Below are 57,671 nucleotides of genomic sequence, written 5' to 3' on the forward strand. Positions count from 1 at the left end.
TTTGTGGAATCTTCTTAATTAATTGGGCTATAAGAAAAAATAAAACAAATATCCTGCAAGACCCAAATAATCTACCAGAACAAGAGCTTCGTGGAATCATTGAAACGGAAGAGCTCCCTTCCGCTGGTAAAATGACAACGAAGCCTGAGTCTATTGAGCCACTTACTTTACATATAGCTATGCTAGGAATTGCAATTTTAATCGGGAAAGGGTTGTTAGAAGGTCTAATTTATCTGGAGAGTATGACATGGGGGGCATGGACCGATACGGAGATCATGACTTACGTTCCCTTGTTTCCACTAGCAATGGTTGGTGGTGTCATTTTACAATTGATTCTCCAAAAAACAAAGGCTGGTAAACTAGTCAATCGCCAATTGGTTGTCCGTGTTCAGGGATTCGCACTAGACTTCCTCATTGTAACAGGAATAGTTTGGAATATCATCGCCTTTATCTTCTTAGCACCACGAATGATTCCAGAAAATTGGTTCGAACGGGGTATTGGGGATTTCGGGCAATCAATGGGAATGACTGCAGCCGGACTAATGCTGATTAGAATTGCTGACTCGAAAGGAAAAACTAAAGCGCTTGAGGCATTTGGATATAAGCAGCTCATCTTTGAACCATTAGTAGGAGGAGGGCTTTTTACCGCAGCATCCGTACCACTTATCTATCAATTTGGGGCCATTCCGATTTTGATTTTTTGTTTACTTGTTATGCTGTTTTGGGTGGCCACTGGTTTATTCTATTTCGGAAAAAAATAAATTGGATTCGGTTCGTTACAACTAACTCTTTAAATAACTAAAATCATTTAAAAGGACAGTCATCATCAGCGACTGTCCTTTTTTCCTTATCTCGATCTACCCTTACAATAAACCTACCAACTTAAGACCATGAACAATCCCGTCATCTTCTACTGATGTTGTTACATGCCTTGCAACTTCCTTCACTTGTTCTTCCGCATTTCCCATTGCCACACTATTCTTCACTGTTGAGAGCATCTCGATATCATTCAGTCCGTCACCAAATGCATATTGATTTTCTTCAGAAATGCCTAGCTTTTGAACAATCTTTTCGATACCTTTAGCTTTTGACCCTCCCTTTGGAAGGATATCAACAGCAACAGGATGCCACCTTACAATATCAAAATCATCAAACTGTTGTTCATACTGATTCTCTTCTCCCTCTTGGCAAAACAGCAGTGATTGGTATAGATCACGCCCTTTGTAATAATGCGGATCATGTTCAGGAAAATGACTTATTTTTAATGATTCAATACTTTCTCTGATATAGGAATGTTCTGGAACATTGGCCTTCATATCCTCATGGTCCATAAACACAACAGGATGGTTGTTTTGTAGAGCGACTTCTGTAATCCTCTCAAGGGCAGAAATATTTAATGGATTCGTATATAATACTTCTCCATCTAACACTACATATTGCCCGTTATAGCTGATATATGTATGTATATCTAATTCTTCTCTTAAATCTTCAAACATAAAAGGAGCACGTCCTGTAGCAATTGCGACTATATGTCCATCTTCTTTCAGCTTAAAGATTGCTTCCTTCGTAGAATCTGGTAATTTTTTTTCATGATTCAGTAAGGTTCCGTCAATATCAAAAAAGATAATGCTTTTCTGTGTCATGGTAGTACCTTCTCTCTATGTATTTTTCGTTCTTATGAAAACCAATCCTCTTTACTAAAGAGGCATTCATTCATTATATCGTCTGTCTAGTGTGACCGTCTATGTTGTACATAAACCTTTACCTATAATTAAATTTACATTTACACGAAACATCTTTATAAAAGTAAGATCCTCTGCTTTAAAATCAACAATGTTCTTTATCCGAGTCCAATTAAAAGAAGAGCGAATTCGATATTCGCTCTTGATTCCTTCTTTATAAAGCTGGACCCGGTTCTTGCACAACTGCATTTTTCATCGCTAGCTCTGGATGTGCTTTTCTAACAACACTAGGTCTAGCAAGAGTTAATACGACTCCTATAAGGATAGCTGCTGAGGTGAGTAGGATGTATTGACCTGGAAGTACGTCGTACAAGAAACCAAATATGATCATACCGAGCGGCATCAAGGCCATCGCCATTGTCTCGATGATGGAGAAGACGCGCCCCTTGTAATCATCATCAATCATTTTTTGCATCATCACCTGGATTGGTGTATTGACCACAATAATCATGGAACCAAAACTAAACATAACGATTAAATAGTAGGCAAAAATGACCCAATATGACATTGAAACCATTAATGGGATTGAGATTGCCCCCATGATGATTCCCATTGCAAGAATACCTCGCTTTGAAACGAGAAGAGCATATTTTACTTCTTTTCTGATCGAAAAGTAGATGGAGAACACAAGCATTCCAATTGCAAAAGCCCCTTGGGTAAACCCAAAATGCTGTGACGTCATCTTAAATTTTTCAATCAGAATATATGAGTACCCCACTTCAAAAGCTCCAAAAAGGAAATTAATAATTAAGGAGATCCAAATTAGAATCATAATGACCTGTTTTGTTTTTAGATATGCCAAGCCCGCTTTCATGCTTTGCCACATTGATTCCTTTTTCGTCTCTTCGACCTGTTCTTTACGTCTCGAATATAGATTGAAGTTCATTGTTGATTCAAGGATCACGGCAATAATCGAAGCGGCAATAAATGTTCCTAAGAAAAGCTCCATCGAGACAGCCCCATATAATAATCCACCAACGGCTGGACTACCAATTGCAGCAAAAGACATCGACATCTGGTTTAATGACATGGCTCTTTGAATTCTGGCTTCATCCACTAACCCTGTAATTGATGAACTAAATGTCACGGTAGAAAATGAGGATGCGATCGCCAACACACATGTTGTTATATAAATGGCAATCAACGACAGTCCATAATTTAGGCTAACAAATAGCAGACCCGAGATTGCCGCAGTGGTAACAAGCTGTGCACATATGACAATCTTCTTCCTAGAGTATCTGTCCGCAACATAACCAGCAAATGGTGAAACCAGTGTCCGAGGTAAGATATTACATATTAAATTTGTCGCAAAGCTTGTTGCCGATCCTGTTTGTTGTAATATATAGAAGCTGATTGCAAATGCATATACTTGTGCACCGAACGATGAAATGAGCTTACTAATTGCGAACGTGTATAAATGATAGGTTGCTCTTCTAAGCTTTTGAATATCATCCACTTAAAACCCTCCACAAAAAAAGTTTAATTTAATTAAACAAATCATACCATGCATAACCCTTCCCATTCAAGGAAAAGTTTAATATAATTAAACAAAAATATAAAAATTAGGAGAGTGCCTTTCGTGCTAGGGGAACAAATACGTAAATTTCGAAAACTAAAGAAGCTAACCCTTGAAGAACTTGCAGGTACTGAGCTTACCAAAGGAATGCTCAGCCTAATTGAAAATAATAAAGCCAAGCCGTCTATGGATAGTTTGGTATATATCGCGGAACGTCTTGAAGTGGAAGTAACTGATCTACTTGATCAAGGAAATATCCATGAGCTAAGAGAAGTGTTAGATGAGGCCGAAAAGTTATTTAACAAGAGTATGGATGAGGTACCTGATAAATATAAAAAGCTCCTTACCTTAATAGAGCCATCTGTTTCAAAATTAAATTCAGGATATGAAGCAGCTAGACTGTTAGAGCTATATGGTCGAGCACTTTATTTAGAGAAGAAAAATCACTGGCAAGAGCCATTTAATCAAGCGGCTACTCTATATGACCAAATGAATCTGACTCACCAAAGAGGAAATCTTGGAGTATTCCGTGCCATCGTTAAATTTATTGAACATGATTATGAACAATCATTAGAGATTTTACTTAATGAAAGAAAAGAAATTGAAGACAACCATGTTATTATTGACGGTATGACTAAACTTGACCTTGATTACCATGAGGCCATGTTACACTTTGCAATTGGAGACACTGCTTCCGCTAAACTAGTGATGGAGAACGCAATTACGTTTTCAAAGTCTAATAAACTTTTCTATTTAATCGATGATTTATATCGTCTAGCTACTGCTTCTGCCATGATGGAAAATGATATTTCATCACATGAGTTCTATTTGGATAAGTTAAAACAATATGCAGAATTTACAGATGACAAGAAATCTTTCCTGCTTTATCAGCTCTTTAACATTGAATCATTAAATACTGTTAAATGTGATTTTCAACTAGCATTAGAACAAATAAACCAACTGTTAGTTGACGATCAAGATAATGATTTGAATGAATGGCTTTATCTTGAAAAAGGAAAGGCCCTATTGGGGCTCGGACAAGCTAAAGAAGCAATTTCATATTTCGATCGAATTGTCATACCTTCCTTCCATCACCATCCGTTTGATTTATCATTGTTTTATCTTAAAGATACTTTTAAAGCAAAATGTTATGTAGAAATCGGTGAGTTGGAAAAAGCTCTAGCAGCAGCTAAAGTCGCAAAAGAGAATTTTGAACCATTGCCACATTCTCCCTATAAGGAACAAAGTCAAAACGTTTATCAGGATCTGGTTAATATGATGAATAAATAGGCAAAAGGAATGATTTCTCCCATAGAAATCATTCCTTTCCTCATAACCATGTAGTGCTTTCATTAAGAATTGTGTAATTAGTTATGTTCACTTTCAATTGGCAAAAAATATCCCTCTCTTCCTTTATTCAATAATTAACTTCTCTTCTAATTCCTCAGCCTGTTGAATAAAAGAATCGAGACTTGCACTGATAGTTATATTTAAGCCTAACCCTACTTCACGAAGTATTTCTCTCAATTCTTCAAAATCCTTTTGTTCTTCTTCTGTTATTTCAGCAAATTGATATAAACTATCATTAGGATATTGATTTAACTTGTTATATAATTTGCCAAGAGTTTCCTGTTCACTCTTTGAAAGATTACCTAATTGTTCACCGGTATTTATTCCAAGATAAAGTCCATTCATCACATCTCCTAATTCAGTTGTTACTAAGTTAGGTTCAGACCATTGATCATTCATTTGATTAGCTATTAAGCCCTCTAATTCTACTAAATTTTGTTGAACCTCAGTAACAAGAACTTGCTCCTTAGCGAAGTTCATTTTTATATTCCCCCAGACAATGAGAGCCATAAAAATTATATTTAAGCCTATTGAAATCCTAAATAGTAACCTTTTCTTTTTACTCAATTTTAATCCCCCTGACACAAATAATTTTACCATAAGTAACCATTATTTTTATTATGTACTTTTATCTGATTAGGTCAGAATTTGTTATATCCGATCACTAAAAAACACACCAACGGTTATGTTAATTGGTGTGTTAAAGTATGATTTATTATTTTTATGGTTCATTGCTCGCTCTTTTCCGTTCCTTCCTTTCAAATTTTACGCACCTAGATTCGTAACTTTAGCTGATACTTTTCTTCTATTTAACACCTGGCGAATATTAGAGAATGTGAAGATCGCCAGTGCTGTCCAAATGCATGTAAATGTAACGATATGATCTTTTGTAAAGAGTTCTCCATACATCAGTACTCCAATTAGCAAGCTAATAGAGGGGGCAATATATTGTAAGAAGCCAATCATGTAAAGTGGAATCTTTTGAGCTCCTATCCCAAACCATAGAAGTGGCAAGGCTGTAGCAATACCAGAACCTAGTAATAGTAAATCCTGTTGGATGGTCCCAGCCGAGAAGCTATGTTGACCGTTCACACCTAAATAGGCTAAAAACAATAAAGCAAAAGGTAACACAAATAGGGTCTCTAGTAGCAAGCCTAGAATTGAATCCACCTTGATAAGCTTTTTAGACAATCCATAAAACCCGAATGAGAAGGCTAAGACAAGTGCAACCCATGGAAGCTTTCCAAGCGAGACTGTCATATAAATCACACCAATTGTGGCCAAAGCAAAAGAAACTACCTGCCATTTATTCATCTTTTCACGTAATACGAAAACCCCTAACAAAACAGCGACAAGCGGATTAATATAATAGCCCAAGCTCGCCTCGACAATATGGTTTGTATTCACAGCAAAGATATAGGTCAACCAGTTAATACTTATAAATACAGAAGCTAGTAAGAGCCCAAACCAAGTTTTCTTTTTACTCATTTGTACCTGAAAGAAGTTCTTTAAGAGCTTTCTTTTCATAAAGAAAACAATGATCAACACGAATATAAAGGACCAAATCACACGATGAGCTAAAATCTCAAGTGCTGGAACTTGATTTAAAAACTTCCAGTAGATCGGTAAAACACCCCATAGTACATAGGCCGCTGCCGTAAATGATATACCAATTGCATTTTCACGTTCCATCCTTTTAGCTCCAGTCCGTTTTAAAAGTTCTTTAACTTCAAATAAATATAAGTAATTATAACAGGTTTCGTTATTGGGTGGGATAACTTTAGATTAAGGAATCAAGATTGATTTATATACTGAATCATCCATATACATACATTTCTTGCTAGTTAATAGCTAACAATAGAAGTATATATTCTAATATGAGGTGAAACCCGTGAATCAGGTATTAAAAATCATTCTGATTTCATCCATTGCTATGGATTTAATAGCTGCTGTCTATTTCTTTACCATTATTGATGAAATTGGATTTGGAATTTATTTAACCATTGTTCTCATTCTAGCCAGCATGACAGGACTGATTGGGGTGTATTACCTTATCTATAAAAATAAAAATAGAAGAAAAGTGTAAAGCCTTATCAGTTTCAAAAATTCTTCCAATTAGATACAAAAGAGGTTGGGACATAACCTAATACCTCAGTCTCAAAGACGAATAATCTCAAAATTAGTCTACCTATCATAATACTGTTTTCGTTTTTTTATACTTATTAACTAGTTAAGCTGGAAAAACAGGGTTGTTCCATTGCGCTGCAGCCGCTCGCTTTCCGCGGGGAGGAATCTGAGCCTCCTCATAGAAAAGTGGAAGTGCCCGGTTAGCTCCGACAAGCAAATGTTCCTACATCAAGAAAAGGGTGCTCTTTCCCATTTCTTGATGTAGGGTTATTTGACCTCGAGGAGCTGGGCACTGCAACTAGACAAGCTACGCCTGCGGGGTCTCAGCATTTCCTCTATCTCCCGCAGGAGTCGAGCGTCTTCCGCTCCATTCCACAAGTTTTAAAAAATAGAATGCAATTATAAACAAATCAATAAAAGAAAAATAAAAATAAAAAGACCCGAATTAGCAGGTGAAAGATACATCAACATATCACCTAATTGTTCGGGTTTTTCACTAACTGAAATACTTATGTCCCAGCCTCTTCTCCGGTTATTTAAATCAAAAAGCCTTACTCAATATAGAAACCAATCTTCCCTAATTGAGCAGCAGTTTCCATAAGATTGAATCCTTGATTGAATTGACTCAAAGGGTACATCTGATCAACAACTGGCTTAATCTTATGTTCTGTTATAAATTGAAGCATCTCTTTGTATTCTTCTGCGCTTCCCATGGTCGAACCTAAAAGATTTAATTGTCCATAGAAAAAACTGCGGATATTAATTTGAACGTCATCTCCTGCAGAAGCACCGAACGTCACTAACGTACCTCCTGGACGAAGCTGGTCAAGAGATTTATTGAAGGTAGCTGCTCCCACCGATTCTATGACGAGATCCATTTTCTCTCCGTTAAGAGCTGTATTCCAATCATCATTACTATTAATTGCCTTGTCAGCACCCAGTTCAAGTGCCTTTTTACACTTTTCCTCTGAACGAGAAGTAACATATACGGTTGCTCCTACTGCTTTTGCATATTGTAATAGAAACGTAGCAACCCCACTGCCAATCCCTGGAATCAGAACCTTCATCCCCGATTTGATACGGCCTCTAGTAAACAATGCCCGATATGCTGTAAGTGCTGCAAGTGATAAAACACCCGCTTCTTCCCAAGTTAAATAGTCAGGCTTTAGCTCTATATTTTCGGCAGGAAGCACGACGTATTCACCAAACGTTCCATGAAAAGGAAGACCGACAATTTCAAATCCTGGAGGAGGTGCATCACTTTTGTCTTTCCATCCAAGACCTGGATTGATGACCACTTCAGCTCCGACCTTTACATTAGTTACACCATCTCCAATGGCATCCACGACTCCAGCTCCATCAGAACCAATAATAAGTGGTGGATCAGTCGGTTGATGGCGGTTTAGGACAAATAGATCGCGGTGATTAAGCCCTGCCGTTTTTACCTTTACCCGTACCTCTCCTGCTTTAGGTTGCACCTCTTGAAACTCACGATATGCTAGACCTTCAAATCCTGATTTTCCTTCATGAACGATTGCCTTCATATGTATCACTCCTTTTTAAAATTTATGGGACCAGTATCTCTAATCACGTGGCTTTAAAATCCTCTTAGTACTCTTACTATCTATACTATTAATTTTATCTGATTTTTCCCTCTAATTAAATTGATTTGTTTAATGATCCAGTTTTTTATCACAGGATAGAAAAGAGACCACACTAATAAAATGTGATCTTCCTATGTTAGTCTTATATATTTTCCTGCTTCAGAGCATCAATAATATTTTCTTTTTTAATTTTACTAATAGAATATAGCATGGCAGACCCGACGATGATAAATAATGAGATCACCACATACACGAAATCCATATACGGTAATTCGAATCCATATTCGAATGTTTGACGCATGGACCAGTAGATTAAATACATGATCCCTAAACTGATTGGTAATCCATAGAGCAAAGCTTTTAATCCATAAAAAACACTTTCATAATTTATCATTTTGTTAAATCCAGTAGGAGTCATCCCGACAGAACGTAGCATTGCAAATTCACGTTTTCGCAACGAGATGCTTGTTGAAATGGTGTTAAAGATATTGGCAACTGAAATTAATGAAATTAGCACAATAAACCCGTAGGTAAAAACAGACATAAACATAATTAACTGTTCATCTTCTTGTCTATTTTGTTGAACATTATAAACATGCACATTTCCGGATTTTATGTCTTCAATGGCCTCTTGAGTTCCGTTTGAATCTGAGCTATTTAAGAATAAATGGCTTTGTATTTCATTCTCCATACCCTGATCATTTATGAGGTGCATGAGCGTCTCCTCAGAAACTACGATATCTACTCCACCTATCGCAGCAGTGTTAATGCCCATAGGAGTTTTGTCTGTTAACGTGTCAATTTCAACAGTAGCAAAAATGGATTCCTTTTCTGTTTCATAATCAATTGACGTTAACTCAATCTGCTGCCCTGGTTCTGCCAGAATAGATTTAGATTCAATGATTTTACCCGTCTCACCATCTTGATAGGAGATATCCTCAATAATAATGCCTGCTTTATTAGTAGGGTCCAGTAACTTTTCCACATTAGCACCTACTTCCAAAGCATAATCCTTGAAGCTTTCTTCATCTAATCCATGTAATGTTACATAATAAGAATACTTTCCCTCTGTCAGCATACTAGGATCCTGATTCACTTGTTTCTGTAACCCTTGAGGAATCATGGTCTCATCAATCCAACTGTTTGTGTATACTTCTTGAACAAGGCTACTTTTTGTAACGTAGTTAACATCAATGAACTCTCTTAACTCTTCTGCCTTTCCACCCATAACATGAATATCATACTTAATATTGTCCTGTGATAAGATGAGCGATTTTTCTAGATTGGAAGTAAAGTAGGAAACTGAAAGAAATAAAATAATACTAATAACTAGTGAGAATACAGTGGCTTGATACCTACGTTTATTTCTCTTCAAGTTTTTCAAACCAATTTCTGCTTCCATTCCAAAAATTTTGCGAACCAGTTTTGATGTCTTTACAGTTTTACCTGAAAGCTTAACATCCTGTGTTTGACGAATCGCATCAATGGCCGACACCTTTGAAGCCCTTCTTGCCGGTAAATAAGTAGAGATGAAGATTGTCAAAATGGAAACCAAACAGGCAACCAATATTGAACCTGGGGTAACCACCACCTCCAGTTTTTCCGATACACCAAGAGCACCATGAATATAGGAATTAATAAACCAAAATGTAATCCCAATCCCTACTAAGCCGGAAGCAATACCAATTGGAATACTGATTCCACCAATAACTGCTCCTTCAAAGAAGACAGAGTTTCGTTTTTGTCTTTTCGTAGCTCCAACACTTGCTAGCATTCCTAAATGTCTAGATCGCTCTGAAACACTGATAGCAAATGCATTATAAATTAGTGAAACTGAACCGACAATGATCACAGTCATAATAATGCCTGCTAACGAATAAAGGGTTGTACTAAGTCCAGAATTATCCGTTACCCCATAAAAACGAAGCAGTTCATTATTAAAATTCGCCTTAGCAATATTTAATTCTGCAACTAATTCTTCTGCATTCTTAAAAAGAGACATATTTACTTTATCTAAAATTACAACAGCATCCACTTTGTCTTCTTTCGTTAGCAGTTGTTTATTAACATAACTGATGACCGTGTAACCAGGAGACCACCTTGGTTCCCAGTTAGGACGTTTCATAAACCCGACAACGGTATAAGTTTTCGTCTGATTTATTTGAAGAGTTTCATTGACTTGATCCTCTATTGTCTGAAGTGGATCCACCTGTGTTAAAGGTAAACTCTCTGACTTTAGTAAGCGGTCACCAATCTCTACTGTAAGTTGGTCACCAATCTCGAAGTCTACCTTAGCATTCTTTATGATTTCTTCCGAAAGGACTAGTTCATCACGAGACTGTGGTAAACGTCCTTCACTTATTTCTATTGGAAAGTTCTCTAAACCTTGTTCGTTATACTCCTTAATAAACAAATAGGGCTTACTATCATTTTCAGAGCCTTCTAGAGCTGCATAACCAACACTGTTTGATAGAAGTAAATGTTTAGTCGATTCATCCTCTTCAATGATTTCTAACTGATTAGGATTCACATTCTCATACTCGACATGCCACTCACCATTCATTGCAATATGCTGTCTCTTCATTAAGTCAAGGAAGGATACTCCTAGAGTAGCAACAGCTGTGATCATGGCAACTGAGATAATGACACCAATAATTGTAACTAACGTTCTACGCTTATTCTCTCGTAAATGCCTAATCGTGACCTTATTTACAATGTTCATGGACGTAACACCTCGTCCTTAGCAACCCTTCCGTCTTCTATGGCAATAATTCGATCGGCCTGTAGCGCTATTCGTTCATCATGAGTGATGACAATTAAGGTTTGGTTATACGTTTTATTAAATAGTTTTAGTAACTCCATAATTTCGCCACTATTCTTGCTATCTAGGTTACCAGTTGGTTCATCTGCAAGCATTAGTGCTGGATGACTGATTAGAGCACGCCCAATTGACACACGCTGCTGTTGACCACCGGAGAGCTGATTTGGCAAATGCTGAAGTCTATTCCCTAGACCTAGGATATCCACGACTTCTTTGAATTTCCTCTGATCCACCTTATGTTCATCCAAAAGCATCGGTAGCGTGATATTTTCTTCCACCGTTAAAATTGGAATCAGGTTATAAAACTGATAGATTAATCCAATTTGTCTTCTTCTAAAGATTGCTAACTGTGTTTCATTTAGCTTGTAGATATCTGTATCATCGACAAATACCTTTCCACTTGTGGGACGATCCACCCCACCTAATAAGTGAAGCAAGGTCGATTTTCCAGAACCAGATGGACCGATTATAGCGACAAACTCTCCTTTTTTTACAGAGAAGGATACATTATCTAGTGCCTTCACTGCTGTCTCACCTTTTCCATAGATCTTAGACAGATTTTCAATTCGTAAAATATTCAATTGAATGACCTCCGTATTTGTTACTTTAGTTCAGTATATCTGCCTAAAATGACTTTAAAGTGACTTCTAAGTGACAGTTTAGTCACTTAAAATTTTTATAAAGAGTCTATGAGTGATTGCTGCTTTTGTAAGACTGTTCTAGAATTTTATTCCTTTTAACAAGGGGATCGATTTCCACTCCAGGATACTTTGCTTTCCGCGGGGCGTGCGGTGAGCCTCCTCGGCTAGCCTGCGGGTCTCACCAAGGACAAAGCGGTTTCCTTTGTCCCTATGTCACGCTGCTCCCGTAGAAAAAGCTCTTTCCTTTTTCCTTGCAGGAGTCTCGTACCTTCCGTTCCAATCAATCGGTATAAAAACAATATTTATTTTAAACAAGGAAATCCTTCTTTATTAGAAAAAACCTTAGATCACTTGCTTATAAAACTTGATTTGAAATCTAGTTCCTTTTCCTATTTCACTTGTAACTTCAATATCGCCATTTTGTCCTTTTACGATGCTATATGCCATCGCAAGGCCGATGCCTACACTATCTTCTCCTGCATTTTCACCTTTATAAAATCGTTTGAATATGTAGGGTAGATCCTTCTTCGAAATCCCCTTTCCGTTATCAGCTATAATAATCTCTGTAAAAAGCGCATTCTCTGTATAGGAAATTGAAATTTCACCACGATCTGAAGTATGTTCCACACAATTCTTCAATAAATTAATAAGTGCTTCTGCTGTCCAATTGAGATCACCTAGAAAACTAGACTGTTGATCTCCTTTTATGACTAAAGATTGTTCTTTAATATCCATCGGGATTAAGATTGGGTCAATTGCTTTTTTGATCAGTTGGCTTACATCTACCCGGTTTTTCTTAAATTGAATAGCCCCAGCATCCATCTTTGATAACTTTAATAAAGACGTTACTAACCAATCCATTCGTTCTAGCTGAATCCCAATATTACGAGTGAACTCGGTTCTTTTAGACTCATCAAGCTTACGGTCATTCAATACGTCAGCCATTACCATCATGGAAGTTAACGGGGTTTTAATTTGATGAGAGATATCAGAAATCGCATCAGTTAGTTTTACTTGGTCCCGCTGCAGCTGTGAACGATGCTCCGTTAACATTAGGGTCACCTTATAAATATCATTTTTTAAGATACTAAGCTCACCCTCCTGATTGTCCCGAATATCGAGTGTGGAATCACCACTCGCAATCCGTCGTAAATAGCTAGAGAGCTTCTCCAATTCCTTGTAACGCCAGAACGTCTTCAACAGGTTACTTAGGATGAGCAAAGTTCCAGTAACGAGTACCAAGGTGATTCCGTAGGCTGGAAAAATCCAAGAAGCTAAGATAGCTGAACATAGTATAAGGATTTGGATGATGATGAAGACTCGAATTTCTCGATTTCTAAGCACGTTAATCCCCCACCTTGTAGCCCATCCCACGAACTGTCTTAATAATGGTTGGGTGTTGAGGATGGTCCTCAAGCTTTTCTCGTAATCTTTTAATATAAACAGTTAACGTATTATCATTAACAAAGTCCCCTGCTACATCCCAAATACGCTCTAACAACTGATTTCTCGTTAATACTTGTCCAATATGGTTCGCAAAGATAAGAAACAACCGATATTCTAATGCCGTTAAAAGTACCTCTTCACCGTTCTTATATACCTTTCCTTCTAGCGTATTAATACGAATGTTCTCAAGTTCTATGTAAGGATTGGCTTGAACTTGCTTATGATAACGACGTAATACAGACTTAATCCTTGATAGGAGTTCACGTACCCGAAATGGCTTTGTAATATAATCATCTGCTCCCATATCAAGTCCCATCACCACATTCACTTCATCATCAAGCGCGGTTAAGAAAATAACAGGAACATCACTCCGTTTTTTCACCATCTCACATAACTGATATCCGGTTCCATCAGGAAGTGACAAATCAAGTAAACATAAATCTATTTCTTTTAGCTGGCTAGTAAGAATGGCTTCTGCCTCTTTAACTGAATGTGCAACAACCGTCATAAATTCTTCGCTCTGTAAGGAGTAATCGATACCAGAAGCAATCGTTTTATCGTCCTCTACTATTAATATTTTCATAGGTACTCCTAAAAAATGTATTTTTCATCCTTATTCATATTAAGTTACGTAGACTTATTCGTCAAAGCTTAAAGAAGGTAACCGACATCTCGTAAATTAATCAAATCTACTCGTTTCAAAGCCCTCGATTATATCTTCTAGCTCCGTCAAAAAGGTGATATATACTGGACCTGGTATTCGTTCAGTAAACTTCTTTATAACGGGTAATTCCTCTGCTTCTTCTACAGCTTCAGGCTTTTCTTCGAGAGTGTTCCACCATACTTTCAATTCGTTAATGAATTCATAAAAATATCGTTCGAATCTCTCTGCCCATTCCGCACCTTCGTCACCCTCTGTCTTCTGCATCATAGACCAAGCTTCAAGAGCCGTTTCAAAGTATTCATTTAGCTTTTCCATTGTCTTCACTCCTTATAGGTTAAAGGCTATCTTCGTATAATTTGTTGCTTTATAAAAAGGCTGTGTTAAACTTTTGTGTTGATTTTCGTTACAGGACACTCGCTTTCCGCGGGGCGGGCGGTGAGCCTCCTCAGCTACGCTTCCGGGGTCTCACCTGACCCGCTACTCCCACAGGAGTCTCGCGTCCTTCCACTTCAATCAACTCTGCTAATAATCAGCACTCTACTTTAACAGAACCAATACAAAACGATTCGTTTGATTTCACATTAGCATCTAGATTAGCTTTTCAGCAAATACTAGAAGGAATTTTTTTATATCTAGATAGCTCAAAATAAAAAAACACTCACAACTGTTGAATAACAAGATTGTGAGTGTATGGTCCTTATATTATAGGTAATAATCTTCCGATAGTTTTGGCGAGTAGTACAGAAACCTTCTTACTCAGATTCCTCACTTGTCACCGTCCATTTTTCTCTCCACTGGAGCCGTTCCTTTTCTTCTATCTGTTTTTCAAGTAAATCATCCCAGCGTCCGATCCATGTATTCCAGACGCGCGCGTAGTATGTGTCTTGTTCTTTGTTATATAGTTGAAATTCTAAGCATGGAACAAGTTCAATCTTCTGTTCACCGAAGCTACATACTTCCGCCACTTCAAGTTGAAAGCCTTCTTCATCTACACTATTCTCTGTCTCGTTAAGGAATCGCAACATCTGCTCCTCACTAACCTGCCCATCGTTTGCATATCGATAATTTAGTAATTTCTCATTTGTTTGAGGTAGGGAATCAGTCAATACTGGCCAAACCTCAGAATGAACCGGACTATATGAGATCGCGGTTGATTCTTCTTCCATTTCCTCTATGAAAATTCCTGTTTGCAGCTGATTCTGTCCTTTAGACGTTAGCTGATACACTTCTCTTTCCAATCGGACCAAACCCATTCGTTGCATTTTTTGAAGTAAGTCTTCAATAAATAGTTCCTCTACTAAAAGCAGTTCGGAAAAATTGGCTGCTCGCCGGATATCAGTTTGCTCGAATGTAAGTAGCATCATTTTCATAAGAATGTCCATTTTAGAACGCTTAACCCGTTTAAAGACTACATGGTAGGTGATTACCGGTAGTTGCCATCTATGCAAATCTTTAATTTCAACTGTTTTATTTGCGAGTAGGCTGGACCGTAATTCCTTCATTAATTTATCCATGCATATGAACCTCCTCAAGTGTCCGTAGCCCCTGTTGGTTTTTCGCAGCCTCTAATACGTTCTTATACATAAGTCTAGTTTCCTTATTTTTGGTTCGCTCCGTAAACATCTTTGTACTACCGATTAAGACAAGTAGCTCTCTCGCTCTCGACAAGGCAACATTTAGTCGGCGATAGTCTTTAGCGAACCCGATATCATCCTTTTGATTATCATGATTACGTACCATACTAACTAGAATCACATCCATTTCCATACCTTGAAAACGGTCCACTGTTCCTGTACGAATCATTAGATGAGGGAGATGGAGTTCCTGATGAATCAAGCGGTCAATCCTTTTCACTTGTTCCCCGTAAAAACTAATAACCCCAATGCTTTTTTTCTCATCGACTGTCATTCTACTTTCAAGCTTTGCCTGAGCTACTGCTTCATTTAACTCCTTCAGCATTTCAGCAATCTTATTTAATTCAGCTGGGTTAAACAAGCTCTTGCCGTTCTTCATTCTTTCTTCAAAGAATGAAGACTCATTTGGCATATCTAGCCATAGCAAATGATTATTCCGCTGGATCATTCGTGATTCAAGGAAATGGTCTCTCATCGAATCGGAGTCAGTCAAACCACAATGCAGTTTCTCATTTTCTTGATTATAGAACTGAGTAATTGTAGCCATGATGTTTTCATGCATCCGATATTGAATCGCAAGCATCGTTTTATTGCTTTTCGGTAGGTTTTTAAACAACCGCTCAAATAATGATTCTCGTAAAAGCTTGTTTAATTCAGCTTTGCCTTCAAAATCATCACTTTCATCTGCCATTTCTTGTAGCGTCTCTTCTAATGTATCGTCGCCTAATAGAGGTGGAAGCTGATGATGGTCTCCTACCAAGATGATTTTCTTCCCTTTTAACATAGGTAAAAGTAGCTCTGGTGGCGTAGCCTTTGATACTTCATCAATAATGACAACATCAAAAACAGGATAGCTTTCGATGAAGTCCTTTCTGGCTGAGGCCACACAAGTCGTACCAATTACATTCGAATGCTTTACATAGAGCTTTCTAATTTCATTTAAGTCATGATCGTTTGCTTCTTCTAGCAGAGATCTCCACATACCTTGAATCGATTGAAATAATGGTAGCTTCTGCTTTTCCTGTTTTAAGGACTCTCTATTGAAAGAAACACTTGCTAACTTCTTTAATGTTTCTTCATGCTCCTGTTCCGGCTCTGTTGAGATTATTTCGTTTAGGAGTGCCAGCTCGTTTTCCATTTCCTGAATCTCATTTTTCATTTGAGAAAGTCGCTCTTTTGTATCTGAAACCTTCTGCGTTACCTCTTCCAACAGAATGGTCTCTTTCCCAAGCTTATCCCGATTCATTTCAACTTGTAGCATGGCTTGTTTATAAGTATTTATCCTTTTCTGTAATTCAAGAGCTTTTGCTTCCTTTTCATGAAGTAACTCTTTTGCTTGTGGAATGACCTTTGTTGTTTCGATCATTTGCTTGTACTTATCTTGAAGAGAAGAAGTTATGGAACTAAGTTCCTGCATTTCCCGCTTCCATTTTTGCTGCATGTATTTATTTTCATCCTGTCTAGGCTGAAGCTGCTCCATCAGTTCCTGTTTCAGAAGTCCCATCGCCTCTTGTGCTCTGTTTATACAGGTTTGATACGGCTTTAAGCGTTCTACCTTTTTCCATAGAAAGTGTTGTCGACCATACAATCCTTCAAGATAGGACACTAGAAGCTGCGCAGAAATCCTCCCGCTACTCTTTAATTCAGTTCTTAGCTTATCTAGAAATCGATCAATTTCGTCAGCTGTAGTAGCTAGGGGCTTTAATTTCTGCATGCGTTGCTGGACCTGTTTACCAGGCACGTTCAGCCTCTCTAACAGCTGTTCAACATAAGTGATCGCACGGGTTAGCTTATCACTATATTCCTTTAGCTTAGTCAGTTGGCTAATTTCACCACGTAGTCCATCGAGCTCTTCAATTAAATCCTGAACCTTAAAAGAACGGTCCATATTTTGTTCTAAAATCATCCACTTTAAGCTATCTACTTTTTTGGAATCTCTAATTCTATCCTTTAGAGCATCTAGTTGCTTTAATACTTCTTCTGATTTTTCACATTCAGCAGAAAGTTGCTCTACCATTTTCGTTTGTTCTGACATTTTTTCTTCAATGTCCTGAATTTCAATACTACTCTTTAAGCTCAGTATCTCTTGCTTGGTTATATCCCACTCTTTTTGAAGGAGGTCGCTGTCAGGTTCCACAGCAAGGTATGCTTCATCCTTTTCAATAGATACAATCAATGAACGGAGGGTCTGCTCAGCCTCCAGCACATTTCGTTGTGCTAGTTGATGCTCCTGTTCAGTCGCAAGCTTTTCTGTTTTTTTATGTTCAACACTTGATTGAATGACACTAAATTTTTCTTCTGCTTTCTTTTTTGCTTCAATCTCTGCTTCTAATCGAACAAGAAGTTTCTGCAGTACATCGTACTCTTGTTCATTAGCAGCCCATTCCGATTCTACTTCGGCTTCACGTTTCTTACGCGTTTCAAATTGACTAGAAACCTCCTGTAACGTATGATCCTTCCAATACTGTCCTACATTTTCTTCAATGAACTTTTTTCCTTCTTCTTCTATACTTTCCGTTCTCCCCACTCGAAGAATACGGATGTCCTTATTTGCTAGCAATCTACCAAGGGCATTATCAACCGCTAAGTTTGACTGTGAAGCAACCAGTGTCCGCAGCCCAGCTTTTGCATTCTGCAAACAAATCTCGGATATTACAGTTGTCTTGCCTGTACCAGGTGGGCCTTGAATCACATATATGTCCTCAGAAGACATCGCTCCTATTACAGCTTCCTGCTGGAACTCATTTAATCGATTGTGAAATTGTATGTTAGCTAGCCTTTTCGGCGTTTTGACTGGTGGCTTATTTTCAAATAAAAGACGTTCGAGCTCTGGATTTGCTGCCATTCCTTTTTCTAATTGCTTGAATCCTTGCCTTAATCTCTTTACCTGACTCAATGTAGCAAAATTACTAAAGATGACTTCCTTTGGGTAGACATCAAGCTTCTGCTGACGTGCCTGCTTCTCCATATAAGCGTTTAATTCAACTTCAACAAAGCCTTCATTCCGGTTCGCCTTCAGCACCTTACCGATATCTTGGTCAATCCCCTTGAGTTTGACACTTAAATCTTTCAATAGCTTCCATTCTGTATCCTTTAACTGACACCCGGTAATCTTTACTCTACTGAAATCATCATTAAAAATCAGCCTTGAATAACGCGAGGTCATATCAGGAATATCAGCTGTCCGCTCCTGGATTTTTAAGTAGCCTTCCCAGCTCGCGATTCTCTTTTTCACATACATGGAGCTTTCTTGTGCCACTCGCATGTTGTTAATCAAGTCCACCAAATCAAGTAAGACACGCTCACTACTCTGCATATTTAAATCAAACGTCAACTCTGCAGGCTGACGCCAATTAGACTGCAAGGATAAATGTCCCGGTCTTACCGTTACATTCGTGACAATCAGTCGATTCTGCTCAACCACACAATGTAGAACTACCACCGATCCCTTGCATTTTTCAGCAACACGGACATTTTTCTCATTATCAATTAATAAGGCTACCGAAAGGATTCGATCGGCCTCCATTGGGTACTTCTCTATAAAGACGTGAAACGATTTCTCCAATAAAAAAAACGATCGCTCATCCAACCCGAGCTCCCGCATTTTTTCCTTTGCCTTAGTGGTCAAAGTGATCGGACAACGATATGTTTTATTTTGGTTCTTCATCATGTGTTCACCTACTTCTATTTAAGACAAAAACGTTTTGAATGCCTATTAACTCTATCATATAGTTACTCTATTAATCTTTGAATATCAAGTTATAAAATTGTTTTATAACTGATTATAGCATAATGTTAGGACCCATAGGGACGGTTCTATTGCTTCCAATTTTAGCATGACAACCAATTATTTAGCAGAATGTTTTTTCAAATCGTTACTGGTTCCGTTTTGAATTTAGGAAGAGATTTGATAGACTAAAATAGTGGACATTAATTTATATAGTAGGTGTATATTATGCTAACCAAACAAGAAATCCGTGAAGAGAAGTGGACTTATTTAAGTGAACATAAATTAGGGAGATTTCCATTCCCCTTACAAAATCGAATCCCAAATTTTAAAGGGGCAGAAAAGGCAGCACATTTTGTTACGACTATGCCTGAATACCAGAATGCGAAAGTAATTAAGGTGAACCCTGATTCTCCCCAACTACCAATTCGAGCTCAAATATTGATGGATGGAAAGATACTTCTTGTTCCCACTCCAAGACTAAAAGCAGGTTTTATAATGGTGAAGCCCGAATGGGTTCCAAAAGGCGAAGAACGAAGAGCGGCAAGTCTCTCTCACATTAAATCGTATGGCAAGGAAATTCCTCTTAGGGAGATACCAAGAATTGATTTATTTTTTACTGGATCCGTGGCATTACATAGGGACGGCAGAAGAGTAGGCAAAGGGGAAGGATACTCAGACCGGGAATATGCCATAATGAGGGAACTCGGAAATCCAGATGTTCCAATCATCGGCACCATCCATAGCGCGCAGTTAACTGAACACGATATACCACGAGATACTTATGATTTAACCGTCGATTATATTGCAACTGAAACTGAATTAATCAAGACGAATTCCCCATATAAAAAGCCAAGCGGAATCCACTGGGAGCTTGTCACCGAACAGGAACTAGAAGAAATGCCAGTCTTAAGAGAAATTCGGGACATTACGAGAAAAGAATAAGAGTAAACCCGTAGAATTTTTGCCTTGTGATTTCTACGGGTTCTTTATTAGTTCTAGGAAACTTTTAAACGTAAAATGTAGACTTAGATTGAGGAGTGTTTAGAATTCTTGAGGATTTACTTTATTGCCTATCGTTTAAAATCTCTAATACATTTTGATGCTGCTTTTGTATCATAGAAACATGTTTGATCTCACTGCTTAATTCTACCTTTGTATCGTCTATTTTCTTCATCAGACTACCATAATAAAACCCAATTTCTTTTCTCATTTCTGCTTGTTCTTCTTTTAATCCCAGTTGACCTTCTGTTAATCCTTGAATATCTTGTCTAAATCCTGCTTGTTCTCCTTTTAATTCAAGTTGACCTTCTGTTAATCCTTGAATATCTTGTCTCATTCCTGCTTGTTCTTTTTTAAATTCAAGTTGACCTTCTGTTAATCCTTGAATATCTTGTCTCATTCCTGCTTGTTCTTTTTTAAATTCAAGTTGACCTTCTGTTAATCCTTGAATATCTTGTCTCATTTCTAGCTGACTAGTTTTAACTAATGTTAATTCATTTAGTATTTGCTGCAGAATTCCCTCCATATTTTTCACCTCCCTTGTTCTTATTGAGACGATTATACTTCAACCTATTGTTTTTTACCACTATTAGAAAAGTAAAAAAACATATCCATAAGAAGATAAGCTTATAATCAGAAAAACCCGAAACTAATATATAGCTACGGGTTCATAAAACTATTGTAAAGGATCTTTGTCCTGAACATCTTCTACTTGCTGAAAAAGGTTTTGGTTGGAGTTGGAGTTACTAGGTTGCGTTTGGTTCATAGTTGGAGAGCCTACTTTACTACCAATCATCTCGATTGCCTTTTTTAAATCTTCAATATCCTTCTTAGTTGCAAAGGTATTCTCAGTACTCATTTCAATTCCCAGATCACCACTTACCTCTAAAGTTGCCGACTTAAGCTTCGTCATATCATTAATCTGTTTAATACGTAACTTCATCTTTAATTCATCTTCCGTTATTCTTGCCTTTTTCAGATTGCCCTGTAATACATGCCCTTCACTTACAAGCACAATTGGTTCACCCATTATGTACTTCTTTATATTTGGTACATATATCTGTAACAAAGAAACTAAAATAACTCCGGCAACAATTAGAGCCCCATGATACACACTTATCCATGAATCCTCAGATTTTAGCGGATGAACCAAAACTGTTCCAATCCCAATCATTATAACTACTTCACCCGGTGTCGCTTGTGATAGGGTACGTTTACCTGCAAGTCTTAATAATAAAAGTGTTGCAACTAAATATATAATTGCCTGTATCCATGCTGGCATCACAAAACCTCCTCTATTATAGCTTCTGTAATAATCTATAAAATATGAGGGGGTTTGTTTTGTACCCCTATGGCAGTAATTATCATTTCCTGCTTTTGTGATCTAGATCTACTATTAACCGGTTCTAATTTAAACAAACATAACTTTTTCTCACTTTTTAGGCTATATCTTTGAGTTCCATTTAAAAAACGTTATTCCGAAATGAACAATTACTATCGTTACTACTGATCCCTTAAGAAATAACCATTCAAATTCTTCGGTTATGTATCCCATCAGGAAAAACACGATGATAGTAGCGATAAGAGAATAAAACAATTTCTTAACTTCCATTTAAAAAAGTGCCTCCTCTTTATCCTCAGTTTGGGAATTCTCTAATACTAGAAAAACCCTTCATTGGGACGAAGAAGGGTCTTTCTGAATTAATTCTCAATCTCCCGTTTATTAAAACAAATAAACCCTATAACTGTTAAACCTATGCCTACCGAACATAATAGTACTAATGGCAAGAATGAGAAATCCTCAATTGGTGTTTGTGGAACGTGTCCATATGGAGAAATGTTACCAACCCAATCTGGGAATTGAAATAACCCCCCTAAGTACAATACGAGAAAGGAGTAAAGAACATAAAGCCAGATGAAGCTGGTAACCTTCGGAGAAATACCTATCAAAAACACTGCTAAACTAATCATAACAAATGTGGCTGGGTAATAGGATAGTGCTGCGATAAATATCGTATCAAAGGACAATCCTCCCGCAACCACTGTAGTTCCCACTGACCATAGACCAAATGCAGCAAGTAAAATCATAATCAAACCATTTATAATTGAAATGATGAAATAACTTCCTAATAGTCTAGTTCGAGATACAGATTTACTCAATAAGTGAACAATACGATCCTTTTTTTCCTCACTTTTCAGCTTATTCATAGCCATAACCGGAGGAATGGTTGCTAATAAGGAAATAACAATCATTAACATCGGAATAAACTGTTCTAACAAGGTTACTCCTTCAACTGGCGGAAGCAACTGCTTCATTGCTTCATTATCAGAAAAAAAGGTTTCTAGGTCACCTAAAACAGAACCATAGGATGCACCTAATACAAACATGCCGATCGCCCATGATATCATCCCTGTTCTCTGTAATCTCAACGCAAGACCGATTGGACTCTTTAAAAAAGAAGAAGCGTATTTTTTCCCGGGCTTGGAAGGTAAAAAACCTCGACCCATATCCCGAATTGCATTCAAATAATTTGCTATGATGTAAAGAACTAAAGATGTCCCTATTAATAATAAAATAGGCCACCAATTATTCTTATCATAAACTTCCGCTTTCGTCACCCATGCGAGGGGGGAAATCCAAGATAGCGTTTCATTACTAACATCAGTAATAGCTCGGAACAAATATGCAATTAACAGTACAGAGATAGAATAACCGATGGTCCCTCGTGAACTTTCACTTAATTGTGCAAATACAGCAGTTACTCCTGCAAAAAACAAACCAGTGGCACCTAAGGCTACACCATACAATAATGAACCTTCCAAATCCATACTCTCAATTCCAAGGGCATAAAGACCAAAACCAGTGATTAATGCCAAACCAACATACGTAATCGTTATAATTAGTAACGATGCATTTAAATATGAAAGCCTTCCTGTTGGAAATGAACGAATCATTTCCAATCGACCTTCCTCTTCATCAGCTCTGGTTTGCCTTGTAACTAGGAGGATACTCATTAAACCCACCACGGCTGCAGTCATCAGAAGCATTTGATGAGCTGTCATAACACCAATCGTATAATTACTTAAATTAGCTGGACCAGTCATGGCTGTCATCGCTGGATTAGCCATCGTCTGCGCCATAACCTCTCTCTCCTGCTGTGAATTATATAAACCAGTAAATGATACTGGCACTACTAATGTAAAAAATGTAAGGGAGACCAACCAAATAAGAATACGGAATCTATTGAGACGAAAAATAAAGCGAGAAAGGAATCCCATTTGAGCAACTAGATTGCTATTCATCACTCTTCCCCTCCTACTCCCTTATCGACTGCCCCTTCATAATGACGCATAAATAAATCCTCTAACGTTGGTGGCGCACTCTCTAGTCTAATGATTCCAAATTGACTAATATGCTTGATGACAGTATCCATACTCTCACCATCGACCTGAAATCTATAACTGAGTTTACTTTCCTCTAACTCATGAACGCCCTCCACCTCACCTAAACCTGTAATTGGCTTTGTGGCTTTAACAAACATTTGTGTACGTGTTAAATGACGTAAATCACTTAGAGTTCCTGTCTCAATAATTTTACCTTGACGTATAATAGTGACACGATCACACAGCTTTTCTACTTCTGATAAGATGTGACTAGATAGCAAGACACTCTTTCCTTGATTCTTTACATTCAACACACATTCCTGGAACACCTTTTCCATCAAAGGATCAAGTCCAGAAGTAGGTTCATCTAAAATAAATAAATCTGCTTCAGTTGCAAATGCAGCAACCAACGCAACCTTTTGACGATTACCTTTAGAATACGTTCTACACTTTTTGGAAGGATCTAAATCAAACCTCTTAATTAACTCATCCCGTTTAACTTTGTTTACGTTACCATTAAATTTTAAAAATAGATCAATAACTTCTCCACCAGTTAAATTTGGCCATAAATTAACATCACCAGGTACATAAGCAATCCGCTTATGAATATCCACAGCATCCTTCCAAGCATCTTTGTTAAACACTTGAACATCTCCAGAAGTTGCATTTAATATCCCTAGTAACACTCGAATCGTCGTCGACTTACCAGCACCATTTGGTCCTATAAAACCGAGTACTTCACCTCTATTCACCTCAAAATTGACGCCATCCAAAGCAGTAAACTTCCCGAATTTCTTTGTTAAATTGGTAACTTTTAATATACTCATAAACGCTTATTCCTCCCCTTTGTAGAAACAACGCTTTAATATCGATGAATAGCTCTCCCATTCATTGATGATGTCCAGCCCAATAGTATCAAAAGAACTTAAATTTTTCGTTTGAATTTCTGCAAAACCACCCATCGTCCAATTTAGAATCTGAAATGCCTTTTCAGGATCAATATCTTCTCGAAACTTTGACCAGTCTAGATTTTCATAAATACGCTTCAAGCCATCCTCTAAATTACCACCCATAATTCGTTCAACCTCAGATTTAACTTCCGTTGACTGTTCTTCTTGTATTGATTTTAGAAAATCAAATACTAAGGGATACTTCTGCTGAATCCCTAACTTAATAAATCCAATCTGACTAATACGCTTAAATAGATCCCTTTCATTCATGTCAACTTCATCATAAATGACCTCAAGAACCTTAAGTGAATAATCAATCAAATAGAGATACAAATCCTTTTTATTATTAAAATAGTTGAATAATGAACCCTTGGATATTTGTGCTTCTTTAACTATTTCATTTGTTGACGCCTTATCATATCCACTCTGGACGAATTGTTCCATTGCCGCATTAATGATACGTTCTCTTTTATCATTTTTTAAACTGAGAAAATTTGTATTAATAACCTTTCAGTCCTTTCAAATATATGACCAATTTGGTCATTTAGAATATAACACAATTGACCACATTGGTCAATTTATACTCTTCTACAAAATTTTTAATTTACTTGTTGGAAAATGAGTTAGTTCGAAAAGGACCATGTTAAATAAGTGAAAATTATAATTCGAACTGATTAACAACCTTATTTCTTTCACCCAAAACAAAAAAACCCTGAAAATGCTTGTTTTAGCATTTTCAGGGTTTTTTGAACCTTACATTAGATACCGGTGGCCGGGGTCGAACCGGCACTCCAGAGGAACACGATTTTGAGTCGTGCGCGTCTGCCAATTCCGCCACACCGGCAAGTGTAATAATTCTTGCAGACATCCATTAATATATCATGTGAATAGTGGCTTGGTCAATCATGAAAAGGTATTCAATAATCAACACTTGTTTTATAAAATAAAAAAACCAATCCTACATGGTATTGGGATCGTCGCTTATTTAAAGGAATATGGAGGCGGCAACCGGATTCGAACCGGTGGTAAAGGTTTTGCAGACCTCTGCCTTACCACTTGGCTATGCCGCCGTTGGAGCGGAAGACGGGATTCGAACCCGCGACCCCCACCTTGGCAAGGTGGTGTTCTACCACTGAACTACTTCCGCATGATCAATGGATACTTATATATATGCAAAAAGCTTGGCAATATTGACAATTAAACACAAAAATGGGGCGACCGAAGGGAATCGAACCCTCGAATGTCGGAACCACAATCCGATGCGTTAACCACTTCGCCACGATCGCCACTATATTAAATGTTCTATTGGCAGGGGTAGCAGGAATCGAACCCACACCAAAGGTTTTGGAGACCTTCGTTCTACCTTTAAACTATACCCCTATAGTAATAATAAATAAATGGTGGAGGGGGACGGATTCGAACCGCCGAACCCGGAGGGAGCGGATTTACAGTCCGCCGCGTTTAGCCACTTCGCTACCCCTCCATTTATTTAATTACATGATAAAATAAAAAATGGTGGCTCGGGACGGAATCGAACCGCCGACACAAGGATTTTCAGTCCTTTGCTCTACCGACTGAGCTACCGAGCCAAATATAGATAATAAATTGTTATAGTTAATCTTCTACAATTGGGCAAAGCTTCGTCCCAATCTCAGGTAGATAATTCAAGTAGCATCTCGATTGGTACGCTGATGATCTTTCTAGGAAGATTATTCGAACGTGCTCTACCGACTGAGCTACCGAGCCAGATTAAAACTCATAAAAAAATGGCGGTCCCGACGGGAATCGAACCCGCGATCTCCTGCGTGACAGGCAGGCATGTTAACCGCTACACCACGGGACCACTTGGTTGCGGGGGCAGGATTTGAACCTACGACCTTCGGGTTATGAGCCCGACGAGCTACCAGACTGCTCCACCCCGCGATAATATAAATATTACATTAAACTGAATGCATCTCACTTTTGCTATCACGACCATCTCGATTTTTCTTAAGATGATAAATCAAGAAGTCAAAATCGATATGCTGATGAATTCTCAACGATGGTAATTCCACCGTGCTCCACCCAGCGATAATATAAAAGTAAATCTATTTATGGATAGATATTTTCACTGACGTGAAAAATCTATGGTGGAGGATGACGGGATCGAACCGCCGACCCCCTGCTTGTAAGGCAGGTGCTCTCCCAGCTGAGCTAATCCTCCATATTAATGGCAAGTTATTTTCACTAGCGTGAAAAAACTTTGGTGACCCATACGGGATTCGAACCCGTGTTACCGCCGTGAAAGGGCGGTGTCTTAACCGCTTGACCAATGGGCCATATATAAATCCTCGTGGTTGTTGTGGCGGAGAGCGAGGGATTCGAACCCTCGAGACAGTGTTAACCGCCTACACGATTTCCAATCGTGCTCCTTCGACCACTCGGACAGCTCTCCAAGTTGGCTCCACCAGTAGGATTCGAACCTACGACCCTTCGGTTAACAGCCGAATGCTCTACCGCTGAGCTATGGTGGAACAATTGCAAGTTTTGTAACGCATTAAGCTATCATTGGTACGAACATCCCGATCTCAGAAAGATTATTCAAGATGTATCTCAATCGGTACGCTGAAGCTTATTCGATGAAGCATACTCGGTCGTGCTCTACCGCTGAGCTATGGTGGAAAAATTTAAAACAGCCTGGCAACGTCCTACTCTCACAGGGGCAATGCCCCAACTACCATCGGCGCTGAAGAGCTTAACTTCCGTGTTCGGAATGGGAACGGGTGTGGCCTCTTCGCCATCATTACCAGACTATTTTTTGTCACTAATTAGTAGCGACCTTTTTAATTATACTCATTTTACTGAGAATTTCAAGAGGAATTTTTTGTTCCCTCAAAACTAGATAATATCGTATGCAAGAATATCGTTTTAAATATGGTTAAGTCCTCGACCTATTAGTATCTGTCAGCTCCACGTGTCGCCACGCTTCCACCTCAGACCTATCAACCTGATCGTCTTTCAGGGGTCTTACTTCAAAGAATGGGAAATCTCATCTTGAGGGGGGCTTCATGCTTAGATGCTTTCAGCACTTATCCCGTCCACACATAGCTACCCAGCGATGCCCTTGGCAGAACAACTGGTACACCAGCGGTGTGTCCATCCCGGTCCTCTCGTACTAAGGACAGCTCCTCTCAAATTTCCTACGCCCACGACGGATAGGGACCGAACTGTCTCACGACGTTCTGAACCCAGCTCGCGTACCGCTTTAATGGGCGAACAGCCCAACCCTTGGGACCGACTACAGCCCCAGGATGCGATGAGCCGACATCGAGGTGCCAAACCTCCCCGTCGATGTGGACTCTTGGGGGAGATAAGCCTGTTATCCCCGGGGTAGCTTTTATCCGTTGAGCGATGGCCCTTCCATGCGGAACCACCGGATCACTAAGCCCGACTTTCGTCCCTGCTCGACTTGTAGGTCTCGCAGTCAAGCTCCCTTGTGCCTTTACACTCTACGAATGATTTCCAACCATTCTGAGGGAACCTTTGGGCGCCTCCGTTACATTTTAGGAGGCGACCGCCCCAGTCAAACTGCCCACCTGACACTGTCTCCCAGCTCGATCAGAGCTGCGGGTTAGAATTTCAATACAGCCAGGGTAGTATCCCACCGACGCCTCCACCGAAGCTGGCGCTCCGGCTTCTCAGGCTCCTACCTATCCTGTACAAGCTGTACCAAAATTCAATATCAGGCTACAGTAAAGCTCCACGGGGTCTTTCCGTCCTGTCGCGGGTAACCTGCATCTTCACAGGTACTATAATTTCACCGAGTCTCTCGTTGAGACAGTGCCCAAATCGTTACACCTTTCGTGCGGGTCAGAACTTACCTGACAAGGAATTTCGCTACCTTAGGACCGTTATAGTTACGGCCGCCGTTTACTGGGGCTTCAATTCAAAGCTTCGCTTGCGCTAACCTCTCCTCTTAACCTTCCAGCACCGGGCAGGTGTCAGCCCCTATACTTCGCCTTGCGGCTTCGCAGAGACCTGTGTTTTTGCTAAACAGTCGCTTGGGCCTTTTCACTGCGGCTCTCTCGGGCTTTCACCCTACCAGAGCACCCCTTCTCCCGAAGTTACGGGGTCATTTTGCCGAGTTCCTTAACGAGAGTTCTCTCGATCACCTTAGGATTCTCTCCTCGCCTACCTGTGTCGGTTTGCGGTACAGGCACCTCTCACCTCGCTAGAGGCTTTTCTTGGCAGTGTGGAATCAAGAACTTCGGTACTATATTTCCCTCGCCATCACAGCTCAGCCTTTATGGTAAGCGGATTTGCCTACTTACCAGCCTAACTGCTTGGACGCGCACTTCCAATCGCGCGATTCTCTATCCTCCTGCGTCCCCCCATTGCTCAAACGGTGAGGAGGTGGTACAGGAATATCAACCTGTTGTCCATCGCCTACGCCTTTCGGCCTCGGCTTAGGTCCTGACTAACCCTGAGCGGACGAGCCTTCCTCAGGAAACCTTAGGCATTCGGTGGACAAGATTCTCACTTGTCTTTCGCTACTCATACCGGCATTCTCACTTCTAAGCGCTCCACCAGTCCTTACGGTCTAGCTTCAACGCCCTTAGAACGCTCTCCTACCAATGTCGTTAGACATTCCACAGCTTCGGTGATACGTTTAGCCCCGGTACATTTTCGGCGCAGAGTCACTCGACCAGTGAGCTATTACGCACTCTTTAAATGGTGGCTGCTTCTAAGCCAACATCCTGGTTGTCTGGGCAACTCCACATCCTTTTCCACTTAACGTATACTTTGGGACCTTAGCTGGTGGTCTGGGCTGTTTCCCTTTCGACTACGGATCTTATCACTCGCAGTCTGACTCCCGAGTATAAGTCTTTGGCATTCGGAGTTTGACTGAATTCGGTAACCCGATGAGGGCCCCTAGTCCAATCAGTGCTCTACCTCCAAGACTCTCAAACTCGAGGCTAGCCCTAAAGCTATTTCGGAGAGAACCAGCTATCTCCAGGTTCGATTGGAATTTCTCCGCTACCCACACCTCATCCCCGCACTTTTCAACGTGCGTGGGTTCGGGCCTCCATTCAGTGTTACCTGAACTTCACCCTGGACATGGGTAGATCACCTGGTTTCGGGTCTACGACCACGTACTCAATCGCCCTATTCAGACTCGCTTTCGCTGCGGCTCCGTCTTCTCAACTTAACCTTGCACGGGATCGTAACTCGCCGGTTCATTCTACAAAAGGCACGCCATCACCCGTTAACGGGCTCTGACTACTTGTAGGCACACGGTTTCAGGATCTGTTTCACTCCCCTTCCGGGGTGCTTTTCACCTTTCCCTCACGGTACTGGTTCACTATCGGTCACTAGGGAGTATTTAGCCTTGGGAGATGGTCCTCCCTGCTTCCGACGGGATTTCTCGTGTCCCGCCGTACTCAGGATCCACTCAGGAGGGAACGAAGTTTCAGCTACAGGGCTGTTACCTTCTATGGCTGGCCTTTCCAGACCGCTTCACTTACCTCGTTCCTTTGTAACTCCATGTTGAGTGTCCTACAACCCCAAGAGGCAAGCCTCTTGGTTTGGGCTTCTTCCGTTTCGCTCGCCGCTACTCAGGAAATCGCGAATTGCTTTCTCTTCCTCCGGGTACTAAGATGTTTCAGTTCCCCGGGTCTGCCATCATCACCCTATGTATTCAGGTGAAGATACTACCCCATTACGAGCAGTGGGTTTCCCCATTCGGAAATCTCCGGATCAAAGCTTACTTACAGCTCCCCGAAGCATATCGTTGTTAGTCACGTCCTTCATCGGCTCCTAGTGCCAAGGCATCCACCGTGCGCCCTTAACAACTTAACCGTTGTTAAAGATCATTCGATCAATTTCTTGACTTTCTTACATACGAATTATTATCTAGTTTTCAAAGAACAAAAGGATGGTTATTTTGCTTTCGCAAAAAACCTGAGAGATGATTCTCTCAAAACTAAACAAAACGTTCAAGCGCTATTTTATGGAAACGAAAGTTTCCACTTATCCTTAGAAAGGAGGTGATCCAGCCGCACCTTCCGATACGGCTACCTTGTTACGACTTCACCCCAATCATCTGTCCCACCTTCGGCGGCTGGCCCCCTAAGGTTACCTCACCGACTTCGGGTGTTACAAACTCTCGTGGTGTGACGGGCGGTGTGTACAAGGCCCGGGAACGTATTCACCGCGGCATGCTGATCCGCGATTACTAGCGATTCCGGCTTCATGCAGGCGAGTTGCAGCCTGCAATCCGAACTGAGAATGGTTTTATGGGATTTGCTCAACCTCGCGGTTTTGCTGCCCTTTGTACCATCCATTGTAGCACGTGTGTAGCCCAGGTCATAAGGGGCATGATGATTTGACGTCATCCCCACCTTCCTCCGGTTTGTCACCGGCAGTCACCTTAGAGTGCCCAACTTAATGCTGGCAACTAAGATCAAGGGTTGCGCTCGTTGCGGGACTTAACCCAACATCTCACGACACGAGCTGACGACAACCATGCACCACCTGTCACCTTTGTCCCCGAAGGGAAATTCCTATCTCTAGGAAGGTCAAAGGGATGTCAAGACCTGGTAAGGTTCTTCGCGTTGCTTCGAATTAAACCACATGCTCCACCGCTTGTGCGGGCCCCCGTCAATTCCTTTGAGTTTCAGTCTTGCGACCGTACTCCCCAGGCGGAGTGCTTAATGCGTTAACTTCAGCACTAAAGGGCGGAAACCCTCTAACACTTAGCACTCATCGTTTACGGCGTGGACTACCAGGGTATCTAATCCTGTTTGCTCCCCACGCTTTCGCGCCTCAGCGTCAGTTACAGACCAGAAAGTCGCCTTCGCCACTGGTGTTCCTCCACATCTCTACGCATTTCACCGCTACACGTGGAATTCCACTTTCCTCTTCTGTACTCAAGTCCCCCAGTTTCCAATGACCCTCCACGGTTGAGCCGTGGGCTTTCACATCAGACTTAAAGGACCGCCTGCGCGCGCTTTACGCCCAATAATTCCGGACAACGCTTGCCACCTACGTATTACCGCGGCTGCTGGCACGTAGTTAGCCGTGGCTTTCTGGTTAGGTACCGTCAAGGTACCGCCCTATTCGAACGGTACTTGTTCTTCCCTAACAACAGAGCTTTACGACCCGAAGGCCTTCATCGCTCACGCGGCGTTGCTCCGTCAGACTTTCGTCCATTGCGGAAGATTCCCTACTGCTGCCTCCCGTAGGAGTCTGGGCCGTGTCTCAGTCCCAGTGTGGCCGATCACCCTCTCAGGTCGGCTACGCATCGTCGCCTTGGTGAGCCGTTACCTCACCAACTAGCTAATGCGCCGCGGGCCCATCTGCAAGTGATAGCCGAAGCCATCTTTTATTCAGTCACCAGGAGGTGTCTGAAATTATCCGGTATTAGCTCCGGTTTCCCGAAGTTATCCCAGTCTTACAGGCAGGTTGCCCACGTGTTACTCACCCGTCCGCCGCTAATCTCCGAAGAGATTCGCTCGACTTGCATGTATTAGGCACGCCGCCAGCGTTCGTCCTGAGCCAGGATCAAACTCTCCAATAAAGTGTTTGATTGCTCAAATACACCGGCAATCTACTAAGTGTTTTCTCAAAATGAAATAACCGCAAAGTAGACTTAAAAAAATAAAACTTGATGTTGGTTTTAAAACCAACACGCTTGACGTTTTGTTTAGTTTTCAAAGAACTTTTTCTTCGTCGCCCAGAAGCGACTTTATTAATATAACACTTTTGAATCTTGTTCGTCAACACTTTTTTAAAAAATCTTTTTTATCGTATCGACTTGATTCAGTAGCGACGAAGAACAATATACCATGATTTCAAAAGCATAGTCAATAGTTTTATAAAACTAAATTAACTTTTATCTATATTACTCGAATAAAAACGATGAAGGATCCCTTGCCCCTTTGTTTTCTCAGATACAACCTTGATTAGCTTTCTTTCTATTAGAAATTCTAGTAGGGATTCAAAATCAACCGAGTAGTCCATTATTTCAGGGTGAGTCATAAAGTCTTCAATACTCCATACCTCTTTTTCTTCTATTACTTCCATAAGGTGTAGGGCACCAGTTTTAGTACTTGAATTAACTAGAAACTCACTCGCTAAAAATAATAACTCTAGCTTTTTATTTAATGTCTCCTCACTTTCGACAAGCTCTTGATATAACTTATAGATTTCCGGCTCAATTTTTTTGACTTGATTCCAAACGGTCACCTCAGGATGAAATCCACGATCAATAACAGCAAGCCTAGCTAAATGATGAAGTGCATGCACCATATAGTTATATGCATCAAGAAGATGGCCAGCTTCGAATAATTCTTTTCCATCTTTAAACCTTTTGATTAACTTAGCAAATTCCAACCCTATTCTCTTCTTACGGTCATTCAAAGGGAAATCAGAGAGCTTTTGCTTTAAGTCGGTTAAAAACTCATTCCGCTCAAATAAGATTTTACCGTTCATAATCCAGTCAATTACTCTGCGATTGGTTCCTAAGTTGATCCATTCATCTACTTGGTCCACCTGAAAAACTTTCAACCCGGCGACCTTTCCAGATTCGAGTAGATAATGTTTGTAAGAATCTCCATTTTGATTTTCTTTTACAATGACAAATAGAATAACATCAAAATTATCAGTAGCTGGATTTTCAGGCTTTAACTTTTCTAATAAAATAATACCCAATGTATTAGCATGGCTTGCTCTTTCCTGATAAATAGGACGCAATAGATTTTCCATACTCTAATTCCTCCATTTTAAGGATCTTTTTTTATAGTTTCGACGTAGTTTGTAGAAAACCTCCTAAATAGTTTTCTTTCCTAGTACAGGCTATTCGGCTAATATGTTATATTATTATGCAGGAGGGAATTATATGGCTAAAAAATATTCTAGTAAAATCAATAAAATCAGAACATTTGCTCTAAGCCTCATCTTTATTGGTTTTATTGTTATGTATATCGGTATTTTCTTTAGAACCAATGTTTGGGTCATTAGTATCTTTATGATTTTAGGACTTCTATTCATTATCGCAAGCACAGTTGTTTACTTCTGGATTGGGATGCTTTCAACAAAAACCGTACTGGTCACCTGTCCCAATTGCGAGAAGCCAACCAAGGTGCTCGGTCGAGTAGACATGTGTATGTATTGTAACGAACCACTAACGTTAGACCCTAACTTAGAGGGAAAAGAGTTCGACGAAAGTTATAACCGTAGAAACAGAAAAGAAAGCTGACTGTATGAAACAGTCAGCTTTCTTTTTTCACTAGTGTTTTGTGGTCTTCGCGCAATCTGGACATGTACCATACGTTTCCATGCGATGATGGGAAACCTTAAATCCTGTGACATGGGAAGCAAGTGCTTCCACTTCATCCAAACCTGGATAATGGAAATCTACAATTTTACCACACTCTTCACAAATAACATGGTAATGATCGCTCGTTACGAAATCAAAACGGCTAGATGAATCTCCATAAGTTAATTCCTTTATTAATCCCGCTTCACGGAAAACTCTTAGGTTATTGTAAACTGTCGCGACACTCATATTAGGGAATTTACCCTCAAGTGCTTTGAAAATGTCATCAGCAGTCGGATGTGTCATAGTCTGAATTAAATATTCCAAAATCGCATGACGTTGTGGAGTGATTCTAACTCCAGAATCCTTCAACGTTACTAGCGCGTCTTTTAATTGTATTGACACCGTCATGCACCTCACTTTAAAAAAGATTATTATTTTATAATTGTTATAATTAGTGTATAAGATATTAACTGTTTTTGTCAATAAACGTCTCTTTAGTATATGTTAACAAAACTTCGTTTACCCCTGCTTGTTTACTGATGTAAGGTAGGCTCTGACTCATTGTTCAGGAAATTAACATACCTTCCTGCTACAAATAATAAATCAGATAAGCGATTTAAATAAGAAAGAACTAAAGGATTTACTCCTTCAATTACTACCGCCCTTCGTTCAGCTCTCCTTACCACTGTTCGTGCTAAGTGTAAGGTTGCTCCAGCAACTGACCCTCCTGGGAGAATAAAGTTTGTTAAAGGTGGAAGTTTTTCACTCCAATGATCAATTCTCTCCTCTAACCAGTTAACATCCTGTTCTTCTACCTTCCATTTCACTTCTTTTCCTTCTGGGGTCGCTAACTCTGCTCCAACATGAAATAACGTGGTTTGTATTCTTTTAAGAGCATCCTTCATTTCTTTATATTCATTTGAATCGATTTCCTTCATGTGACTCAAAGCTATTCCTAGTAACGAATTCGCCTCGTCACATGTACCATAAGCTTCGACCCGAATATCATGTTTTGCCACTCTTTGACCATACACTAATGAAGTTGTCCCTTTATCACCGGACTTTGTATAAATTTTCACCTTAGTACCCCCTCTTCACATCAATCATATTTATAAAGTTTTTTTGTCCATTCTTATAAATATGTAGATTTTGCTCAAATATATCAAAAGCTCTTGGTAAATAGTTAGACGTGATACTTGATAGGTGTGGAGTTATCGTGATGTTATCCATTTTCCAAAAAGGATGTTCTTTATTTAATGGTTCCTTCTCAAATACATCAAGGATTGAATGTGAAATAAGTTGTTCGTTCATGATTTCAAGTAATTCCGATTCTCTTATCACACTTCCTCTTCCGATATTGATAAATACTGCACTTTTCTTCATGTTTTCAAAATGCTCTCTCTTTAATAAACCTTTCGTCTCCTCCGTACTTGGTAAAACTGAAATGATAAAATCAGCCTTTGGAAGAAATCGCGAAAACTCTTCCATCGTCGTGAGCTTATCAACGGAATCGACAGCTTCACCACTCCTATTTACACCGATAACCGTCATTCCAAATGCCTTACAGAGTTTGGCTATTTGACCTCCAATCGCTCCGACACCAAGTATTAATACAGTTTTATCATTCAACTCTGAAATAGAAGCTGCAACGGCTCGATCCCATTTTCCTTCTTTTTCTTGATCATATAACACTTTAAGTTTTTTGGTATACTGAAGTATCATTCCTAACGTGTATTCTGCCATAGGTGTTTTATGGATTCCACGTGCGTTAGTAACTAAGATTCCACGTTCATTGATTAGCTTAAATGGTAATTTTTCTACTCCTGCCGACATAACCATAATCCATTTTAAGTTCTTAGCTTTTTCAATATGTAGTGGAGTTATATCTTCTCCGTATGTTAATAGTACCTCTGCTTCTTCTAGCTCAAGCTCCGCTTCCTTTATGTTTTGATAAAAAGAAAGGTCTTCACTGGACAGTTTCCCTTTAAACTTTTGTTGAATGTCTTCACCAATTCGTAAGGTCGATATAATCTTCACGTTTATTCCTCCCCTATCCTTTCCTTCTACTATATACAAAACCCACAAAAAAAGGCGAGAAAAACTCTTCTCGCATTAAGACCGCTCTTGTGAAATGAGGGGGGGTTCCCTATAACATAACTTATTCTAGAGAAGGTACTGATGTATAGACTGTTGACTAGTATTGTTAAATAATTTGACTTAATATTTCGGATACTGAATAATTAACTATATTAATAATTTATGAAGGTGATGAAATGGCAAAACGTGATGATTTAATGTATGAATTAGAGCGCACCCTCCAATATTCGATTCGCTCCATGAGAAAAGGCATAAATGAGGTGTTAGGTAACGAGCTTAATAGAAGTGAGTTTCTTCTATTAAAATATTTATATGAACATGGAATCAGTAAGGTATCAACCATCTCTAATGAACTAAAGGTGACATCAAGTCATATTACTTCGGTTGCTGATTCACTGGTTCAAAAAGAGCTTGTAACTAGAGAGAGGTCGGTAGATGACCGTAGAGTCGTAGAAATAGCATTAACAGCTGATGGCAAGACTATTTTTGAAAAACTAAACAATAAGAAGACGGAGTACTTATTTTCAACCTTCGACAGCCTTTCTAATGATGAAATTGAGATTCTTATAACTTTGTTCAAAAAATTTAATATATAGGAGGTGGGGTAGTTGGAGCATCTAGATCAAAAGAAAAAAATCGCGATTATGATTGCTATTATGTCGGCAATGTTATTTGCGGCACTCAATCAAACGATTGTTGGAACTGCACTCCCTCGTATTGTTTCTGATTTAGGTGGAATTAAATACTTCAACTGGGTCTTTACAATCTTCATGTTAACCTCGAGTGTAACGGCTATTTTAGTTGGAAAGCTTTCTGATATCTATGGAAGGAAACCGTTTATCCTAATTGGAGTTGGGATTTTCGTGGTTGGTTCTCTTTTATGTGGTACAGCTGAAACAATTATCCATTTGATCATTTATAGAGGGATACAAGGCTTTGGGGCAGGAATGATTATGTCCACTGCTTTTACTGCGGTAGGAGATTTATTTTCTCCCCGCGAACGAGGACGTTGGCAAGGCTTGATGGGATCCGTATTTGGATTGGCAAGTGTGTTCGGTCCTACTCTAGGTGGATGGATTGTTGATCATATTCATTGGAAATGGGTGTTTTGGGTATTTCTTCCTTTTGGGATTATTGCCTTTTTACTGATTGTTTCCTTATTTCCTAGTACAGAAAAAAAAACATCAGAAAGAGTGGATTTCTTAGGGTCCATTTTAATTACCTTTATTATTGTCCCATTGCTATTAGCATTTTCATGGGCTGGCAACCAATATGAATGGGCATCAATCACGATTATCGGATTATTTTCATTTTCGATTTTATCATTAGTATTGTTTATCCAGGTTGAGAAGAAAGTAAAAAGCCCTGTTTTACCCTTATATCTATTTAAAAACGATATATTTACAATTTCAAATTTAGCTGGTTTTTTATTAGGTGCAGGAATGTTTAGCACCATTATGTATATGCCCTTCTTTATCCAAGGGGTAATTGGCACTTCCGCTACTGTATCAGGACTAATCATGATGCCAATGACATTAAGTATGGTGGTCTCTAGCTCCATTATTGGACAGTTCATAACGAAAACAGGAAAGTACAAATTGTTCGCCTTAGGTGGTTTAGTTGTAATGGCAGCTGGCATGTTTTCCATGTCCTTCATGTCAGCTGAAACCTCCAATATAATGGCTGTAGCCAATATGATTATTGTCGGTTTAGGGTTAGGTGCTTGTTTCCCTGTCTTTACTCTAACAGTACAAAATGCTGTGTCGCAATCTAACCTGGGAGTAGCAACAGCATCTAATCAATTATTCCGCCAAATTGGTGGGACGGTTGGGGTAGCCGTTATGGGTTCATTTATGACCCTTCGAATGGAAGATAAAATAAAGGAGCTATTCACTAACCTACCAACTAACACAACCATGAACACTGGTATTGAACAGTTTTCGGATCCACAAATACTGATGAATCCTGATCAGCTTGAACAAGCCAAAGCTAGTTTACCAACTGACCTACTTCCTTATTTCGACCAATTAGTAGCTTTCTTAAGAGAAGCACTTTCCTACTCACTTACGGGTGTTTTTATCGTTGGAGCTGGTTTCATGATTACTGCCTTTATCTTAACCCTATTCTTACGAGAGATCCCACTTCGTCAATCTAACCAAGATGAAAGTAAGGAGACCGGGGATTTATCGTAATTCATTATAGTTGTAAAAATACACACAAAGACCCTTAAGCTTTTAAGGGTCTTATTATATCGACTTAATAGAGACTATTTCTTATTACAACTAAACAAAACCACCATATAAAAGTAGTTCATTATTTATTCTCAAAATCAACCATACTTCGTACAACAAATGCAGCTGGAATTACGTAGCCGATTAACGCCTCTAAAATCGCAATCCATCTTCCGAACCCAACAGGAGTTATATCCCCATACCCAACTGATAATAAAGTAATCGCACTAAAGTATAAGGAAGAACCTAAGATCTCAAAAAATCCCCCTGTTAGAATCGTGCTTCCTTCAACAAGAACAGGAATCCCTCTCATCTCAAAAAGTGTATATATAATGCTAAATCCAACTAATACATTTACGTAAAGCAGGAATAAAAAAGCTACATTTTCAAAAGAGATATAATTATGACGATGCTCATGCCGTTGAAAAAGCTGGGTAAAGCTTTTATATAAACTAAAAAGTACGACAAATAAAAAGAGTAGATTAATCAAAAAAACCACCTCGTCCTAACATATGACGGAGAGGTAGTTGTCATGCTTGTTTGAATGACCAAAAGTTCTGTCCCGAAGTTCTAGAGATTAATTACCAGCCCCGCGGTACTTGGTCACCCCTACATTCCAGAGGAGGACAGATAGACTGATAAACAGCAGACCCATAAAGGGTGTTAGAAACGCATATCCGTACCATTCTTCCTTTCGTAAGAAATAAGCCGCTGGATACACACCCACAAAGGCAAATGGTAAGATCCAAGTCAGAACAAATCTTATAATTTTATTATAGATATCCACTGGATAACGTCCATAGTTCCCGATATTATACATGGTTGGCATAATGGAGGTTTTTGCATCTGACCAGAAGCCTATACTAGCTAACATGATAAAAATCCCTCCATACACTAATACACCACCAAGTACCATAATGATGAAAATGAATAAATCATACCAGAAAAACGTTAACTCCAATTGAACGCTCGCATATCCCATTACAATAAGGCCGGTGATGACACCAAACAGTGACTCTAGTTCCATTCTCTCGATAATAATTTGAAACAGACTATGAATGGGTCTTGTTAAGATGCGATCCATTTCACCTTTGACGATATAACGTTCATTGAAGTCCCATATGTTAAAAAAAGCACCAAATATAGCAAATGGAACGAGGAAAAAACCATAAATAAAGATAATTTCATCTCTAGACCAACCATTCAAAAACTGTGTATGCCCGAATACAACTAATATAAAAATTAGGTTTACTCCTTGAAACAGTAAATCAGATGTAATCTCAACCACCATATCTGAGCGGTATTGAAGCCTTGTTTTCATGTATTGACCCATATACTGAAAAAACATTGAAAAATAGAACATTTTAGCCCCCCTGTATGATGAGCTGTTTTTTTGCTATAACCCATAAAATCTGAATTGGTATAATTAAGATAATTGCCCATGCGCCTTGGAGGATTAATGCATTGATGATTTCTGACCCTTTAAAGCCTTCTGTGAAGATCATACTTGGTATATAGCTAATTGCCTGGAATGGGAAATACCCCATAATATCCTGAGCCCAAACCGGATAAAAGCTTATGGGCAATAGCAGGCCTGAGAACAGGTCAATCACTACCCGCTTCGCACGGATTAATCCATCATTATTATATAAGAAGAAAGTTGTAATACCTGCTAGTAAATTGATTTGCGTATTAATAATAAAACTAAAGAGAATGGATACAAAGAAACTGGCCCAGATGATCACATTCGTGGAGATTTCCAATGGGAAAAATAAACCTACGATGACCATACCTGGTACTGAAAAGAACAATAGCCTAAAAATCCCTTCCCCTAAAGCCTGCATCATTTTCATCCGTAGATAGTTGTAAGGTCGAATGAGTTCAATCGCCACTTTTCCATCCTTGATTTCCGTTGCAATCTCTCGATCTATATTATTAAAGTAGAAAGCCCTAGCCATCCAAGCAACTGCAATATAAGTAGTCATTTGAACAATACTTAATCCTTGAATTGAGCCCTTGTCTCCGTATATCGCACTCCATAAAAAGTAATAGGCTCCTATATTAATACTATATATTAAAATGCCACTATAGTAGTTCGTTCGATAAGCGAGCATCATCAGAAAACGAATCCGAATCATCTCTATATATTTAGCCATGATGAATTCCCTCTTCATAGATGTTACGGATAATTTCCTCAGTGGATGCTTCTTTAATATGAAGATCTCGTATTTGATAATGAGAAACAATTTTTGAAATGAGTTCAGAAATAACCCGTTCATCATCCTCTACAGAAGCAACCCAAACATTCTGCCTTTCGCCCTTCGCCCAGTTCACCTTATAATCAACACTCATATTGTCTAATTCCTCAGCATTGACATTTCTCGTAAATTCAAATTGTATTTGCTTTCCTTCGACCCAGTTTGATCGTAGTTGTTTGAGAGAGCCATCATAAATAATACTTCCCTCATCAAGCATGATTACCCGCTCACACAATGCTTCAATATCGCTTAGGTCATGAGTCGTTAGGAGAATGGTCGTCTTGTATTTCTCATTCATTTCCTTTAAGAACCGACGAATCTTCATTTTCACTAGAACATCTAGTCCTATGGTTGGCTCATCTAGAAAAAGAAGCGATGGTTTATGAATTAACGCTGCTGCAAGCTCACATCTCATTCGCTGACCAAGTGATAGCTTCCGAACCGGTTTATCCAACAATTCACCAATATCAAGGGTCTCAATGACGAGGTCCATATGTTCTTTATAGTCTTGATCTGAAACATTGTATACCTTCTTCAATAGCCTAAATGACTCCTGGACCGCAATATCCCACCATAGCTGGGAACGTTGTCCGAACACAACCCCGATTGACTTTACAAATTTCTCACGCTCTTTATGTGGATTCATTCCGTTTACGATAATCTCTCCACTCGTTGGAGTCAGGATTCCCGTCAGCATTTTAATCGAGGTTGATTTCCCAGCCCCATTTTCTCCAATGTATCCGACCATTTCTCCTTCATTTACCTGAAAGGAAATATCTTTTACCGCTTCTAGCACTTTATAATTCCGTGTAAATAAATCTCTAAATGCACCTTTAAGTCCAGATCGACTAGAATACGATTTGAATTCTTTTCTAAGCTCTTTAACCTCGATGATTGTACTCATATTCCCCTCCATTAAACAGCTCTTTTATTTAGGTTTTTTTCAAAATTTCGTTACTGAAACAATCTTTACAATATAATAGCAACAAATTAACTGATTCAATTATTGCTCCTAGTACTACTAAATTTCAGGCTCTGTTAAAGTACAATATTGATTTCCTAGCAGAGTTGATTGTAGTGAAAGGATGCGAGACTCCTGCGGGAGCAGCGTGACAGGTGAGACCCCGCAGGCGCATGCCGAGGAGGCTCACCGCACGCCCCGCGGAAAGGGAGTGTCCTGTAACGAAAATCAACAACAATGTTTAATGAGATCCCTTAATTAATAGCCATTTTTATAAAATCCAACCTACAATAAATCTTTTACACATCGTATTAGTTTAAGAGATTTTTCTAGGGAAGACAAATAGAAACCCTTTTTAGTGTTCCTTCATTACTATTAGAATGCCCTCGTATCAGGTTGTTTTATTAGAAGGTTTATCATGGTAAGATGAGTAATGAAAATGATGTGTTGTATATATTAGGAGGCTCTTTAACTATGGAATTTACAAAATCAGAAGCTTTACATACAGAAGCGCTTGAACATATTGTTGGTGGAGTCAATAGCCCATCTAGATCGTATAAAGCGGTTGGTGGTGGCTCCCCAGTCGTCATGTCACGTGGGAAAGGTGCATATTTCTGGGATGTTGATGGGAATCAGTATATTGATTACCTCGCTGCATATGGTCCCATTATTACTGGACATGCTCATCCACATATTACTGAAGCTATTACGCGCGCTGCAGAAAATGGTGTTTTGTACGGGACACCTACAGAGCACGAGGTGAAATTTGCAAAATTATTGAAGGATGCCATGCCTAATTTAGATAAGGTGAGATTTGTTAACTCTGGAACAGAAGCTGTCATGACGACTATTCGTGTCGCTAGAGCTTATACAGGACGTGATAAAATTATTAAATTTGAAGGGTGTTATCATGGACATTCCGATTTAGTACTCGTCGCTGCAGGCTCAGGTCCTTCTACTCTTGGAACACCTGATTCCGCAGGTGTTCCGAAAAGTATAGCACAAGAAGTGATAACAGTCCCCTTTAATGAAGTAGGCCCGTTTAAAGAAGCACTAGAAAAATGGGGAGATCAAATTGCTGCCGTATTGGTTGAACCAATCGTTGGTAACTTCGGGATTGTTGAACCTAAGAATGGCTTTTTACAGGAAATTAACAACCTAACTCATCAAGCTGGTGCGCTTGTCATTTATGATGAAGTAATTACAGCTTTTCGCTTTATGTATGGTGGTGCACAGGATTTACTAGGTGTTAAGCCTGATCTAACTGCGCTTGGGAAAATTATTGGTGGCGGTTTACCAATAGGTGCCTACGGTGGTAAAAAAGAAATCATGGAACAGGTTGCTCCATTAGGTCCTGCCTATCAAGCAGGGACAATGGCCGGAAACCCCGCTTCGATTTTATCAGGGATTGCCTGCTTAGAGGTATTAAAGGAAGAGGGAGTGTATGAGCATCTCGACCGGTTAGGGGCAATTTTAGAAGAAGGAATTTTGCAGCAAGCCGAAAAGTACAATGTTCAAATTACCATTAACCGTTTAAAAGGAGCATTAACCATTTACTTCACTGACGAAAAGGTTGAAAACTATAATCAAGCAGAAGCAAGTGATGGCGAGATATTCGCGAGATTTTTTAAGCTGATGTTGAACCAAGGGATCAACCTCGCTCCCTCTAAATACGAAGCATGGTTCCTAACCATATCTCATACTGAAAAAGATATCGAGCAAACCATTGAGGCTGTTGGAAATGCCTTTAAACAATTGTAGTTTCGCATAATTATTCAATCGTATACAAATAAAACTAGCTCGCAAGTGAGCTAGTTTTATTTTTTACCCGTTGGAAACGTTTACATAACTGACTTTATTAGTGTTACAAAAAAATGGGTAGTCATAATCTACACATTAAGATGAATAATAATTGAATTTTGGTAATATGTTTGATATTATAGTATATACAATTCTGAATATTTTGATGTGTGACTGTTTTTACCTTTACTAAGCACGTAAATCTCTTAATCTATAGATTTGCTGTTCAACTACTCAAGGAGGTGACGGCCTAACTGGCCAAGACTATGACAAAAAAATGGAATCCAAACTCCTTTAAGAATTACCATTATCACGAACATGATGCCTGTGGAATTGTCTCTATAATGGAGAAAAAACAAATTCCTACTAAAGAGAATATTGAGTTATGTATTTCTGCACTTGTAACCATGAATCATCGAGCTGGCTTCACTAACGGTGAAGGCGATGGGGTTGGTATACACATTGATATCCCTAGAGAGCTTTGGGAACAAAAGCTTTCAGAAAAGGGAATAGATTCCGCAGTTGCTCATGACGAACAGTTTACAGTTGGTCATTTTTTTGTGTCAAAAGATGCAAATCACGAAGAAGTAAAGTCGACTATTAAAAAGTTGCTTGCAGATGCAAAGTTAACGATCTTATATGAAAATGATGGTGTGACGAACTCAAGCGCTTTAGGTCCAATCGCATCTCAACAGGAGCCAGTATTCTGGCAGGTTGGATTATTACCAGAAGTCAAAAATGAAAACCTTTCAAAAACATTATTTGATCTAACGATTGATATTGAAGCCGATGACCATGTTCATGTTTCCTCTCTAAGTAATTATCATGCAGTATATAAAGTAATGGGTGCTGGTGATATCCTTCCGAAATACTATCAGGATCTTGCAAGCCCATTAGCAAAATCATCAATGACACTAGGACATAATCGTTATTCTACTAATACATTATCAAACTTCTTCCGTGTTCAACCATTTAGTGTACTTGGTCATAATGGTGAAATTAATACGATTGCTAAGCTACGTGATGAAGCACAAATGCTTGGTGTACCTATTACGAATGGCGGAAGTGACTCCCAAGACTTAAATAGAACGGTCGAAGCCTTACTCGCTCGCCATGGCTATTCTTTATTTGAAGCATTAGATATTCTCTTCCCACCTATCACAAATGAAATCAAAGCCTATCCAGAGCATTTACAAGACCTATATGTTTACCTTCGTGAAGCATGGGGACATTTTGCACAAGGCCCTGCCGGAATTATCTCCAGGTATCAAGACGAGGCTGCGTTTAGCTTAGATTCATTAGGGTTAAGACCACTATGGCAGCTAGAAACAGAAACTTCTTATCTATTTTCATCAGAGCCAGGGATCATCCCGTCTTCAGACTATACAAACGATCCTAAACCATTATCACCTGGTGAAAAGGTTGGACTTAAGTATGTAGATGGCGAAATGGTCGTGTATCATTATGCTGAATTCCAGCAGGAAGTACATGAACGTTTTAAGAAGCGTGTTGATTTTGAAGGATATAGATTCCGCCTTCAGTCACCTACACTGGAAAAGAACATTTCAGTAAAAACACTTTCAAAAGTACAAAATAATCAATATTCTGCCTACGGTTGGGACCGTGAGCATATCCAGTTAATTGAGCAAATGGCAGAAAAGGGCGCTGAACCAATCCGTTCACTTGGACATGACGCCCCATTAGCTGCAATTGATTCAGGACGTAGAAATCTAGCAGATTTTATTAAGGAAAGCGTAGCTGTTGTTACGAATCCGGCGATTGACCGAGACCGTGAAACAGAGCATTTCTCCACGAGAATGATGTTAGGTAAGCGACCTTCTTTATTCGAAAAGCATTCAAAACAGCTTTTCCTAGAATTACAGTCTCCTGTTTTAATAGAAGGTTCACAGGGCTTTAAAATCAATGAAGAGTTATCACAACCTTCTTATGATCAAATCATTCATGAGTTCCGTAAAAATGAGTTAGCTTATTATCTAGACGCAACTTTTAATGAAGACGAGTCTGTAAAGGATGCTTTAGCTCGTCTATCAGCGGAAGCTATTGACGCGGTGAAAGGTGGAAGCACCTTACTAATTTTAGATGATGGAAATTCTCATCAAAACGGAAAGCTATGGCTTGATCCTCACTTAGTGGTGTCTTCCATTGACCATGCACTTATTGAAGAAGACTTAAGAAGAGATTGCTCACTATTATTACGTTCAGGATCAATTCGTTCTTTACATGATACTATTCTAGCTCTAGGATTAGGCGCTGATGCACTAAGTCCATATTTGCTATTTGCTACAGTCAGTGATGAAAACATCTTACCAGTTAAAAATCTATTTGAATCAATAAATAAAGGCTTGGAAAAGGTTATTTCGACTATCGGTATTCATGAACTTCGAGGCTATGGAAGATTATTTTCTTCAATTGGCTTAAACGAAGAAATTGCGGATGCTCTTCGTATCGTAAACTTCTTTGGCTCAGATTCACTTGGCTTTAATTATGAGTTGATGAAGGAAGATGCATTAAAGCGTGTTGAAGACTTTAATGATGATAGTGCTAGACCAGGAAAGACTTTCCATATCTTCCCGAGAATTTGGAAAGCCATTGGAGATGTCGCTCAAACTGGCTCTTATGATGATTATCGTAAGAAATTAACCGAACAAGAGGAATCAAACCCAATTAGCATTCGTCATTTAACTAGCTTTAAAGAATCAACAAAGCCTGCAACACCGGAGAAGGTAGACATTTCAGTTGGTGAGCATAATCTACCATTTGTCATCAGTTCAATGTCATTTGGTTCACAAAATGAAACTGCCTTCCGAGCTTATGCTGAGGCTGCTGAACAGTTAAATATGGTTAGCCTTAATGGTGAAGGTGGAGAAATTAAAGATATGCTTGGAAAATATCCAAAGACACGTGGGCAGCAAATTGCTTCCGGACGCTTTGGCGTAAACGCTGAGCTACTCAACTCCTCTAATCTTCTAGAAATTAAGATTGGTCAAGGAGCGAAGCCTGGAGAAGGCGGTCACTTACCTGGATCTAAAGTAACCCAAAAGGTTGCAGATGCTCGTAATGCGACACTTGGTTCAGATCTAATTTCACCATCTAATAACCATGATATCTATTCCATTGAAGATCTGGCTCAAATGATTGCAGAATTAAAAACTGCTAATGATCAGGCTAAGGTTGCCGTAAAGGTTCCCGTTGTACCTAATATTGGAACAATTGCTGTAGGGATTGCTAAAGCTGGTGCTGACATCATCACCATCAGTGGCTTTGATGGAGGTACTGGGGCAGCGAGAATTCACGCATTACAATACGTTGGTCTTCCTGTAGAGATTGGTGTTAAAGCTGCACACAACGCATTACTCGAAGCAGGTATCCGTAACAATGTAGAAATCTGGGCTGACGGTGGTATTCGTAGTGTGTCTGATGTTCTAAAGGTGATGCTACTTGGTGCAAACCGAATTGGATTTGGTACTTTATCAATGATTGCAATTGGTTGTACAACTTGCCGTGGCTGTCATTTAGATACCTGTCACGTTGGAATTGCTACTCAAATTGAATCTGAAGCACAAGCGAAGGAGCATGGTTTAAGACGTTTCGTTCCTCGTGAAGCAACTACTGCTGTTCAAGGTTTAGTTAATCTTTTCACAGCTTTCGGAAATGAACTAAAGCAATTAGCTGCTAACTTAGGCTTCACGAACGTACAAGATTTAGTAGGTCGCTCAGATTTATTAGAGCAAACTAGAGGTTTAGAACAAATGGACCTTTCTCCTCTTTTAACAACGATTGAGGTCGGTCAATTTAATCAGAAGGAAGTAGCAGCAAGCATTGAAGAACCTAATTTAGCTGTAGCTGTTGGGGCTGAATATCTAGATCAAAATGTTGCAGAACTAACTAAGTCTAGAGAATTCTCTGCTGTTACATCTGAACAACGTGTACTCGGTAGCCGTGTGTCCTGTCACCGTGTGCGCGGAAGACTAGATGGTTCATACAAGAAGCTACCAGCCATTTCACTTAAATATAAAAATGGCTCAATTCCTGGTAATGGACTAGGAGCTTATAATAGTGAGGGAATTACCATTCGCGTTGAAGGTGGTTCTCAAGATGGAACGGGTAAAACATCCTTTGGTGGGAATATTCACATCCTGAAATCAAAAGGAAAAGATGGAAAGCTCTACAACGGATCTGTCGGAAAGGGCTTTGGTTATGGGGCTCAAAAAGGCCAGTTATTTGTCCAAGGTAATGCTGATGCTCGTGCAGGTATCCGTTTATCTGGAGCGGATATGATTATTGGCGGACGTGTGACAAAGCCGATTCCAGCTCAGGAATATGGAAATGTTGGTGTCCATGCTAATATTAAAGGCTTTGCGTTTGAGTATATGACCAATGGTCGTGGCCTTGTTATGGGAGACCCAGGTCCATGGATTTGTGCAGGAATGACTGGAGGTACCGTTTACCTTCGCCATGATGCAACACTAGGACTAACAAAAGAAACGCTATCTAAGCGAATTGCTAAAGGTGCTAAGGTATCCATCAACTCCCTATCTAAGAAAGGAATTGAGGATGTAAAAGAACTATTAACTTCTTATATCGCCGTTCTAAAAGAACACGAGCAATTTGAAGAAGTACAATATTTACAGCCACTTTTAGATAATCCTGAGGAGAACTTCTTCCAAGTAGTTCCTATGAAAGAGCAAGCTGATCCTGCTGTTTCAACAGAATGATCAAGTAAACCTCCGCAGTTAAAAACTGCGGAGGTTTTTTGGTATACTCACTTTGATTCCTCTTAAGACACGTTAAATCTATATATTCCAATAAAATTCACGAATGAGACATTTTTTTAATACTCAGAATGATAATTCCTTGCACTCCTCCCCTCCTTCCATCACAATAATGTTTATGGACTCTTAAATAAGTGAATTATGTAATAAGGGACAAAGGAGGGATTTTCTTTATGAAAATCGGAGCAAGAATACTTAAAACAGGGATTGCTGTTGCACTATCCCTATATATTGCACATTTACTTGAACTTCCATCTCCTTCGTTTGCAGGAATTGCTGCTGCTTTTGCGATTCAACCATCAATTTATAGATCCTATCAGTCTGTTATTGATCAATTCCAAGCTAATATCATTGGAGCATTTTTTGCTATTTTATTTACTCTTTTATTTACACATAGCCCTCTGATTATTGGTTTTACCGTTATGATTGTCATTGGAATTACCTTAAAGCTTAAACTAGAGAGCACCATTCCATTAGCAGTCGTAACGATTATCGCCATCATGGAGTCACCACCTGACCAGTTCATCGAGTTTGGGCTTATTCGGTTTGGTACCGTAATCCTGGGGGTGATGTCCGCATTTCTTGTTAACTTGGTATTCTTCCCTCCTAAATATGAGGCAAAGCTTTACTTCCAGGTAGTAGATGCCACAGAGGAGATTATTAAGTGGATTAGAATCAATACGAGAAATGCATCTGGACATATTGAACTAAAAGAAGAAATTGACAAGATGAAGGACCGCCTAACAAAGCTTGACCAGCTTTTCTCTTTCTACAAAGAGGAGCGAAGTCGGTTTGAAAAAAAGGGCAGAAAATATGCGAAGTCAAGGAAGCTTGTATTATTTCGTCAAATGCTACTTACAACTGATCAAGCCTTTGAAACACTTAAAAGACTCCATCGTCTCGAAAATGAAATTCATTGCATGCCAAAAGAGTTTCAGGAGCTTCTAAGAACAGAGCTTGATACCCTGTCTTCTGCTCATGAGCAATTACTGTTACAGTTTGTAGGTAAAATTAAGTCTCATATTCCTGTAATGGAGGAAAAGGTATCGTTTCATCAATCAGATTTATTACAGGACTACATCAAACAGTATCACTCCCAGAATCAAGAGCAACTTCAAGAGGCCATGCAGCTGTTCCCTCTAGTATCAATGGTACTTGAGTACCGTAGTCATTTAGGTCACTTAGAGAAGCTGTTAGATAGCTTTCAAACGTACCACACAGAGGAAAACGAGGTCGAGGTTAAAGGATAAGAGAATAGTGCAAAAAAACAAGAAGCTAAACACTTAGCTTCTTGTTTTTTGGTCTAGCATATACGAAGTAGGTCCATCAACACCCGTGGAGAGCTCGCCTTTAGGGTTAAGCCATTCATCCAAGAATCACTAAACACCCTTATTTCAAAAACCTCTTAATTAAACTAAATTTTTTATCACTATAAGGTGGAAATAACAAAGTAAGATTACTTTTACTGCTTTTCTTTTGTACACTTTTTTCATGTGAAAAAGTCAGAAAACTATAGTGTCCATGGTAGGCTCCCATTCCAGAATGTCCAACCCCACCAAAAGGTAAGTAGGGATTCCCTATATGGGTAAGTGTATCGTTTATACAGACACCACCGGCAGATACTTCGTTCAATACTTGATCTTCCACCGATTGATCAGAAGTAAATAAGTATAAGGCAAGTGGTTTAGGCTGCTTCTTGATAATCGCAATTGCTTCATTCAATTCTTTAAAGGTTAGGATAGGGAGCAACGGTCCAAAGATTTCCCCCGACATCGAAGCCGAGTCCATCGTTGCTTGAATTAAAGTAGGCTCAATAAATCGATCCTCAGAATCAGTCTTTCCTCCAAACATGATTCCTTCTTTGTCATTCTCCAGCATTTGCTTTAATCGTTCAAAATGCCTTGAAGTAACAATTCTTCCGTATTCTTTACTTCCTCGAATATCCTCTCCATAAAAGCTAGTAATGGTTGATTTCATTTCGGATATTAACTGGTCTTTTACAGATTCATGAATTAATAGGTAGTCTGGGGCAATGCAGGTTTGTCCAGAATTTACAGTTTTACCCCAAACAATTCGGTTAGCAGCCACCCTAACGTTAGCTGATTTATCAATAATAACCGGACTTTTTCCACCCAGTTCCAGTGTTACAGGAACTAAATTTTTAGCTGCAGCCTCCATGACAATCTTCCCTACAGGGATACTACCAGTAAAGAAAATGTAATCAAAGGGAGCATTAATCAACGACTGGTTTGTTTCAATGCCACCTTCAATTGAGCGTATATATTGTTTATCAAAAATAGACTCAATCATTTCCATAATTACACTCGACACGTTTGGCACTAATTCAGAGGGCTTTAAGACCGCACAATTCCCCGCTGCTATTGCACCAATTAAAGGCTCAATAAGTAATTGAAAAGGATAATTAAAAGGTCCAATTATCAATACGGTTCCATAGGGCTCATAGATGATGGTACTCGTTGCAGGTTGGAATTTCAAAGGTGTTTTCACACGCTTAGCCTTCATCCATTTTTTTAAAGATTTTGAGGTATGGCTTATACTGTTTAACACAAATCCGATTTCAGTCGCATATGTCTCAAACGGATGCTTTCCTAGATCTTTTTGAAGTGCATCTATGATTTTCTGTTCATACGTTAAAATGCCTTCTCTTAGCTTCTGTAGCTGTTCAAGTCGAAACTCTAAGCTTCTCGTTCTATTCGTCTCAAAATAGGCATGATGCTCCTTTAGAATATGTTTTACATCATCATTATGTAATTCCATTGCTACATCCCCTTTCTACAGTAATACAATTCAAACAGCATATTCTTATTCTTACCTTATAAAGAATATTATTCTGGTAGGTGCTAATTATATAGATATAAATTTATTTCACAAAAAAGTGAGTGATGATTTTGTTTAATTACCAAACACACCGATTATTATTTTACAGTACCTTGTTATCTAGTTTGTTTAGCCTTTTCATTATAGTCTTAACTATCTACCACCATTTTTCTATAAAAAATAAACTTAATGAAATCCTTACCAGAAAATTAAGTTGAACTTTAAGAGGAGAGCTTATTATTAAGCTCCCCTCTTTTTTAGTTTAAATAAATAATAATAAACTAATGGCCATAACCGCCATACCACCAATTACACCATAAATTGATAAATGAGCTTCATCATATTGTTTAGCTGCCGGTAGTAATTCATCTAATGAAATAAATACCATAATACCAGCTACTGCAGCAAAGATAATTCCAAACATGACATCATTTAGATAAGGCATTAGTACTAAATAAGCAACTAATGCTCCAACTGGTTCTGATAAACCAGATAAGAAGGAAAGCTTAAATGCTTTTTTTCTATCCCCTGTGGCAAAATATACAGGAACCGAGACGGCAATTCCCTCAGGGATATTATGAATAGCCACAGCCACTGCAATTGCAATTCCCAATGATGGATCTTGAAGCGCAGATGTAAACGTTGCGATTCCTTCAGGAAAATTATGAATCGCAATAGCAAGTGCAGTAAATGAGCCCATTTTTAATAAATCCGGATTATGAGGTTTATTCATATCTTCCACTTTTTTTAGTTCATGTGGATTCCCTTGCTTTGGTATAAATTTATCGATTAAGGCTATAAGTAGGATACCTGCGAAAAAACCAGCTACCGTTAACCAATTTCCAGATACAACTCCTGTAGCAGATACTAGTGCATCCTGTGCCTTTACAAAAATTTCAATCATTGCTACATATATCATGACACCAGCCGAGAAGCCTAGAGATAATGATAAAAACTTGGTATTTGTAGTTGAAGTGAAAAACGCAAGAATACTTCCAACCCCAGTTGCAAGACCAGCCATAAGTGTTAATCCAAATGCTAATAATAAGTTTTCAGTCAATTTACTTCCCTCCCGCTTCACAATATATGAAAAATGATTATAAAATGATTATATAAATTTATTGTCAGAATTAACACATAATTTTTACCCTCTTTATGAAAACCTCTTAAAAAAGCCTAAATATAATAATAGCACACCCACTTAAAGAAGGTGTGCCAATTACAAGCCTTATCTTTATTAAAGGCTGTGTTAAACCTCGTTGTTGATTTTCGTTACAGGACACTCGCTTTCCGTGGGGCGTGCGGTGAGCCTCCTCGGCTGCGCCTGTGGGGTCTCACCTGTCACGCTACTCCCACAGGAGTCTCGCGTCCTTCCACTTCAATCAACTGTGCAAAAAAATCACCATTGTACTTTAACAGTGCCTTATTAAAAGAAAACCAAATAAACGATACCAGCTAGTACAATTCTATATATTGCAAATGGAGTCAGTTTTATTCTGTGGATCAGCTTTAAGAAGAAGCGTACGGATATATAAGCAAAGATAAACGCACTAATAAAACCTACCGCTAGAAATGGAAACGCATCTGGTGTAAAGTATTGCCAATTTTTCAAAAGAGATAATGTGCTTGCACCTAGCATGATTGGCACTGCCATAATAAAGGTAAAATCTGCTGCAGCACGGTGACTCATGCCCAAAATGACTCCACCAGAAATGGTTGAACCTGAACGTGAAAATCCTGGCCATAAAGCAATACATTGGAATAACCCAATTAAGATAGCCTGTTTATAGCTTACTTGATCAACAGACTGAACCTTTGGTACCTTCGCGCTAATTCTATCCGCAATAATCATTAAAACAGCCCCAGCTACTAAGCCAATTAACACTGTATTCATTGAGAATAGATGTTCATCAATATAATCTTCAAATAAGAAACCTAAAATAATTGCTGGAATTAATCCAACTATTACTTTCATAAGGCCTAAACGACCTTCTTGATTACGATTTAAATTCTGCTTTAATGGTAGAAGTTCAAAAAAACGTCTCCATAGGACAATCACTACTGCAAGTATTGACCCTAGCTGAATAACTACCTTAAACGTATTGGCTACCTCTTCTGAATAAAGCTCCTTTGAGTTGAGCCATATATCATCAACCAATATCATATGTCCGGTAGAAGATACAGGTGCAAATTCCGTTAAACCTTCTACAATACCTAAAATAATTGCAACGATCATACCCCATAAATCCATTCTCTTACCTCAAGCTTTCATTATTTAATATAATGCTCTAATAGATGCATCGTTTAAAGACAATGCCAGGGTACTTCATAATGATCATAAAGTCTGTCTTATGTCCCTAATTGCTCTAGTAATACTGAACCTTACAGTTAGGCTCATTTTCTTATTATATCAAGCAATTAGAAAGATTTCACTTACTTGTTTAAGAATCGAAAAAGATTTGTATTTCCCATTTCCTAGTTGTTTTGTAGTTGCTTCCATATAAAAAATCCCCATTTCGTGATGAAATGGGGATTTCCTTTAAACTAATTATTTTGCAAGTTGAACATCCTTGAAGAATGGAGTTCCACTGAAGTTTACAAATAATCCTGAAGCGATACCATTTGTACCATAAATGAAGTCAGGGTGTTGTAAGTAAACCATTGGAGCTTCTTCAACTAGAATTTCAGATACTTCTTTGTATGCTTCGTCACGAGTTGCTTGATCAGACTCTTGGCGAGCTAGGTCAAGTAATTCGTCAACTCTTGTGTTTGTATAGAAAGAACGGTTACCTGGCGCACCGTGTTGTGAAGAATGGAATAATGCATATAGACCATAGTCAGCATCAGCTGTTACTGTAGTCCATCCTAATAGGAATAGTTCATGCTCTCCAGCACCAGTCTTTTCTAAGAATGCACCCCACTCAACGATTTCGATTGAAACATTGATACCAAGTGGAGCTAATTGAGCTTGGATTAATTCTGCCATATCAGCACGCTCTTTGTTACCATCGTTAACCATTAATGTAGTTTCGAATCCATCAGCAAAACCAGCTTCAGCTAATAAAGCTTTTGCAGCATCCACATCATACGCAAGTGGAGTTAAACCTTGGTAGTTACCAACAACTGTAGGAGCAAGTGGTCCAACAGCAGGTACACCTTGACCATCTAAGATTCCGTTAACAAGATCATCTTTGTTAACAGCCATAGAGATTGCCTGACGAACTTTTAAGTTGTCAAATGGAGCTACATTCATGTTGAAACCTAAGTAGTCCATACGAGTTCCACGAACTTTTGTTAATTCAATATTATCTAAACCTTCCATGTAAGAAACGTCAGAAGAACCAACTTGAATAACATCAGCTTCTCCAGTTTCTAACATTGCATTACGAGTTGCTTGTTCTGGTACAGTTACAAACTTCATAGTGTCAACTGAAGGACCTTCTCCCCAGTACTCTTCGTTTGCTTCGAAATTGATTTCAGCACCTGGGCTCCAAGAAACAAACTTGAATGGACCAGTACCGATTGGATTTTGGTCAATCTTAGTTCCACCACTATTTTCTTCTTCAATAGCAGAAGGAGCGATGATTGAACCTGCATTATGTGCTAAGTGAGCAGGAAGTGGAGCGAATGGGAAGCTAGTTTTGATGTGAACTGTATAGTCATCCACTACAACCACTTCAGAAATCATGTTAAGTACAACTGCACGTGGTGATGCAAATTCAGGATCAAGAATACGTTCTAATGTCATTTTAACCGCTTCAGCAGTAAAATCAGTTCCGTCATGGAACTTTACGCCTTCACGTAATTTGAATTCCCAAGTAGTTTCATCAACTGCAGTAAATTCAGTTGCTAACATCGGAATAACTGATCCGTCTTCAGCGTAATCAGTTAAACGATCAAAAATTTGAGATGTAGCATTCGTTGTTGCTGTATCATTCATACCATGTGGATCTAGTGTTGGTGCATCTTGAGCGATAACAAATACTAGTTCTCCACCTTCTTGAGCTTCAGCTTCTTCGCCGCCATTATCAGTGCCTTCAGTTTCAGTTCCTTCAGCACCTTCTTCAGCAGTGTCTCCACCACTACATGCAGCTAATGTTAATACAAACATTAGTAGAAGCATTAGAAATAAATTCTTTGCCTTCATTATAGTTGACCCCCTATTTATTCTTCTTTGCTTACAAAAGTAATAATAATGCAAAAATTTAAAAAAAACAACCCATTATTTATTATAATGTAATAAAACGGTAACTTTTATGTAATATATAACAACATTCTTTTACTTTTAAATGAAAGGAATAAAAATCATTTCTAGTTAACATTATAATATGTAGAAACTCGACAATTCTGACAATTTAGTATTGGTTCTAGAATTTCTTTATTTCCAGCAACTATCTATTTATATTCGCTAGTAATCTATTGTAATATGTTAATATTCTAGCTATCATATAACTTGGTAATCTCTTAATTTACAAAATAAATGGTTTCAAATAGAAAGGATGAGATAAGCATGAGTCAACCACAACTTCAAACAAATGTTGGAGTTCCGGCGAAACCCTATAATGCAAAAGCAGCTCGTACTAAAGCTTTCTATAAAAAGCTTGCAAAAAACAAAGCTGCTCTAGCAGGTGGTTTCATTGTAATTCTTTTTACCCTCTTGGCAATTTTCGCACCAGTCGTAGCAACGCATGATCCTGTACACATCGAAATTACTAAGAAGCTTGAGGGGCCTTCTGCTGAGCATTGGCTTGGGACAGATGATAAAGGTCGTGACATTTTTAGTCGACTATTATATGGTGCCCGAATTTCATTATCAGTTGGGGTACTTTCCACCCTACTTGGTGCAATTGTAGGTGTAACCTTGGGAATTGTTTCAGGGTATTATGGAGGAAGAATTGATACCTTTATTATGAGAATTACAGACGTACTTTTAGCCTTCCCTGGAATACTATTAGCACTTGCGATTGTAAGTGTGCTTGGAGCTAGTACGATAAACGTTATTATAGCTGTAGCATTCTTTGCGGTTCCAACATTTGCCCGTATTGTACGTGGTTCAACATTAAGTGTGAAAAAGCTTGAATATATTGATGCAATCCGAGCAATGGGATCTAATGATTTTAGAATTATTTTCAAACATATACTTCCTAATATTGTCTCACCAATTATTGTACAAGCAACGCTATATATCGCATCAGCCATTATTACAGCCAGTGCGCTATCGTTTCTTGGAATGGGTACACAACCACCAACACCTGAATGGGGAACTATGCTAAGCCAAGGTCGTTCGTATGTAGCACAAGCACCACATATTACCCTATTCCCAGGTATCGTTATTTTAATTGTCGTAATTGGCTTTAACTTATTTGGTGATGGATTACGAGATGCGTTAGATCCAAAGACAAAAAACTAACATATAAGAAGGTGAGAATGAAATGTTACTATATATTATCCGAAGGTTATTTCAAACTATACCCGTAATGCTTGGAGTTACACTTGCTGTATTCCTTATGATGCATTTAATCCCTGGAGACGCTGCCAGAATCATGGCTGGGGAAAATGCAGATGAAGCACAAGTTGAACAAATGCGTGAAAATCTTGGTCTAAATGACCCTCTATACCAACAATATTTCCGATATGTCGCAAACGCTGTGCAAGGTGATTTAGGAACATCTATCCGTACAAATCGTTCTGTAACAGAGGAAATCTTTAATGAACGCTTTTGGATTACCGTTCAGTTAGCACTTATTGGGACAGGATTAGCAGTGTTAATTGGTTTAATTGCTGGTATTATTTCTGCTACTAGAAAATATTCGCTTGCCGATGTTTCATTAATGATTTTTGCACTATTCGGTCTATCCATGCCAAACTTCTGGCTCGGGATTATGTTAATTTACTTCTTCGCAGTTGATTTGAAAATGTTACCTGTAGCCGGTTGGGGTACTTGGGAACATATGATTTTACCAGCCATTACTTTAGGTACTGGTGGAGCAGCTATTATTGCTCGTATGACTCGTTCAAGTATGTTAGAGGTAGTTAATCAAGACTTTATCCGTACCGCTTATGCAAAAGGTGTAAGTGATAAATTAGTTATATATAAGCATGCATTACGTAATGCATTAATTCCTGTTGTAACAGTAGTGGGTCTTCAGTTTGGTGGATTACTAGGTGGAGCTGTTATTACTGAAACAGTATTCGCCATCAATGGATTAGGCCGACTAATTATTGATTCAATCCGTGCGCATGATTTCCCTATGGTTCAAGGTACAATTCTTGTTTGTGCGGTTTTATTCGTATTTGTAAACTTCCTAGTAGATATTACGTACCGCTTAATTAACAAACGAATCGACTTAAACTAAAAGGACGGTGAAAATAAAATGACAGAAAATATCTTAGAGGTTAAAGATTTAAGAACTTCCTTCTTTACAGACGAAGGTGAAGTAAAAGCAGTTGATGGTGTTGATTTCACCATTGAAAAAGGAAAAACAGTTGGAATTGTTGGTGAGTCCGGATCTGGAAAAAGTATCACCTCTTTATCAATTCTAAGACTTCTTCAAGAACCAGTTGGTAAAGTTGTAGGTGGAGAAATTCTATTTAAAGGTGAAAACCTACTAGATAAATCGAAAAAAGAAATGATGAACATCCGTGGAAATAACATTTCTATGGTCTTTCAAGAGCCGATGACATCATTAAACCCAACTTTAACCTGTGGTGAGCAGATTGCTGAATCGGTTCGTATTCACCAGAAGTTGAATCGAAAGGATGCTTGGGCTAAAGCTGTTGATAT

43 protein-coding genes, 13 tRNA genes and 3 rRNA genes (2 of these 59 cut by a window edge) are annotated in these 57,671 nt (G+C 39.0%); 13 read left to right on the forward strand and 46 right to left on the reverse strand.

The window, feature by feature from the left end:
* A protein-coding gene (locus tag M1D60_RS20525) for a sodium/glutamate symporter (RefSeq protein WP_456276675.1) crosses the window boundary here: on the forward strand, positions 1-761 show its 3' portion. It extends 580 nt beyond the left edge of the window; the window shows 761 of its 1,341 coding nt (coding positions 581-1,341); its start codon lies beyond the left edge, outside the window; its stop codon occupies positions 759-761.
* A gap of 102 nt (positions 762-863) precedes the next feature.
* On the opposite strand, the gene M1D60_RS20530 is transcribed toward M1D60_RS20525, so the two are convergent.
* Both M1D60_RS20530 and M1D60_RS20535 read right to left on the reverse strand, forming a co-directional pair.
* Positions 864-1,643, reverse strand: a complete 780-nt coding sequence (locus M1D60_RS20530) for a Cof-type HAD-IIB family hydrolase (protein ID WP_456276676.1) — start codon at positions 1,641-1,643, stop codon at positions 864-866.
* A 253-nt stretch (positions 1,644-1,896) separates the two neighbouring features.
* On the reverse strand, positions 1,897-3,198 hold the full coding sequence (locus M1D60_RS20535; protein WP_456276677.1) for an MFS transporter: 1,302 nt from the start codon (positions 3,196-3,198) through the stop codon (positions 1,897-1,899).
* Between the two features lie 123 nt (positions 3,199-3,321).
* Here M1D60_RS20535 and M1D60_RS20540 point away from each other — a divergent pair, with 123 nt between their 5' ends.
* Entirely contained in the window at positions 3,322-4,548 is a 1,227-nt protein-coding gene (locus M1D60_RS20540; protein WP_456276678.1) for a helix-turn-helix domain-containing protein, read from the forward strand.
* Positions 4,549-4,671: 123 nt separating this feature from the next.
* Here the strand turns inward: M1D60_RS20540 and M1D60_RS20545 are convergent, their stop codons facing one another.
* Positions 4,672-5,175: a hypothetical protein gene (locus M1D60_RS20545; protein WP_456276679.1), complete on the reverse strand. Its 504-nt coding sequence runs from the start codon at positions 5,173-5,175 to the stop codon at positions 4,672-4,674.
* A 198-nt stretch (positions 5,176-5,373) separates the two neighbouring features.
* Positions 5,374-6,300 carry an EamA family transporter RarD gene (rarD, locus tag M1D60_RS20550; RefSeq protein ID WP_456276680.1) on the reverse strand — a complete coding sequence of 309 codons (927 nt, stop codon included), beginning with the start codon at positions 6,298-6,300 and terminating at the stop codon, positions 5,374-5,376.
* Positions 6,301-6,499: 199 nt separating this feature from the next.
* On the opposite strand from rarD, the gene M1D60_RS20555 reads away from it, so the two are divergent.
* On the forward strand, positions 6,500-6,694 hold the full coding sequence (locus M1D60_RS20555) for a hypothetical protein (RefSeq protein ID WP_456276681.1): 195 nt from the start codon (positions 6,500-6,502) through the stop codon (positions 6,692-6,694).
* A 592-nt stretch (positions 6,695-7,286) separates the two neighbouring features.
* Here the strand turns inward: M1D60_RS20555 and M1D60_RS20560 are convergent.
* The 8 genes from M1D60_RS20560 to M1D60_RS20595 form a co-directional block, all read right to left on the reverse strand.
* Positions 7,287-8,279 (reverse strand): zinc-binding dehydrogenase, encoded by a 993-nt coding sequence (locus tag M1D60_RS20560; RefSeq protein WP_456276682.1) that lies wholly within the window; start codon positions 8,277-8,279, stop codon positions 7,287-7,289.
* A 202-nt stretch (positions 8,280-8,481) separates the two neighbouring features.
* The gene (locus M1D60_RS20565) at positions 8,482-11,061 is read right to left on the reverse strand and encodes an ABC transporter permease (protein WP_456276683.1); all 2,580 of its coding nucleotides are present in this window, start codon (positions 11,059-11,061) and stop codon (positions 8,482-8,484) included.
* On the reverse strand, positions 11,058-11,741 hold the full coding sequence (locus tag M1D60_RS20570; RefSeq protein ID WP_456276684.1) for an ABC transporter ATP-binding protein: 684 nt from the start codon (positions 11,739-11,741) through the stop codon (positions 11,058-11,060). The genes M1D60_RS20565 and M1D60_RS20570 overlap by 4 nt, the downstream gene beginning before the upstream one ends.
* Positions 11,742-12,143: 402 nt before the next feature.
* Positions 12,144-13,145, reverse strand: a complete 1,002-nt coding sequence (locus tag M1D60_RS20575; protein WP_456276685.1) for a sensor histidine kinase — start codon at positions 13,143-13,145, stop codon at positions 12,144-12,146.
* Between the two features lies 1 nt (position 13,146).
* On the reverse strand, positions 13,147-13,830 hold the full coding sequence (locus M1D60_RS20580) for a response regulator transcription factor (protein ID WP_456276686.1): 684 nt from the start codon (positions 13,828-13,830) through the stop codon (positions 13,147-13,149).
* A 96-nt stretch (positions 13,831-13,926) separates the two neighbouring features.
* A complete protein-coding gene (locus tag M1D60_RS20585; RefSeq protein WP_456276687.1) occupies positions 13,927-14,226 on the reverse strand; it encodes a hypothetical protein in 300 nt (99 codons plus the stop codon).
* A gap of 437 nt (positions 14,227-14,663) precedes the next feature.
* Complete coding sequence (locus M1D60_RS20590; RefSeq protein WP_456276688.1) at positions 14,664-15,425, reverse strand: hypothetical protein; 762 nt, start codon at positions 15,423-15,425, stop codon at positions 14,664-14,666.
* Complete coding sequence (locus M1D60_RS20595) at positions 15,418-19,212, reverse strand: DEAD/DEAH box helicase (RefSeq protein WP_456279510.1); 3,795 nt, start codon at positions 19,210-19,212, stop codon at positions 15,418-15,420. Before M1D60_RS20595 ends, M1D60_RS20590 begins: the two co-directional genes overlap by 8 nt.
* Before the next feature lie 288 nt (positions 19,213-19,500).
* Between M1D60_RS20595 and M1D60_RS20600 the strand changes: the two genes are divergently transcribed.
* Complete coding sequence (locus M1D60_RS20600) at positions 19,501-20,217, forward strand: 5-formyltetrahydrofolate cyclo-ligase (protein ID WP_456276689.1); 717 nt, start codon at positions 19,501-19,503, stop codon at positions 20,215-20,217.
* Between the two features lie 121 nt (positions 20,218-20,338).
* On the opposite strand, the gene M1D60_RS20605 is transcribed toward M1D60_RS20600, so the two are convergent.
* The 23 genes from M1D60_RS20605 to M1D60_RS20715 all read right to left on the reverse strand — a co-directional run bounded on the left by M1D60_RS20605 (position 20,339) and on the right by M1D60_RS20715 (position 33,353).
* Positions 20,339-20,800, reverse strand: a complete 462-nt coding sequence (locus tag M1D60_RS20605; protein ID WP_456276690.1) for a hypothetical protein — start codon at positions 20,798-20,800, stop codon at positions 20,339-20,341.
* A 150-nt stretch (positions 20,801-20,950) separates the two neighbouring features.
* A complete protein-coding gene (locus tag M1D60_RS20610) occupies positions 20,951-21,556 on the reverse strand; it encodes a DUF421 domain-containing protein (protein ID WP_456276691.1) in 606 nt (201 codons plus the stop codon).
* A 162-nt stretch (positions 21,557-21,718) separates the two neighbouring features.
* The gene (locus tag M1D60_RS20615) at positions 21,719-21,886 is read right to left on the reverse strand and encodes a hypothetical protein (protein ID WP_456276692.1); all 168 of its coding nucleotides are present in this window, start codon (positions 21,884-21,886) and stop codon (positions 21,719-21,721) included.
* An 89-nt stretch (positions 21,887-21,975) separates the two neighbouring features.
* Positions 21,976-23,577 carry an ABC transporter permease gene (locus M1D60_RS20620; RefSeq protein WP_456276693.1) on the reverse strand — a complete coding sequence of 534 codons (1,602 nt, stop codon included), beginning with the start codon at positions 23,575-23,577 and terminating at the stop codon, positions 21,976-21,978.
* Positions 23,577-24,485, reverse strand: a complete 909-nt coding sequence (locus tag M1D60_RS20625; protein ID WP_456276694.1) for an ABC transporter ATP-binding protein — start codon at positions 24,483-24,485, stop codon at positions 23,577-23,579. The genes M1D60_RS20620 and M1D60_RS20625 overlap by 1 nt, the downstream gene beginning before the upstream one ends.
* A gap of 6 nt (positions 24,486-24,491) precedes the next feature.
* Positions 24,492-25,052 (reverse strand): TetR/AcrR family transcriptional regulator, encoded by a 561-nt coding sequence (locus M1D60_RS20630; protein WP_456276695.1) that lies wholly within the window; start codon positions 25,050-25,052, stop codon positions 24,492-24,494.
* A 319-nt stretch (positions 25,053-25,371) separates the two neighbouring features.
* Positions 25,372-25,452: transfer RNA gene (locus M1D60_RS20635), tRNA-Leu, on the reverse strand.
* Between the two features lie 152 nt (positions 25,453-25,604).
* Positions 25,605-25,678, reverse strand: a tRNA-Cys gene (locus tag M1D60_RS20640).
* Positions 25,679-25,680: 2 nt separating this feature from the next.
* A tRNA-Gly gene (locus M1D60_RS20645) sits at positions 25,681-25,755 on the reverse strand.
* Between the two features lie 63 nt (positions 25,756-25,818).
* Positions 25,819-25,894, reverse strand: a tRNA-His gene (locus M1D60_RS20650).
* 20 nt (positions 25,895-25,914) lie between these two features.
* A tRNA-Trp gene (locus M1D60_RS20655) sits at positions 25,915-25,988 on the reverse strand.
* 18 nt (positions 25,989-26,006) lie between these two features.
* Positions 26,007-26,091 (reverse strand) — tRNA-Tyr (locus M1D60_RS20660).
* 30 nt (positions 26,092-26,121) lie between these two features.
* A tRNA-Phe gene (locus tag M1D60_RS20665) sits at positions 26,122-26,197 on the reverse strand.
* A gap of 178 nt (positions 26,198-26,375) precedes the next feature.
* Positions 26,376-26,451: transfer RNA gene (locus M1D60_RS20670), tRNA-Asp, on the reverse strand.
* A gap of 3 nt (positions 26,452-26,454) precedes the next feature.
* A tRNA-Met gene (locus tag M1D60_RS20675) sits at positions 26,455-26,531 on the reverse strand.
* A gap of 204 nt (positions 26,532-26,735) precedes the next feature.
* A tRNA-Val gene (locus M1D60_RS20680) sits at positions 26,736-26,811 on the reverse strand.
* Between the two features lie 40 nt (positions 26,812-26,851).
* Positions 26,852-26,926 (reverse strand) — tRNA-Glu (locus M1D60_RS20685).
* A gap of 24 nt (positions 26,927-26,950) precedes the next feature.
* A tRNA-Ser gene (locus M1D60_RS20690) sits at positions 26,951-27,042 on the reverse strand.
* Between the two features lie 4 nt (positions 27,043-27,046).
* A tRNA-Asn gene (locus M1D60_RS20695) sits at positions 27,047-27,121 on the reverse strand.
* Between the two features lie 161 nt (positions 27,122-27,282).
* Positions 27,283-27,398: ribosomal RNA gene (gene rrf / locus M1D60_RS20700) — 5S ribosomal RNA — on the reverse strand.
* Positions 27,399-27,521: 123 nt separating this feature from the next.
* Positions 27,522-30,446: ribosomal RNA gene (locus tag M1D60_RS20705) — 23S ribosomal RNA — on the reverse strand.
* Positions 30,447-30,627: 181 nt separating this feature from the next.
* Positions 30,628-32,166, reverse strand: a 16S ribosomal RNA gene (locus tag M1D60_RS20710).
* Together the 16S, 23S and 5S rRNA genes with 13 tRNA genes alongside form the textbook arrangement of a ribosomal RNA operon.
* A gap of 308 nt (positions 32,167-32,474) precedes the next feature.
* Positions 32,475-33,353, reverse strand: coding sequence for a nucleotidyltransferase-like protein (locus M1D60_RS20715; protein ID WP_456276696.1), 879 nt, complete (start codon positions 33,351-33,353; stop codon positions 32,475-32,477).
* 133 nt (positions 33,354-33,486) lie between these two features.
* Between M1D60_RS20715 and M1D60_RS20720 the strand changes: the two genes are divergently transcribed.
* On the forward strand, positions 33,487-33,846 hold the full coding sequence (locus tag M1D60_RS20720) for a YgzB family protein (RefSeq protein WP_456276697.1): 360 nt from the start codon (positions 33,487-33,489) through the stop codon (positions 33,844-33,846).
* A 30-nt stretch (positions 33,847-33,876) separates the two neighbouring features.
* On the opposite strand, the gene perR is transcribed toward M1D60_RS20720, so the two are convergent.
* From perR to M1D60_RS20735, 3 genes are all read right to left on the reverse strand, one after another.
* Positions 33,877-34,317, reverse strand: a complete 441-nt coding sequence (gene perR, locus M1D60_RS20725; RefSeq protein WP_456276698.1) for a peroxide-responsive transcriptional repressor PerR — start codon at positions 34,315-34,317, stop codon at positions 33,877-33,879.
* 125 nt (positions 34,318-34,442) lie between these two features.
* On the reverse strand, positions 34,443-34,988 hold the full coding sequence (locus M1D60_RS20730) for a cob(I)yrinic acid a,c-diamide adenosyltransferase (protein ID WP_456276699.1): 546 nt from the start codon (positions 34,986-34,988) through the stop codon (positions 34,443-34,445).
* Between the two features lies 1 nt (position 34,989).
* Positions 34,990-35,946: a D-2-hydroxyacid dehydrogenase gene (locus M1D60_RS20735; protein ID WP_456276700.1), complete on the reverse strand. Its 957-nt coding sequence runs from the start codon at positions 35,944-35,946 to the stop codon at positions 34,990-34,992.
* Between the two features lie 236 nt (positions 35,947-36,182).
* Between M1D60_RS20735 and M1D60_RS20740 the strand changes: the two genes are divergently transcribed.
* The gene (locus M1D60_RS20740) at positions 36,183-36,602 is read left to right on the forward strand and encodes a MarR family winged helix-turn-helix transcriptional regulator (RefSeq protein WP_456276701.1); all 420 of its coding nucleotides are present in this window, start codon (positions 36,183-36,185) and stop codon (positions 36,600-36,602) included.
* Positions 36,603-36,614: 12 nt separating this feature from the next.
* Complete coding sequence (locus M1D60_RS20745; protein ID WP_456276702.1) at positions 36,615-38,198, forward strand: MDR family MFS transporter; 1,584 nt, start codon at positions 36,615-36,617, stop codon at positions 38,196-38,198.
* A gap of 121 nt (positions 38,199-38,319) precedes the next feature.
* On the opposite strand, the gene M1D60_RS20750 is transcribed toward M1D60_RS20745, so the two are convergent.
* From M1D60_RS20750 to M1D60_RS20765, 4 genes are all read right to left on the reverse strand, one after another.
* Positions 38,320-38,727 carry an ion channel gene (locus M1D60_RS20750; protein WP_456276703.1) on the reverse strand — a complete coding sequence of 136 codons (408 nt, stop codon included), beginning with the start codon at positions 38,725-38,727 and terminating at the stop codon, positions 38,320-38,322.
* 87 nt (positions 38,728-38,814) lie between these two features.
* Positions 38,815-39,600: an ABC transporter permease gene (locus M1D60_RS20755; protein WP_456276704.1), complete on the reverse strand. Its 786-nt coding sequence runs from the start codon at positions 39,598-39,600 to the stop codon at positions 38,815-38,817.
* 1 nt (position 39,601) lies between these two features.
* Positions 39,602-40,393, reverse strand: coding sequence for an ABC transporter permease (locus M1D60_RS20760; RefSeq protein ID WP_456276705.1), 792 nt, complete (start codon positions 40,391-40,393; stop codon positions 39,602-39,604).
* On the reverse strand, positions 40,386-41,399 hold the full coding sequence (locus M1D60_RS20765; protein WP_456276706.1) for an ABC transporter ATP-binding protein: 1,014 nt from the start codon (positions 41,397-41,399) through the stop codon (positions 40,386-40,388). The genes M1D60_RS20760 and M1D60_RS20765 overlap by 8 nt, the downstream gene beginning before the upstream one ends.
* 531 nt (positions 41,400-41,930) lie before the next feature.
* Between M1D60_RS20765 and M1D60_RS20770 the strand changes: the two genes are divergently transcribed.
* The 3 genes from M1D60_RS20770 (at position 41,931) to M1D60_RS20780 (ending at position 49,299) form a co-directional block, all read left to right on the forward strand.
* Positions 41,931-43,217 (forward strand): glutamate-1-semialdehyde 2,1-aminomutase, encoded by a 1,287-nt coding sequence (locus M1D60_RS20770; protein WP_456276707.1) that lies wholly within the window; start codon positions 41,931-41,933, stop codon positions 43,215-43,217.
* Between the two features lie 305 nt (positions 43,218-43,522).
* A complete protein-coding gene (locus M1D60_RS20775; protein WP_456276708.1) occupies positions 43,523-47,992 on the forward strand; it encodes a glutamate synthase-related protein in 4,470 nt (1,489 codons plus the stop codon).
* Between the two features lie 230 nt (positions 47,993-48,222).
* Positions 48,223-49,299, forward strand: coding sequence for an aromatic acid exporter family protein (locus tag M1D60_RS20780; RefSeq protein ID WP_456276709.1), 1,077 nt, complete (start codon positions 48,223-48,225; stop codon positions 49,297-49,299).
* Between the two features lie 139 nt (positions 49,300-49,438).
* On the opposite strand, the gene M1D60_RS20785 is transcribed toward M1D60_RS20780, so the two are convergent.
* The 4 genes from M1D60_RS20785 to M1D60_RS20800 form a co-directional block, all read right to left on the reverse strand.
* Positions 49,439-50,827: an aldehyde dehydrogenase gene (locus tag M1D60_RS20785; protein WP_456276710.1), complete on the reverse strand. Its 1,389-nt coding sequence runs from the start codon at positions 50,825-50,827 to the stop codon at positions 49,439-49,441.
* 322 nt (positions 50,828-51,149) lie between these two features.
* Positions 51,150-51,947 carry a zinc transporter ZupT gene (gene zupT / locus M1D60_RS20790; RefSeq protein ID WP_456276711.1) on the reverse strand — a complete coding sequence of 266 codons (798 nt, stop codon included), beginning with the start codon at positions 51,945-51,947 and terminating at the stop codon, positions 51,150-51,152.
* Positions 51,948-52,313: 366 nt separating this feature from the next.
* Entirely contained in the window at positions 52,314-53,138 is an 825-nt protein-coding gene (locus tag M1D60_RS20795) for an undecaprenyl-diphosphate phosphatase (RefSeq protein ID WP_456276712.1), read from the reverse strand.
* 297 nt (positions 53,139-53,435) lie between these two features.
* Positions 53,436-55,034: a glutathione ABC transporter substrate-binding protein gene (locus M1D60_RS20800; RefSeq protein WP_456276713.1), complete on the reverse strand. Its 1,599-nt coding sequence runs from the start codon at positions 55,032-55,034 to the stop codon at positions 53,436-53,438.
* Between the two features lie 363 nt (positions 55,035-55,397).
* Here M1D60_RS20800 and nikC point away from each other — a divergent pair, with 363 nt between their 5' ends.
* The 3 genes in view from nikC to M1D60_RS20815 are tightly spaced (at most 22 nt apart) and all read left to right on the forward strand, a layout consistent with a single transcriptional unit that may run on beyond the window.
* On the forward strand, positions 55,398-56,297 hold the full coding sequence (gene nikC / locus M1D60_RS20805; protein WP_456276714.1) for a nickel transporter permease: 900 nt from the start codon (positions 55,398-55,400) through the stop codon (positions 56,295-56,297).
* Positions 56,298-56,319: 22 nt separating this feature from the next.
* The gene (locus M1D60_RS20810) at positions 56,320-57,243 is read left to right on the forward strand and encodes an ABC transporter permease (RefSeq protein WP_456276715.1); all 924 of its coding nucleotides are present in this window, start codon (positions 56,320-56,322) and stop codon (positions 57,241-57,243) included.
* Between the two features lie 18 nt (positions 57,244-57,261).
* Positions 57,262-57,671, forward strand: the 5' end (the start) of a protein-coding gene (locus M1D60_RS20815; protein WP_456276716.1) for an ABC transporter ATP-binding protein. It continues 601 nt past the right edge of the window; only the first 410 of its 1,011 coding nucleotides appear in the window; its start codon is at positions 57,262-57,264; its stop codon lies off the right edge, out of view.

This window comes from Bacillus sp. AK128 (genome assembly GCF_053903075.1).

What these genes read in the sequence shown, in the direction of transcription:
- M1D60_RS20530 (WP_456276676.1), bottom strand. Translation starts at nt 1,643, where the DNA reads ATGACACAGAAAAGCATTATCTTTTTTGATATTGACGGAACCTTACTG.
- rarD (WP_456276680.1), bottom strand. Translation starts at nt 6,300, where the DNA reads ATGGAACGTGAAAATGCAATTGGTATATCATTTACGGCAGCGGCCTAT.
- M1D60_RS20560 (WP_456276682.1), bottom strand. Translation starts at nt 8,279, where the DNA reads ATGAAGGCAATCGTTCATGAAGGAAAATCAGGATTTGAAGGTCTAGCA.
- M1D60_RS20565 (WP_456276683.1), bottom strand. Translation starts at nt 11,061, where the DNA reads ATGAACATTGTAAATAAGGTCACGATTAGGCATTTACGAGAGAATAAG.
- M1D60_RS20580 (WP_456276686.1), bottom strand. Translation starts at nt 13,830, where the DNA reads ATGAAAATATTAATAGTAGAGGACGATAAAACGATTGCTTCTGGTATC.
- M1D60_RS20585 (WP_456276687.1), bottom strand. Translation starts at nt 14,226, where the DNA reads ATGGAAAAGCTAAATGAATACTTTGAAACGGCTCTTGAAGCTTGGTCT.
- M1D60_RS20590 (WP_456276688.1), bottom strand. Translation starts at nt 15,425, where the DNA reads ATGGATAAATTAATGAAGGAATTACGGTCCAGCCTACTCGCAAATAAA.
- M1D60_RS20595 (WP_456279510.1), bottom strand. Translation starts at nt 19,212, where the DNA reads ATGAAGAACCAAAATAAAACATATCGTTGTCCGATCACTTTGACCACT.
- M1D60_RS20600 (WP_456276689.1), top strand. Translation starts at nt 19,501, where the DNA reads ATGCTAACCAAACAAGAAATCCGTGAAGAGAAGTGGACTTATTTAAGT.
- M1D60_RS20605 (WP_456276690.1), bottom strand. Translation starts at nt 20,800, where the DNA reads ATGGAGGGAATTCTGCAGCAAATACTAAATGAATTAACATTAGTTAAA.
- M1D60_RS20610 (WP_456276691.1), bottom strand. Translation starts at nt 21,556, where the DNA reads ATGCCAGCATGGATACAGGCAATTATATATTTAGTTGCAACACTTTTA.
- M1D60_RS20615 (WP_456276692.1), bottom strand. Translation starts at nt 21,886, where the DNA reads ATGGAAGTTAAGAAATTGTTTTATTCTCTTATCGCTACTATCATCGTG.
- M1D60_RS20620 (WP_456276693.1), bottom strand. Translation starts at nt 23,577, where the DNA reads ATGAATAGCAATCTAGTTGCTCAAATGGGATTCCTTTCTCGCTTTATT.
- M1D60_RS20625 (WP_456276694.1), bottom strand. Translation starts at nt 24,485, where the DNA reads ATGAGTATATTAAAAGTTACCAATTTAACAAAGAAATTCGGGAAGTTT.
- M1D60_RS20630 (WP_456276695.1), bottom strand. Translation starts at nt 25,052, where the DNA reads ATGGAACAATTCGTCCAGAGTGGATATGATAAGGCGTCAACAAATGAA.
- M1D60_RS20715 (WP_456276696.1), bottom strand. Translation starts at nt 33,353, where the DNA reads ATGGAAAATCTATTGCGTCCTATTTATCAGGAAAGAGCAAGCCATGCT.
- M1D60_RS20720 (WP_456276697.1), top strand. Translation starts at nt 33,487, where the DNA reads ATGGCTAAAAAATATTCTAGTAAAATCAATAAAATCAGAACATTTGCT.
- perR (WP_456276698.1), bottom strand. Translation starts at nt 34,317, where the DNA reads ATGACGGTGTCAATACAATTAAAAGACGCGCTAGTAACGTTGAAGGAT.
- M1D60_RS20740 (WP_456276701.1), top strand. Translation starts at nt 36,183, where the DNA reads ATGGCAAAACGTGATGATTTAATGTATGAATTAGAGCGCACCCTCCAA.
- M1D60_RS20755 (WP_456276704.1), bottom strand. Translation starts at nt 39,600, where the DNA reads ATGTTCTATTTTTCAATGTTTTTTCAGTATATGGGTCAATACATGAAA.
- M1D60_RS20760 (WP_456276705.1), bottom strand. Translation starts at nt 40,393, where the DNA reads ATGGCTAAATATATAGAGATGATTCGGATTCGTTTTCTGATGATGCTC.
- M1D60_RS20765 (WP_456276706.1), bottom strand. Translation starts at nt 41,399, where the DNA reads ATGAGTACAATCATCGAGGTTAAAGAGCTTAGAAAAGAATTCAAATCG.
- M1D60_RS20770 (WP_456276707.1), top strand. Translation starts at nt 41,931, where the DNA reads ATGGAATTTACAAAATCAGAAGCTTTACATACAGAAGCGCTTGAACAT.
- M1D60_RS20775 (WP_456276708.1), top strand. Translation starts at nt 43,523, where the DNA reads ATGACAAAAAAATGGAATCCAAACTCCTTTAAGAATTACCATTATCAC.
- M1D60_RS20780 (WP_456276709.1), top strand. Translation starts at nt 48,223, where the DNA reads ATGAAAATCGGAGCAAGAATACTTAAAACAGGGATTGCTGTTGCACTA.
- M1D60_RS20785 (WP_456276710.1), bottom strand. Translation starts at nt 50,827, where the DNA reads ATGGAATTACATAATGATGATGTAAAACATATTCTAAAGGAGCATCAT.
- M1D60_RS20795 (WP_456276712.1), bottom strand. Translation starts at nt 53,138, where the DNA reads ATGGATTTATGGGGTATGATCGTTGCAATTATTTTAGGTATTGTAGAA.
- M1D60_RS20800 (WP_456276713.1), bottom strand. Translation starts at nt 55,034, where the DNA reads ATGAAGGCAAAGAATTTATTTCTAATGCTTCTACTAATGTTTGTATTA.
- nikC (WP_456276714.1), top strand. Translation starts at nt 55,398, where the DNA reads ATGAGTCAACCACAACTTCAAACAAATGTTGGAGTTCCGGCGAAACCC.
- M1D60_RS20810 (WP_456276715.1), top strand. Translation starts at nt 56,320, where the DNA reads ATGTTACTATATATTATCCGAAGGTTATTTCAAACTATACCCGTAATG.